We start from the raw sequence: 57,671 nt of genomic DNA on the forward strand, positions 1-57,671 counted from the left end.
CCATCATCAAACAAAGGCACATTCAGTTGTACACCCACCATGTAATTGTTACTTTCAGAACCGATATAACTGGCTTCATGCTGCTTGCCCGCACGGCTGGTCAACATGACGGTAGGCCAGAGTTCCCGTTTGGTTAAAGCATATTGTTTCTCGGCAGCTTGCTTCTCGTATTTCGCGCGCATCAAAGCAGGATGATGATTGGTTTTTGCCAAGATTTCATCCAGTTGATTAGAAATGACGGGAAGATGTTTAATCGCCACAAGATTCTCAGGCGTGACCCCCGTAATTTGATAAAACTGTGCTTCACTCACGGTGAGATTAGATTGCGCCTGTGTAATATCAGCTTGTCCTTGAGCCACTTGAGCTAAAACCTGTGCCAGATCTGCGCGGGTAATCATGCCAACATCAAAACGCCGTTGTGATTCATAAAGCGAGCGTTGCAGGTTAGACATGGTCTTTTTCCGCAACTCTAAAATCGCTTTCTTTTTTAATACATCGGTATAGACCATTACCGTATTCAGAATGGTTTCCGATCTTTGATCCGATAAACCCTGCGCCTGTGCAGATAACTGGTTTTTCGCCACATCAACCCCTAAGCGATGTCGTCCAGAGGTATAGACGGGATAATCCAGTTGTAATTGCAGACTTCGGCCCTTACGGTTGCCTTCAGTTGGAAACATGACCTGAGCAGGTGTTTCAACCCGCTCATAATCCAGTTGCCCGACCAGATTGACTTTTAAACCGTCTCGCTGTTTGGCCTGCTCAAGCATTGCTGTAGATTGATTCACACTTAAGCGACTTACTTCGAGTTGACTTTCATGTCTTAAACTTGCTGACAATGCCTCATCTAAAGTCATCGCAGTCACGTTATTTGAAACGAAGAACATCCCCACGCATAGTGCAATATGCGTGGACTTAAAAAGCTGATTATTAAATTGCATTATCCCTTTCTTCATAGTTGTTCCAAACTATTCAGGGTAATTTTCTTTAAGGGTTCAGGCTTGATATTGCCTTCAATAATGCCGTCAAACATGACCAGTTTCTTATAGGCATTCCAACCATTATTGGCTTGACGAATCTGTGGCTGATCTAACTGACCAAGATTGCGGGCAAGTTCATAATGGAAGTTCTGGCGCAAGATACGATCGATATATTCATCGTTAATGCTGTGATGAATTTCTCCTTCGAACAATACACAATAAAAGGGTTTAACCTGTTGTTCTGTATCTATGGCAAGTAAAGAGATTGCTTTAGATTCCGTTTCATTGAGTTGTGAAAGCAGTTGTTGCGCCGTTTCAGGTGCAAGTTTCTCTCCCACCAGATCAACGCCAAAACGACGTCCCTGAAACTCGAAACAAGGGATTTGTTGCAGAAAACCTGTGACACGCAAACAATCATCTAGACAATAACGGAGTAGACCATTGCCCGAAGTGATAATGGGGCTCACCACATCACCAGTTTTGAGTTCCCATGACGGGATCATCTGGCCCTGCTTCTCACCTTCAAGATACTCAAACTCATAAAAATGACTCTGATAAGCAAGAGGATATTGATCGTTATATGGAATGGTCACCACACCTTCAGTCGCCCACAAGCCTTTGCCTTCAAATTGCACTGATGGAAGGCGCTGTTGCAATTTCTCGGCCCAAGCTTTGGAACCAGCGGTATCCCAACTGGACACCAGACTTAATTTTGGCCAGAGCTTTTTGAAATCAATCTGCTCACCATTGGAACTGCTAATTAAAGCCTGAGCACTTTCGGGACTATACGGCGCAGTGACTTCTTTGAGTGAAGTTTGGCGACCTCCCCATAAACCACTTTCAAGTACCTCAATGACTTCTTGTTGCATTGCCTCTAAACGATCTAAGAGTTGCAATGCAAAAGTTGGACTCCAGACAGAGATCATCGCCAGATTTCGGTTTGCAACCAAATAACAGATCGTCGCAAATAATGCATCATCGGCATTCGCGGCAAAAGCCACATTACTTGGAACGGCTTGGGTAAACTTCGATAAAATCCGTTTGCCCATCCCCAATAATGCACTGTCGTCATTTAAGTTTTTATCTTTTAAAACCTCTCGCTGACTTTCAGGTAACCATGACACTGACCAGTAATGTGTGCCCGAGCTGAGTTGAGGACACTTGCGATACATACTGGCTAACCACGGCGCAATCGCATGATCAAGTTCATCTAAAAACAATTTGGTATAAGGAATAAATTTGATCTGTTCGCTTGAACCACTGGTCGGTTGAAAACGCACCAGCTTGCTGCTGGAAAGCGTCAACTTTTGTTCACGATAGCGTTGAATTTCTTCTCGCCAAGCACCGTAACGCGTGGCAGAAAATGATTTTACAAACTGCTCATAGTTTTGAACTTTTTTATCTTTCGCAAAGCTTGAGGTCTGTAAAATCGAATGCAAAATTTGACGTTGTGTTGCTTCTAATGCATTAAACTGTTTTTGAAAATTACGATCAGATGCATTGCACCATTGCTTTAAAATAAGATGCGAGCCTGTTGTTAGCCATTCATTCGGTTTCATTGGATGGCCTCTCTACGGTTGCTTTTAGTCGTTAAAATCGCCTCACATTTGCCTTTGCTGACTGGCTTTCTCATGAGCTTCACTGGAAAACGGGCAATATCTTTCCAGCCCATACGTCCAATACATGGGAGTTCTGTGCCAATGCTCCAGGTTGGATTTTTCTGCTCGAAGAAATGAATATTTGGATTCTTTTCTCTCATTTCAGCTGTAATCGGTGCAATTTCACCTTTTAATGGTTGATAATCCTCGCCAAAATTTAGTAATCCCGCTTCTTTATCATAATATTCGCCAAAGAAGTTTTCACAGTAATGTTCAATGACTGAGGAGAGATGCTGATTTTCATCTTTGATATTTGGGTAGTACACATAATAATTATTGGCAAGTAATAAATAGGTTTTATAACCCTTAGAAATCAGCAACCAGTACAGCTCATTAAATGGATATCTGATTCTTAACTTGATCATCAGTTTGAGCATGGTACTTTGCAGCGAACGCGTTCCCCAAAACTCTCTTAAAATCACAGTGTCGCCACTAAATAAAACGGTATAGTCCTTGCCATTTAAATAGAAATGTTGCACAACGACTGTAGAGAAACCCACGATTTCATCGGTTTGTGAATTAAAAACCAGAATCACACCACTTTTCTTTTTAAAATCCTCTGCAAATATAGAAAATCTGGTGTTTTCATAATATTGTTCATAAATAGAGTACATCACTTTTAATCGATCAATATCGATTTGCTCTTTTTCAAAATATTGACCATAGGTACGTTCTTTCTGGTTAAATTTTGAAATTAGTTTATATGTTGTATTAATCATAATACTTTAACCTTCTAAATCTAGATACACGAGTACCCCTACCTCATATAGAGATATTAAAAATACTTATATAAATATTCTTTTCTTATAACGGGATATGTTTTATATAAGCCCTATTGTTTTTTCATTTTTGAAATTACCCTCTATTTAAAATATCTACATATCCATCTTTTTCCCCCGATCCATAAATATGGTTAAAAAAGCCGTCACAAACATAATGATTGCGAGCATACGTAATAAATCATTGAAACTTGATGTAAGCGCCTGATAATGGATGTCACGATAAATCACGCTCAGCGCAATTTGCTGTGCATTTGAACCAACCTCCTGATATTGCGCTGTCAACTGATCCAGTCTTTCGACAAAGATCCAGTTCTGTGGCGTCATGTATTGATTAATTTGAGTCACATGTAGCGCTGTCAGCCAGTCTAGTGAGGAGTTGATCAATGCCAAGCCAACTGCTCCACCAATATTGCGCATCAGGTTATAAATACCGCTGGCATCGGCCACTTTACTCAGTGGTAATGTGCTCATGGCTAAATGTGAAACCACAATCAGACAAATCATCAGGCCGATACCACGATAAATTTGTGGCCAGAACATAAAGTCATAATCACTGTGGATGCTGAGATGTGAATTCAGCCATACCCCGAACCCCGCCAGAATCATGCCAACGAATACGGTTTTACGAGTGTCAAAATTAGGAATCAGCCAAGCAAGGAACGGCGCAAAAAAGAACATCACCACGCCAGTCACCATCATAATGTGACCAATCTGGCTACTGTTCATCTCCCGAACCTGCCCAAGAAAAACAGGAATCATATAGCCCAAGCCATACAGCGCCATGCCGATGACAAAGGTGGTAATTGCACTTAGAGTGAAGTTCTTGTTTTTGAATACGCTTAGATCAAGTAAAGGCTTAGGCTGAGTAAAGCTTCGAGTGAAGAAAATCATGCCGCCGATCAGGCAGATCATAAATGCTATACGAACACCTGAATCTGCAAGCCAGTCATGCCGTGCGCCTTCATCAAGGAAATATTCCAGCCCACCCAAGAACATCGCCATACCAATCAGGCTCAGCCAGTCCATAGTTTTAATCAGTGAATAATTGGCGCGGTCAATATTTGGCCCTGAGTAAATCACGGTGGCAATAATAATCCCTGGAATGATATTGATCAGGAACATCCAGTGCCATGAGAAATTATTGGTTAACCAGCCGCCAATGGTTGGGCCAATCGCTGGGCCTAATGTACTAACCATGCCGAAGGTCACCAACGGTAATGAGCGTTTTGCTTCAGGAAAAAGCAGATACAACGCTGTCATCGAAGTTGGAATCATGCCTCCGCCCATAAAGCCCTGAATGCCACGGAAAACCAGTAAACTTTCCAGATTCCATGCCAACGCACAAAGCAGTGAGCTGATGGTAAATCCAACCGCACAAATGGTGTAATAGACACGTGTAGAAAGTACTCGCGATACAATGCTAGACATTGGAATCGCGATAATTTCTGCAATCAAATAAACCGTTTGTACCCAAGTCACTTCATAACGGCTTGCACTCATACCTGCTTGAACTTCATTTAAAGAGCTCGCTACGATCTGAATATCAAGGATCGCCATAAAGTTGCCAAAAATCATGGCAGCAAAAATTGCCCATGCGGTTTTTCGAGGGAATTTCCATTCACTTTCGACAGACTGATTCATCACTTACACCTAAGACTTTATGTTTAAGTTCTGAGATCAACGGTCGCGCTGACCGACATTCCCGGTTTAATGAGATCAATATGCGGGCTTGAATCTATGGTGATGCGAACAGGAATACGTTGTACAACTTTGTTAAAATTCCCCGTCGCATTGTCAGGTGGCATGAGTGAAAAAGTAGCCCCGGATGCTGGAGAAAAGCTTTCGATTTTTCCGGTGTATGTCAGGCTTGGATATGCATCTATTTTTAATTTAACTTGCTGACCAATATGCATTTTTTCAATTTGAGTTTCTTTGAAGTTGGCCTGCACATATAAGCTTTTTTCAGGAATGATTGCCATCAAACGTGTTTGTGGTGAAACACGAGAACCTTTCTGGATTGCAAGACTACCGACTTTGCCCGACACAGGGCTAATCACTTTTGATGAAGCAAGATCAATCTGATAAAGATCCAGACTCGCATTGGCATTTTGAATATCTGCCAAAATTTGCGCTCTACTTGCCTGTAAGCTACCGAGTTGTGCTTCGGCTGCATTGACAGCTGCTTGTGCCTTGCTCAGTTGTGCCTGTGCGGTTAAATACTGGGACTGGACACCTTCAAAATTTTGGCGGGTAATCACCCCATCTTTTAACAAATCTTGGTAACGTTCAAAATCTTTTTTCAAGCGGGATAAGTCAGCTTGCGCTGCAACAACACCACTATTTGCCTCACTAATAGATGACTTGGCTGATCTTTCATTTTGCTGCTGCACCCCAAGCGCTGCCTGTTTTAAGGTTACGACTGAACGGGCTTGATCATAACGAGCTTGATAATCACGATGATCCAGTATCGCCAAGGTCTCGCCTTTTTTAACCACCTGATTATCCTTAATGATCAATTCAATCACTTCACCAGATATTTTTGGCATCACCCAAGTGACATCAGCTTGAACATAGGCATTATCGGTAGACTGATAATATCGATATACAAAAAAATAATATATAATGCCGATAATGAGTAATAACAGAAGCGCACTAAAAACAGCCCATGTTATTTTTTTTCGACTTTGGAAATTAGTGTCAGTTTCTAGCTGAGCGACGTTATCCATATTCATTCCGCTTATTTGTAATATTCAATTTTTTATTTACACCAACAAAATATTGGCGTCTTTTTTACGTAACTTTTCACTTGGTTTTATTCAATAAATCGTCACAGTGTAAAAATTGCTGCAAATTATCATTCTTAAGTCAAATAAATATCATTGACCGTTTTGACAGGTGTTTTTTCTATTTCTGCCAGTAGACAGAATGTTATAAAAACTATATTTAAAATTTATGTAATTGTAAGTTTGGCCTACTTTATCTTTATAAACTTATTTTTTAAAATAGATCTATAATGTTGTTAAACCTATATATATTATTTTTTATTGTTTTGCTACAAATTTTCCTTATTAACAAAAAAGGCCACATCTTTTGCTTGTTTTATATACACAATCTACTTTCGTTAACAAAATCCATATAACGTTATAAAAATGTAAATAGAAATATTGGAGAGTTTTATCTTTTATGCTTTTCAATTTATTTTGAATAAACTGTCATCTATTTGACAAATTTATGCTGTCAAAGTTAATAAAATATTTAAGTGATATAAATGATTAGAATTAATAACATAAAGACATTAATTTGTTATTTAGTTTTGATAATCGATGAGTTTATTTGCAAACCAGTTTAATAAATTAACCGACTTATGCCAAATATATCAACAAAATTATTGGAAAGTTGATATCTTCATAGGAAATAATATATAAATTTTTTTAATATAATTTTAACTCAAAGGAACGAATAGTTATGGATTCAGGATTGATCACCCTTTTCTTGCCAATCGCACTTGCCATTGTCATGGCGGGTATGGGCTTGGAACTCACCTTAAAAGATTTCGCCCGTGTCACCAAACACCCAAAAGCCGTTATCATTGCCCTGTTTTGCCAATTAGTTTTATTGGTCGGGATTGCATTCTTGATTTGTAAAATCCTTGCGCTACCGCCGTTACTTGCTGTGGGCCTCATGCTTTTAGCAGCTTCACCCGGTGGCTCGACTGCTAACTTATTCAGTTATTTGTATAAGGGTGATATCGCCTTAAACATTAGTTTGACCGCACTCAATGCCTTGGTTGCTGCCCTGTTCTTACCGTTTATTGTCAATTTCGCCATTTTGCATTTTATGAATGAAGGACAACATGTAGGGCTACAATTTTCTAAAATTCTACAAGTATTTCTAATTATCTTGGTACCTGTGGCAATCGGTATGCTGGTTCGTCATTTTGCCCCTCATTTAGCAGAAAAGTTAAATCGTCCTGTACGTATTTTTGCAATTGTTTTCTTACTCATCATTATTGCTGGGGCAATTTTTAATGAGCGGCATAATCTGGTTGAGTATCTGGGACAGATTGGCTTTGCTACCGCTTTATTCTGTGCAATCAGCTTGGCAGTTGGTTATTTTGTACCGCGTTTCTTTGGGATCAGTTCATATCAAGCGCGTGCCTGTGCATTTGAAATCGGGATTCATAACAGCACCCTTGCCATGACGATTGCGCTTACAATTATGGCCAGTACAACGATCGCAATGCCAGCCGCAGTTTATTCTATTTTTATGTATATCTTCGCTACAATCTTTGGCATTTTGATTACCCGCTTTGGGCCACCAGTGACTGAAAAATCTTAAATATTTGTTTTATCGTCAATAGCGTATGACTGCTTTTCAGTGATACGCTATTTTTTATTATGCCATTTCTAGCTGTTGTTTAAGCGCTTGTGCTGACCAAGCCAGAGGAGAAGTTTCCGCCTGTTTAACAAGCTGAATCAGTTTTGCATTGATAGGTGCTTCTAAATTGAGCTGTTCTGCTAAACGAACAACCTCTCCATTAATCCAGTCAATTTCAGTTGTTCGTCCTGCCATCAGATCATCTGCCATAGATGAACGAGCCAGTGGATCAATGGCTAACATTTTCTTACTCACCACATTAAAAATGAAATCTGGCAATCTCAATACCACAGGAACAATTTGCGCTGGCAAAGCCGTGAGTTGAGCAGGTTGAATATGCGCAATTTTCAGCAATCTCAGCGCTTCCATTTGTGCCATTGCCAGACATTGACGGTATGCCCGAATCGAAAGCTGTTGCTTTAACGGAAGCTGTGATAAGGCATTCACTGCGTTATTTAAATTCAGAATTAACTTCGCCCACTGTACTGCCTGCATATCAGGCTCCAGTTTCAGTTCCAGCCCTGCGGTTTTAAATGCGTTCATTAGCTCATGCAGCGCATCATTTTGCTTGATATATAACTCACCTTCTGTACCTTGATGAAACCTACCATTTCCCAAAGCCGCAACATTAAAAGGAACCATGCCTGCAAGAATAGTTTGCTCAGGCAGAATCTGTTTTAAAATCTCCGCATTTCTTAAACCATTTTGAAAACTGATAATCAATGTTTTGTTTCTTAAAACAGTTTTTAACTCATGAGCAACGTATTCAGTGGCTGCTGATTTAACACAAACAAAAATAATATCTGCTTGCGCTGCAACTTGTGGATCATCGCTCAATTGAAGCTGATTTGCTGCAATCGTGTGTTGATACCCACGATAATCCGAAACTGTCAGACCGTATTGTTGTAATTGCTGGCGAATTTGGGGGCGTACAATAAACTGAACATCGCATCCTATGGCTGCCAACCGCCCTCCGAGATAACAACCAATATTGCCTGCACCATAAATACATATTTTCATTCAACCTCCTGTTCAGTTTGCGTCCGTATGGGCTACTGTAACCCGAAGCCTGAAAAGAGATTGTCATTGATTTGACAATTGATCAGCTAGAACAGGTCAAAAAATAAAAAAGCCCAACAATCGATGTCAGGCTTTCATTTTTATCTCAAGCAATTATCGTAGGTCTGGATCGGCCAATAATGTCGTTGCTGCCAACTTTCCTAAATTATTTGAAGCCAGCGGACTATCACCTGTTAGTAATTTTCGATCTTGGTGTACCTGACCTGTAATCCCTTTATTCAAGATTTTAACGCCAAGTTTTTCCAGATTTTCACCGACCAACCACGGCAGTTGCCCTGGCATATAACCGATATCAATATTTGCACCTTTATCTAAGGAATCAGGGAAAACACAAACCTGATAGTCTTTGAAAATATAATCTTGTGGATTTTCATCTACAGCGGCAGCCAGTAGTGATGCTGGCCCATGACACAAGGTAATCACATATTTATCATTTGCAATGGCCCACTTTAATAACGCTTTGACTTCGGTGCTTTGTGGAATTTTAGCCAGTACACCATGTCCACCTGGGATGAAAATACCTACATAAGGTGAATCAGCACTTAAGGCTTTCTCGAGCACATCAGCAAGTCTTAAAGGTGCCTTGAGCTGTTTCTCATATTTTTTATAAGTGTCTAATACCACTTGTTCTTCGTTTGGCATCGCCCACATTTCCAGCTTGACTGGATTTCCTGAAAGCGTTGCAACGTCAAAGGCAAAGCCTGCATTATCCAGATGAAACATTGGCAATAACATTTCAACGGGATGATTTCCTGTAGAAAAGAATTTTGCATTCTGCATCAAGATATAACGTTCGTCTGTCGCGATCATTAAAATCTTTTTATCGCCCTGATAGGGTTGTGGGTAGGTTGTACCATCATAGTCAGTTTTAGCGGAGGTATACTGACTCAATGAATATGGTGATGGGAAGAATGCATTGTCTTCTGCAAGATCAGGTGTTGGATTACGATCATCAAGATTTGTTGTCATTTCAAGTTTCCTCATTGCATCGTTTTATTTATATCCATACTGCTTGAGCAACCTGCCGTACTCAAGTTTTGAGTACGAACAGGCATAGAATCAACATAATCAGGCAAATTAAGACTTAATTTCGAGTACGACTTTGCCAATATGCTGACTGCTCTCTAAACATTGGTGTGCCTGAGCGACATCTGCAAAGGAAAAAGTCTTGTAGATCATTGGCTTACATTGATCGGCTTCAATCAAAGGCCAGACAAATTGTTCAAGCTCTTGAGCAATCTTGGCTTTTTCAGCATTGGTTCTTGCACGCATGGTTGAGCCTGTGACAACGGCACGTTTTAGCATCAACTCCTGTATATCAAAGCCATCAACTTTACGACCGCCCATAAAACCAATAATCACTAAACGTCCATCACGCTTTAATAATCTCAGGTTTTGGTTGAAATAGGCGGCTCCAATGATATCCAGAATTACATCCACGCCTTGACCATCGGTCAGCGCCAAAACCTCTTTCTCAAAATCCTGCGTTTTGTAGTTAATGACCTGTGACATTGGAGATAACTTTTCAACTTTGTCATCGTGGCCAACTGTAGAGAAATTTTTAATTCCCATAGCATGACACAAGCTGATTGCGGTTGAACCAATACCGCTGGCCCCACCATGAATCAGCACGGTTTCATCCTTCTTCAATTGACCAATCTGGAACAGATTCGCCCAAACAGTAAAATAAGTTTCAGGAATAGCAGCTGCTTCAACAAAACTTAAATTTTTTGGAATTTTCAAAGTTTGATTTGCGGGTACAGCACAATATTCAGCATACCCACCACCGTTGGTCAGTGCACAGACTTTATCGCCCACTTTAAACTGCGTCACTTGCGTACCTACTTGTGAAACTACACCAGATACTTCTAGACCAGGAATAGGCGTGACGCCTTTTGGCATTGGATATAATCCTTGACGCTGTAAAATGTCAGGTCGATTAATTCCTGTTGCGTAGACTTCAATAAGAACTTCATCAGCAGTAATTTCTGGGCGTGCTCCCTCAGCAACTTGTAAAACTTCAGGGCCACCTGCTTGAGTAATTTCAATATATTTCATTTGTTCTACGCTCTTTTGATTCATCTGATCATGACTCCGTTTCAGTATTAGATTCAGCATGTTTGGGTGGAAAACCAAACTGCTTTTTAAATTCTCGGCTAAATTGAGAAGAGCTCTGATATCCAACAGCATAAGCCGCTTGAGCCACACTTTGGTCTGCGTTTTGCAACAATTGTTTTGCCTTATGCAACCGAACGATTTTCAAATATTGCAACGGCGAATGTTGTGTCACCTGTTTAAAGGCTTTATGAAATGCAGAGGTACTCATATTGGCTTGCTCTGCCAGCATTTCTACAGTGAGCTTTTCTGTAAAATGGTGCTGGATATACTCGCAGATTTTATAAATAGGTCTGAGATTGCCTTGTGCAACTAAACCTTTTAAGGCATCCGCACCAGCATGTTGAATTACTCGATAAAGCAATTCTCGTTTAATCTGATCGCCCAAAACCAGCACATCTTGTTCGGAGGTCAATGTCTGTAATAAACGATTTAGCACACTCGAAATAGTCTGATCATATTGAATCACACTCATTCCTGTGGTGAGTGGCTTAAATTGGTAGTTCTCGAAATAGGTTTTTGCAAGCAGCTCATTCACAGTGTCTGCTTCCAGTTTCATGCTGATCGCAATCATCGGCGCTTCAGCACTGGCAATGGTGTCACAATCAAATGGCATCGAAACCGAGACGATCAGGCATTCACCTTGTTGAAAAGAATAGGTTTCTGTGCCGATATAGCCGCGCTTTTGGCCTTGCAATACAAACACAAGGGTTGGTTCCTGTAATACAGCAATCGGTGGCGTATTATGGTCAACTCGCATGAGCACAATGCCGTCAATGGCTGTGGCAAAGAAACCCTCTTTCTGAACCAGTTTTAGAAATAAGTTGATGAGTTTTTGATCATTCATCATGTGTCATCTGATGATTTGAAATATAATTTTTATTATTAAATAGCAAAGAGATAAAAGCTGTTAGTTTTATGCAGAATTAGGCATGGAAAAGAGAGTTTTGTGAATTCCTGCTTTCAGGGTCAAATCATTGTGAACTAATGTCTATAATTTAGCCAAATCATTGTCTTTTATTGTCAGAAAAGATTATAGAAAAAAAGAATAGTAATGTTACAAACAATCCTACTCCTGAACTTACTAGAATAATTTCTAGGTTTAAAAGCTCCCTAAATAAGCCATGTGCTCCCCATGGACCATCATCAAACCCTCTATTATCAGAACGACGCCCTAGTAAGACAACAATATAAAAACCAATGCTTGAGATCAAAAAAATAATTACAGAAATTTTCCATAATTTAAATTTTGAAAGTAATGCTACTAAAGCCATACCTAGTATTGTAACTACGGATGCTATCAAAGCATATTTCCAGTTATTCATAAAAATCCTAAATGATTCATCAGAGCTTAATTCTAATAAAACTGACTCGAATCCAACATCTGTAAGGTAATCTTTTTCACTTCATCACGACTTTGCATGATATGCGCTTCAATCGCACTGATCGCCTGCTCTGTCTGTCTCTCAAAAATAAAACCTAAGATTTTTTGATGTTCCTGATAAGTCGCTTCAACTCGATAATCTTTAGAAAAATCCAAACGGCGGATAATACGAATCCGCTCACTCAAATCTCGATGAATCCTTGCCATTTCATTATTGCCTGAAGCACGGACCAAGGCACAATGAAAATCTTCATCTTGTTGCGAAAGCTGTTTAATATCCTTTAAGTACGCATCAGGCTCAACCAGCCAAAGCGCTTTTAAAAGTGACAACTCAACTGAGTTATGATGATCAATCTGACAAAGTTTACGAATGCTATCTTTTTCCAAAACAATACGCACATCGTAAAGTTCTTCATAATAACGAAAATTGAGCGGTCGAATCTGCCAACCGCTCCGAAAGCTCACATCAACGTAGCCCTCTTGTTGCAAACGATATAAGGCATGTCGGATGGGGGTACGACTTACCGCATAAGCTTTAGCAACCTCAGACTCAGTGAAGCGTTCACCAGGCATCAATTTGAAATCAAAGATATCATTCTTGATGCGTTGGTAAACTAGCTCAGACAGATTGTCTGAGCTTTTTGTTGTTATTTTTGGTTCTTTCATTCAACCCTATTCCATATATACCAATGGCTCACCACTGTGTACAGTTTGCCCCGCTCTGCAAATAATGGCTTTGACGATACCATCTTCCTCTGCATAAACAGGTAGCTCCATTTTCATTGCTTCAATAATAGCAATAGTTTCTCCTTTTTTGATCTCTTGCCCATGTTCAACAAAAATTTTCCAGATATTGCCTGTCATTGATGCATTTAAAGCAGAAAGATGGCTGTAATCGACCTGATTAGCTTGTTCTACATGCTGTTCAGGTTGTGCAGCAAACTCTTCTTTCCAGCGACTCACTTCAGTGCTAAAGGCCTGTTGCTGTTTCTCTTTAAATGCGGCGATACTTTCCGCTTCATTCTCCAAGAACTGTACATAGTCTGCATAGTCAAACTCGGTTTCTTCAATCTGAATATGAGCGCGGTCATTTTCAAAATCTGCACGCCATTCATTGAGTTCGGCTTCAGTCACAGGGAAATATTTAATCTGGTCAAAGAATTGTAAGAACCATTGTTTATCACCAAATTGCTTGTTCTTTTTAAACTTGTTCCAGATCGGCAGCGTCCGCCCAATCAACTGATAACCACCTGGTGAGTCCATGCCATAAATACACATGTACATACCACCAATCCCTACCGTGCCTTCCGCAGTAAAGGTACGTGCTGGATTGTACTTAGAGCTGAGCAAACGATGGCGTGGATCAATCGGTACAGCACACGGTGCCGTCAGATAAACATCTCCTAAACCCAGTACTAAATAATTGGCATCGAAAATAATGTCTTTCACTTCATCTCGATGTGCAAGCCCATTAATTCGTTGGATAAAATCAACATTATTCGGCAACCACGGCGCTTTAGCACAGACACTTTCCTGATAACGGTCCACTGCACCTAAAGTCGCACTGTCTTCAAACGCCATTGGTAAATGCACGATACGCGATGGGATTTTAAGTTGGCTTAAATCGCCCATTTCATCTTCAAGTTTAAGCAATTTCGTAATCAGCTCAGCTTGAGGAATAACCAGACCATCGTATTTAATCTGTAGTGAGCGTACACCCGGCGACAGTTCCAAAACGCCTGCAAGATTGGCTTTACGAATCATTTTAATCAGTTGATGTACACGTAAACGTAGTGCCAAGTCCAAAACGTTTTCACCGTACTCTAATAAGATATAGCTATCACCTGCTTGGCGATACAGCGTTTTTGGCGATAATTCAGTTTGTTCACGTTGTGCCAGAATAGTTGTTAAGACATCTTGAGTTGGCTCAATCGTTTCAACCACTTTGGCTGCGGCGGCAAAGTTTTGGATATTTTCAATTTGTTTGCGTTCTAACTCGTTGGCCTGCTCGACTGTAATTGGATAAAAACGGATTTTGTCATCAGCTTTGAGTTGGCCTACTTTCCAGAGCTCTGCTTTGGCAATGGTCACTGGACACACAAAGCCACCTAAACTTGGGCCATCTTTTGCCAGAATCACAGGGAAATCACCCGTAAAGTTGATCGCGCCAATCGCATATTCACAGTCATGCACATTGGACGGATGCAAACCCGCTTCACCGCCATTTTCACGTGCCCAGCTTGGTGTAGGCCCTGAAAGTCTGACGCCTAAACGATTTGAATTAAAATGTACGGTCCATTCAGACGCAAAGAACTCTTCTACATATTCGGGTTTAAAGAAATCAGGTGCGCCATGTGGTCCATACAGCACAGCAATTTCCCATTCATTGCTATATTCAGGGATTAAATCTGTCGATAAGGCTTGTGGTGTGTCGGTTGCCAATGGCAATTCAGCATTTGCCAAGCTTGAATCAACCATTTTGATCATATCGCCAACACGCAAAGTACGTCCTGCATGACCACCAAAATTACCTAGTGCAAAGGTTGAACGACTACCTAAATATAAGGGTACATCCAGTCCATCACGTACTGCCAAATAAGTACGGCAGCCTGAAGCCACTTGTCCTATTTTTAAGGTTTGCCCTGCTTTGACTTTAACTGGTTGCCAAAAGCTAATTTCTTGATTATCTAACACAGCAGTACAACTTGCACCAGTCAGTGCAATCGTCGTATCTGCATGAAACTTTAATGTTGGCCCCACCAAGGTAAACTCAAAACCTGCCGCTTTAGCATCATTGCCGACAATACGATTGGCGAGTTGGAATGCATAATCATCCATTGGACCTGACGGCGGTACACCAATATCCCAGTAGCCTGTACGCCCCGGATAATCCTGAATTGAACTAAGTGTGCCTGCTTGAATCACTTCAATGACTTTAGGCGAGTAGTTAAAATCATCCAGCATACGCGTCCAGATTTGCATAGATTCAAAACGCTGATCTGAAACGATGGCGCGTGCATAATCCAGATTGGTACTGATTCCATTTAAACGAGTTTCAGCCAAAACCACTTTTAATTTTTCAATTGCTGTAGCTCGATCTTCGGCATGGACAATAATTTTGGCAATCATCGGATCGAAATATTGAGAAATTTCGGTACCTGTTTTGACCCAAGTATCGACACGAATATCTTCTGGAAAAGACACTTCTGTGAGTACACCCGGGCTTGGCTGGAAATTTTTCACAGGATCTTCAGCATAGACACGGACTTCGATTGCCGCACCTTTCGGTTGGATATTGCTGAGATAATCCCAGTCCAAGGCATCACCTGCCGCGACTTTAAGCATGCATTCAATCAAGTCGAGTCCAGTGACCATTTCAGTGACAGGATGTTCTACCTGTAAGCGGGTATTTACTTCAAGGAAGTAAAATTCATCCCGTTGAGCATCGTAAATAAACTCAACCGTACCTGCACTGCGATAATTGACAGAGCGGCCCAGTTCAACCGCCGCTTGATGCAACTTTTGACGAGTAGCTTCAGGTAAATTAGCCGCTGGCGTTTCTTCTACCACTTTCTGGTTACGACGTTGCAATGAACAATCGCGCTCTCCAAATGCCACCACTTGGCCTTTGCCATCTCCAAAAATTTGTACTTCGACATGACGTGCTTTATCAATAAAACATTCGATAAATACACCTGCATCTTTAAAGAACTGTTCACCTAAACGTTTTACACTTTCATAAGCTTCGGTTAATGCTTGCGGGGTGTCACAACGGGTTAAGCCAATTCCGCCGCCACCTGCAGTGCTTTTTAACATGATTGGATAGCCAATCCGTTCAGCAGCCGTCAATGCTTCTTCCAAGCTATCGAGCAATCCTGTACCTGGTGTCATTGGAACATTCGCCGTTGCTGCCAATTCACGTGCGCGATGCTTTAAACCGAATTCCAGAATCTGCTCTGCGGTTGGGCCCATAAATGCAATATTGTTTTCTTCACAAGCACGGGAAAAATCGGCACTTTCAGACAGAAAACCATAACCGGGAAAAATTGCTTCTGCCCCAGTTTTTTTGGCTGCTTCAATCAATTTATCAATACTGAGATAAGTATCGGCAGGTTTTAAACCTTCTAGCGAAATTGCAATATCTGCATCTTGGACATGTTGTGCATAACGATCGCTATCGGAATACACAGCCACACTGGTAATCCCTAATTTTTTTAATGTTCGAATTGCTCGGACAGCAATTTCACCACGGTTTGCAATAAGTACAGTTTTAAACATGATGATTTCCTCCAATTAATTCGCTGTGTTTGCCGCTTGACTGTTACGATGCTGGATGTAGGCTCTCCATCCACCAAAATGGCTAATATTCTCGGCATCGCCTAAGCCATACGGTTCGCAAATAAAACCTTTGACCCAACGACCATCCTCCAGCTCGACATTGCCCATCCCTAATGGGGTTGGAATTTCTGCAACAAACTCACCAAATCGTGCTGTTGGTACATCCCAAAGTTCTACGATGATGCTTTTTCCATTGGATTGACGTGCTAGTCCTGGTTTTGGTGGAACGGTGCCATTCAAGGCATACAGTGCGTAGTCCTGAGAGGTTTTGGTGGTTTCGACATGTACTGCATCACGAGTGGTCAGTTGGAAATTGAGTGGCATGCCTGTTAAATGTGCGCCCACCACAGCAACTCGGATATGATGAGGAGACACCAAAGTTGGTGCGTTTGAAGCTAAGGTCTTGTCTAAAGCACCCAATTTAAGTGCCAGATAGTTTTGCCAAGCCTTACCAAAGTGAATTAGGGCCGCATCATGCCATGCAGGTGCAATTAAACTAATACCGAAAGGTAAGTTGTCTGCTCTAAAGCCTGCGGGTAATGCCAGTGCACTTAAATCTGCAAGATTGGTAAAGTTGGTATAAATGCCAAAGTGAGCGTTGTATTCAATTGGATGTTGTTGAAGCTGCTCAATGGTATAAATCGTTGGTGCAGTTGGGACAATCAATGCATCAAATTCAGCCAGACTGTCTTGAATTTTTCGAGCCAGATCCATTCTTAAATATTCCGCATTGTAGGCATCTACCGCAGAGTATTTTTCACCTTGTTGAACGATTTCCAAGACCGTTGGATCAAAATCGTCAGCATTGCTTTTTAGTAGATCAGCAACCGCCGCCGTGCGCTCGGCAACCCAAGACCCTTGATATAATTGAGCTGCAAGTTGCTCAAAGGCAGAAAAATCAATCGCTGTAATTTCTGCATTTAAACTTTCAAGTAATTGAATGGTTTGCTGGAAGGCTTTTTCTGCCTGCTCATCACCAAAGAAATTTAATTGTTTTGGAATCGCAAATTTCAATTTGCTCGAGAATCGAGCAGGTACATTTTTAGGATGTGGACGAGAGTAACTGTCGAAAGCATCATAGGCTTCAGCTTGCTGGGCAACCAACTCTGCATCTGCAACGGTTAATGCAAAAATTGAAATGCAATCAATACTTTTAACTGCCGGTAATAGTCCTCGATTTGAGAAGCGCCCTTTGGTTGGTTTTAAGCCCACAATATTATTGAATGCCGCTGGTACTCGACCCGATCCAGCTGTATCGGTGCCCAATGAAAATGGAACCAAACCTCTTGCTACTACACTGGCAGAACCTGAACTTGAACCACCACTGACATATTCAGGTTTAAAGCTATTCGGTACTGCCCCAAAGGGTGAACGTGTCCCGACCAAACCTGTTGCAAACTGATCAAGGTTGGTTTTACCAATCACAATTGCACCTGCTTGTTTAAGCAAACGGACAGTTTCAGCATCTTGTGTCGCGATCGTATGTAATGCTTTACATGCTGCGGTGGTAACAAAACCTGCGACATCTATATTGTCTTTAACCGCAAACGGTACGCCGTATAAAGGAAATTGCTTTTTGAGGTCTTCCGCATCTTGAGCTAATTGCGTTAAAGACTGAATCTGTTGTTCGAGTACATTAGGACTCACAATCGAAATCCAGGCCACATCATTAGGATCAAGTGCTTTGACTAATTCTTTTAAAATATCAAGTTGAATTTCATTGTTGAAATACGCCGTTTGCCATTCAGAAATTGTCCAGCCTAAAGTTTTTAGTTCATGCATCTTATGAATCCTATCTTGTATACAAGTTTGAATAGATAAATGCAGAAACTGTGCCAATATATTTTTAATATAAAAATTAATTACTTAGAATATTTAATGAAATACAAACTTATGAGAATGGTGCAGTTATAGTGCTGAAAAAATTTCGTTCGAGCTGATTTGCGCTATAAATCAGCAGATCTTTAGTGTGGAATAAAAGATTTGAATAAAAATGATAAAATTCGATTTAACTTATTTGTTTTTATAGAGTTATTTATTTACTTTAAATATTTAGTGATATCTTCAAATTCTGCAGCAACGGAGTGAATTGCCTGTTGTTCCATGCCTCTAAATTTTTTTAATATGACTTGCCCCAATTCGGTTACGATTGCACCACCACCATGCGTTCCCCCTGTTTGAGTTTCGACAAGATGAGATTGAAAGCATTGATTCATGGTATCGACCAGTTGCCATGCACGACGATAACTCATGTCCATAGATTTGGCCGCTTGTGAAATTGAACCTGTACGCTGGATGGCTTCGAGTAATTCAGCTTTGCCAGGGCCAAAAGCAATTTGTTCATTAGACAAGATGCGAAGGTGCATTTTTAAACGTGGTTTTGACATTTCGAGTTACCAAGATTTGATGATGTATTTCACACCATCAAATCTCATTATTTAAATTTAGAAATGAATCACAGTACGAATCGACTTACCTTCATGCATCAAGTCAAAGGCTTCATTAATGTCTTCAAGTGGCATGGTATGCGTTACAAAAGGTTCAAGCTGAATCTCGCCTTTCATTGCATCTTCAACCATTTTAGGGAGTTGTGAACGACCTTTTACCCCACCAAAAGCAGTACCCATCCATTTACGGCCTGTCACCAACTGGAATGGACGGGTTGAGATTTCCTGACCTGCACCCGCAACGCCAATAATCACTGACTGTCCCCAACCACGATGTGCACATTCAAGTGCAGAACGCATAACATTGGTATTGCCGATACATTCAAAAGAGTGATCAACGCCCCAACCTGTCATTTCCACAATGACTTGCTGAATAGGTTGCTCATAATCTTTTGGATTAAGGAAATCTGTTGCACCAAACTGTTTTGCCAGTTCAAATTTATCTGGATTGGTATCTACTACAATAATACGTCCAGCTTTGGCCTGACGTGCACCTTGTACTACAGCAAGACCAATACCGCCTAAACCAAACACAGCAACGCTATCGCCTTCCTGCACTTTTGCAGTGTTATGAACGGCGCCAATACCTGTAGTCACGCCACAACCAAGTAAACATACTTGTTCATGGTTGGCTTCTGGATTGATTTTTGCCAAAGACACTTCAGCGACTACCGTATATTCACTAAAGGTTGAACAGCCCATGTAGTGATAGATCGGTTGACCGTTATAAGAAAAACGAGTGGTGCCATCTGGCATGACACCTTTACCTTGAGTTGCACGTACCGCAACACAAAGATTGGTTTTTCCAGATTTACAGAATAAGCATTCTTTACATTCAGCCGTATATAATGGGATCACGTGATCGCCTACTGCGACGCTGTTCACACCTTCACCCACTTGTACCACAACCCCTGCACCTTCATGGCCTAAAACAGCAGGAAATACACCTTCAGGATCATCACCTGATAAAGTGAAGGCATCTGTATGGCACACCCCAGTATGCGTAATTTTAATGAGAACCTCACCCGCTCTTGGTGGCTCAACATCAAGCTCTACGATTTGTAATGGTTCACCTGCGGCAAATGCAACGGCTGCACGAGATTTAATCACAATGACACTCCTGAATTTTACTTTAAATAAGATTTAAGAATTTTACTGACTTGAATAAGCTCTTGACTGCGTTGCAACTCAGAAGATTCACCGACAACTAAAGTATCTTTTAAATGAATTTCGAGTAGTTCAGTCATCAAACCATTTAATGCGCCGCGAACTGCACAAATTTGCTGCAAGATATCAGCGCATTCTGTGTCATTCTCCAAAGCACGTTCAACACTCTGGACTTGACCTTGAATTCGCCTTACACGCGTGAGAATCTTTTTTTTATCCTCTAATTGTTTAGGCATAATGTAGACCACATTAAATCTAAAAATATACTATACACCAGTATAGTAAATTAACTCAATATCTATTGATCCACAGATGATAATGTTGCATTGATTCAAACTTATTTATATATGAAAAAAGATAGTGAAAGTGGTAACCAGTTGATTCTGCTTACAATTACATTTAACCATTGGAAAGAAAAACCATTTAGATATATAAGAAAATCAAACACCTATACATTACTCTTGGATTCACGCTTGACCACTAAAATGATAAACAATTCATACCATTTTAAGATAACGACACTTGTTATTATGTTAGGAATTGGTGGTTGTTCTTTACCACCGAATGAAAATCATGATCGGAGTAATTCCTTGCAAACTAAAACAAAGTGGATGAATGACCCACAGGCCGATCTTAATATTGAAAACGGTTTAACGGCTTTTTTAGCTTTGGATGATGCTTTTCTAAGCATTGCCTCACGTATTCATTTAATCAGAAATGCCAAGCATCAGCTTGATTTACAATACTATATCTGGAATGACGATGCCATTGGCAATCTGATGCTTCATGAACTGCTGAATGCTGCTGATCGTGGTGTAAAAGTCCGCCTGCTGATTGATGACCAAAATGGAATAAAACTGGATAAGACTCTAAAAGCCCTTGCCCAGCATCCAAATTTTGAAATCCGTATTTTCAATCCTTATAAATTTAGACACCTCCGTTTTATTGATTATATCTTCCGCTTAAAACAGATTAACCATCGCATGCACAACAAGCTTACGCTGGCAGATCATTCTATTGCTGTTACTGGTGGACGAAATATCAGTAGTGAATATTTTGATGCTGGTGACCAGTTTCAGTTCAGCGACATGGATATTTTATTTTACGGCAAAGCAGTAGAGCGAGCGGAAGATGTATTTGATGAGTTCTGGAATCATTCACTGAGCTATTCAACAGAACAATTGTTAGGTCATGGCTCTGCTCAGCAACTTGAAAACCTAAGAATCTCATATAAAACGCTGGATCAGGTCAATACACCAACCGAAGATAAATTAGAAGCCGCACAAGATTATTTAAAATTACGTTTAGAAAATTATCCAATCCAGTGGGCCAAAGCCCATTTTGTGGCTGATCATCCAGATAAGGCACGCGGACAAGCACAACAACAGCAACTTCTCTATTCCCAAGTCCTCAATATTATGGGCAAACCAGAACAACACATGGAACTGGTATCTGCCTATTTTGTTCCGACTGAACGTGGTACGGCCTATCTCAATCAACTTTCTAAAGACGGTATCAAAGTAAGGGTACTGACCAATAGTCTGGTTGCGAATGATGTGGCCGTAGTTCATTCGTTCTATAGCCAGTATCGTAAGCCGCTTTTACAAAATGGTGTGCAGCTTTATGAGTTTAAGCCCAACATCGAGCGTAAAAAGCGGACTTGGTATGAAATTGCGACAGGAAGTGTCATTCCCGTCAAAGGTAAAAATCGCTCCAGCTTACACGCCAAGTTTTTTGATGTTGATGGAAAAGTTTTTATTGGTTCATTTAACTTTGACCCACGCTCTGCTCATCTAAATACTGAAGTGGGTTTGGTGGTGGAATCTGATCATTTACAAGACCAGATTACCGCAATGCTCGACCAGCATTTATTACAAGTGGCTTATCAACTTAAATTAGATGAACATGGCAATATTGTCTGGTATGAGCATAAAGACAATGGTGAAGTTATTCAGCATCATCATGATCCTGAAAGTACCAGATTCCAACGCTTTACCATGAATGTGGTGTCATATTTCCCTGTAGAGTGGATGATGTAGACCTTATTCAGGTTTATTGATTATCTTAACCAGATGACATTTCAAATAAGCACAAACCTGCTATTTCTAAAGGCATTTTGATAACATCAAAAGATGCCTTTTTTAAAGCATCAATATGCTCTTGTTTACTCATAAAAAGTTGATCATTTTGCATCGCATCAGGCGCACAAATATGATCACAAACCAGATAATAGCCTTCAGATTTTAATAAGGTCTTCACGATTTTATGAAAATCGGTTGCATATTTCTTATGGCGAAGCTCATGTAAAGCTTGATGAATGATGATGATGTCAAATTTTTGAGTTAGGCTATCTTGCCATCGGCTCTTTAAAATCTCCGATAATGTAGGTTGCTCGTGCTTTTTCAGTGGCATTTAATTTCTCTTGTGCAAGGGTGTGCATCACTTCAGAAAAATCAAAAGCGTGATATTTAATACCATCAAGTTGCGATAACAAATGTTGAGCTAAAAAACCAGGCCCAGACCCCAGTTCTAATATATGGCAATTATTACCGATATGAGCTTTTATAAAGTCTACATAATACTGAAAGAAGTCCTGTCTCCATGGACGTTTTGCATTTGCTGTTTCTTGCCATTCAAGCGCATCTGCATAAAGCCTTAAATCAATAGGACTAGGGACATCATCACTCATAGCTTCCCTCCTCTTTTTTAATTACACCAAACCAATTTGCTGAAAAAATTGTTGATAGACTTCTGCTTTCTTTTCTAATGCTAAGGGATAGGCGCGTGACGAAGAAGGTAAACGATATAAATTCAGCTCCCGATCAAGATGTTTAACCTGTACAGATTGCCCTATCATTGGTTTTATTGGCTGATCTGGAAAATGCTGCATTAGTGTATCCGTTGCCTTATCCCCCGTTGTCATGATGGTATGACACATTGGTATTTGCTCAAGTAACTTTGATAAATCTGTGGGTGTGACAATTTCTAAAAACTTATCCGATGCATTACCCTGCAAGCGTTTAATCTGATACGCCGTATCAAATATTCCTACCCCAATCTCAGTTAGAAACTCACGAATTTGTTGTTCTTTAAAGTTTTTATTGGGTAAATCTAAAAAATGATTTTTATCATTAAAGAAAATAAGGCCAAATATTCTCCACATGTCATTTTGATAGTTAGGATAGTAAAAATCCATCTTCCAGCGGCTTTGTGGCGGTGGAAAACTTCCCAACATCAATAGCTTGGCATTGGAAGGTAAAAACGGTTGTAGTGGATGTGTTTCTATTTCTATATCAGTCATTTATATCAATAGCCAAATTTCAAATTGAATGAATATTTTTAATCATTTTATCGAATTTTCCAGTTTTTTGCTTGGTTCTTTGAGGTGCTAAGAATCGTTTTTTTAACAATAATAAAGCTCTCAATTATCATAGATTATAGAACTCATATTCGGATTAATACCCTTATAATATCACTAAACTATTTCGATTAATAACTTAATCAGACCAACAAACTAACTTTATAAAGTTATATATCTAAATTTGACACATAAAGTAAAAAGTAACGCCAACAACATGTATATCAAAGGGACTTTTGGACCTGCATTTTTTCAGCTCATATAGATAGTAGCCCCCATGGATATATTTTTTTAAGACTGATATTTATGAACAGATAACCTTATTAAATACACAGAAATAAAGGTATAGGAACTTCTTATGAACTTATTTCAAAAAGGAATATTTATTAAGATAATTGTAATAAAAAAGCTTACTATTTAAAATAAGTTAACAAATTATTTTAAATAAAATATGCTATTTAATTACATGAAAAATAAAATATTTTTATGATTATCTTTACAACTCCACTGTGTAAAAAAAGACCATATGATAAATATAAGTTAATAATTTTTAACAAATAAATTTACTTTTTAATTTTTTTATTTATTATTTGTTCGGGTTTTAGATAATTTAAAGGAAATTATTTGAAATTTTTTTACTAAAAAATTGGAAAATTCATGTTAAATATAACTAAATATATAATGGGCATAAGTGCTTTGTTTATAGCATCGAGTAGTTACGCAGCGAGTGCTTTAGATGTATCACCAATTTGTAAAACAGTGGGTAAAGATCTTGATAGTTTTATAAGTAGAGGGTCACATTGTCTAATGTCAGAACAGCGAGAAATAGCTTTAACTGATGCACAAGGCCTGAATGTTGGTACTGCAAAAGTTACTGCATATGTTTATTCTGATAATCCTAAAAATGCATTAACCTGGAGTTATAAATATAAATTACGTACTCAAATTATTGGAAAGCCTGGCGAATCTTTAAAAGTACGTCCAGAATTGTATTGTTATGAATGTACTGTAAAAACTGTATATGGCAATCCTATTAATTTAGTTAATGGTTTATCTGCAGAGTCAATTACCACATTTACACCCTCAAAAGCATCTCTTGCAACATCAAATCCTTTATTTTTATCTCCCAGTGTTAGTTTTCAGGTTGCAAAAGTAAAAGAATCTTTTGATAATGCAGGCTATTTGGACCCAGGCCTTTATAATCCTAGTGTAAGGTGTGATATTGGGAAGGCCAAATTAAACACACAGGGCTGTGTCTATCCCAATGCACCAGCGATTATGACCACAATTAAACTTACTGATCCTGATGTAGATGAATCTGCAAAGCATATTAAAGAAGCCTTTTTAGCAGGAAAACCGGGGGAGTTTATTGCTAGTGCACCAAACTCACTATTTAGAACGTCAAATTCAAGACCTTTACATCGTCTTAGAGATGCAGGAAAACGCAAAGAACATCGAGCCATTTCCGTCAAAAACTGTAAGGCAAAATATGGTCCAACTGTGGGTTCGAAATGCTTCTTTACAGGTGATTCTGATGAAGTTGCAACGGATTGCGATTGTGATGAATTTCCATTTGCGGCAACAGATGAAGGTGGAGCAGATGCTTCCGTGAAAAAGATTGACGCCTCTGATAATCGGAGAGCAGGTGCTCGTTTAGGTGCTTTTTTTAGTGCGGAAAGAGTGCTAGATCAAGATGAATTCTTTTTAAAAGTTGATTAATGACTCATTTAAAGAGGTAGCTCAAATCAGAGCTACCTCTTGGACTTATACTTATGCGTAAACTTCCCGTACCTGAAGATCTTCCATATGATCTGACCACGATTTATTATCGCCTTTTTATGCAGCTTCCTCTGGGGGAACTAAAGGATACTGTAAACTTAGAAATGGCACTTAATCAAGTAAATGCAACTGATATTCATGCTTTACAGGACTATCCAGTCCATAACATATCTGCTTACACCGGTTGGGCTATTAATTCAGAATCAACTCAAGCTGCAAGTAAACAGCGGCCAATATTAATCGATAACCTATACTGCTGGGGATCGCAACTTTATCGTTCAGTGAACCCATACAAGTTGGATCTGAGTGGTAAAAATCTACTCAGAATTCCACAATATACAAAATTACCTGAATCTGTTGATGCTGTTATTGCAGAAGAAGATAAGCGTTTAGATATTTCTGATTATGATAATAAAAAAATTATAGCACCTGTCTCTACAATGCAAGGCGTTATCCAGCAAGGCAGCGTAATTCAACAAGGTGATCTAATCTTAGCTAAAAATGAAAAGATCACACCAGAAAAATTGATTGCACTCAGACGCTCTGGAATTAAAGAAATCACAATTTATAAAAATCCACGAATTATGGTTGTGAGTATGCATTCCTTTGATGAGGAGCATTCATTTTGTGAAGAAAGCTTGTACGTTAAAGACGTATTGAAAACGTGGGGTTACGATAACGTTGAGATAAAGCAACTTAAGCCACAGCGTTATGATTCAGCATACAATAGCCGTAAGAAAGAGAAAGACCCAACTTTAGATGAGACATTAACAACTGATTGGGAAAGTTATAATCGTTTTTTTGAAGAACATATTCCAAATTTTGATGTAATGATTATCTGTTCTCACAAGAACATTGGTGGATCAGTATTTTCAATCGGTAGACTAACGACTTTTGATCCTGGCAGTATGACCTCAAATTTCCAAACACGCTCTATTCCTGCTGCTGAAATGGGTATTATTAGAAGTATGCCTAGAACTCCTGAAGTACGTGAAATCGTACCGCTCATTGATGATCAAGGTAATCCTAGAGGTTCTAAGACCGTTATCACAGAAGATAAAACGACGATCATTAATCTCCCTGGTGATATGCAAGACATTGCCTTACTCATGCATTTCATGGTGAAGTATATTCTAAATAAACATGATCCAGATTTTCTCAACAAAATATTTATAAAAGGTCGCGCTAAACAAAAAATTGAAACAGATCTGGTTCAAAAGAGACTAGTATGGGGCAAATATCAACTTCATGATGATGGTCAGTATGACTTAGAGATAATTGAAAAGCAGCATGCTTATGAAATAGAACCTTATCTGGTTGCGAACTGTATTGTCGTTGTTCCTTTTGCAGAACAGCCGATCCAAGTTGATGAAAATGTTTATTTTATAAAAATTGACTAACTTTATATTAAATTTTGGATAATTATAAAAAACCATAACGATGTAAGTTATGGTTTTTTTTGAATTTAATAGAAAAATTGAAAGATGTCTATTACTCTCTTAAAGCGCTTTTTCATCGATCTCTGTACTAGAAACGATATCCCACACCAACATAAGTAATCAGTGGATCAATATCGATCTTGGTTGTCGCGTGAATTAATTTACTGCCTGTATTTTTGTTGACGACATCAATAGTGGCTTTATTATTTAATTTGGCATAGGAAACTGAACCGACTCCATACCAAGAATCATTAAAATCATAAGTAAAACCAACGGAAACAATAGGTGCAATCGCATCATCCGCATCTACTTTGACAGTCATATCACCACTTGAGACTTTTCGGTCTAAAGCAGCTCCACCTTTACCATCCAATACATTTTGAATCATATGCCCAGCTGAGATCAAATCAGCTCTAATTCCTTCATTAAGCTTAATCTGGTTAAAATGAGCATACATCAGACCAGCGCCAACATATGGTCTAAATTTATCTACGCCACCTGTACCAAACTGATATTGTGCTTCTATCGCTGGAGTCCATGCGCGAACTGTTGCAGCTTTGGACTTGTTACCTAAATTTGTAATAGGAATAGATTGACCTAAGGTAATACCATCAGGGAACAAAATCTTTACGATTTCATTTGGAGAAACTGCTAATCCAGTTAGAGGCGCTGCAATTTCTCCCTCTCCTTTAATATCAACTTTCGGTGGAACGCCCCCGATTAACTGTAATGAAACTTTGTCATTCAAATAATAATTAAACATTAAACCTAAAGTATCGACATCATCAACTTCAAGACCCGCATCATTTTGCCGCCAGTTTTCTAACCCATAAATATTAGCACTACCAGCAACTTCTGGCAGGATATTGCCATTTCCATCAGTTAATATTGCTGCCAAAGATGGCTCATTTAAAGCAAACTCGAGAAATTCTTTTTGGTTAAACTGCTCTCCTCCTAGATCAGTTCCCATCGCATTCGGATCAACAGAGTTTAAGAAGCTAGTCGTCGAAATACTTCCGACTTTGGTGACCGTTCCATTTTTAACATTGGTATTAATATTAAAGGGATTCGCCTTACCTTGCGGCATCACATGTAACCAACCTGCCGAGACCGAGAATCGCTTAAATTCTTGGGCATAAGTTAAGTTGGTTAAAGACATCAAAGTTGTTGCGATTACAATTTTTGTTGCTGTTTTTTTCATTTTATTTCTTCCTGAAATTCCACATTACCTGATTTAGTAATATGTTTTTTGAATATAACTACAAATGTTTTTTTATCAAACAATAAATTTTACTTACTGATAAAAGGTGACTAATCACTAATTTTTTGTGATGAAATTAACAAAATTAACTGTAGTTAAAAGTAGCGCTTATAGAAAAAATACCCTCTTTAAGGAATTCTTATAGATATACTTACGTGAATAGTGTTGTTACTCTTATAAAGATACGGTCAGACAATAAGTACAAAAGGTCAATACATAAAAAATACTTCATCTATTAACTTCAGCGTACTTAAGTGTAATTGCATCATAATAAACAAGATTCCTTCAGCTACTTAACGTTCTTAATTTATTTGTAATGTTTTAAATTATTGAAAATACTATTCTTTATTAATTTTATTGCTGAAATTATAGTTTCATTAGACATAAGCTTTGAGTACAGCCAAAATGGCTGAGTAAGACGCTTAACTTATAGTATCTTCTTTCTAAGCAATAAAAAAACTGACCATAAGAGGTCAGTTTAATTTAAATAAAACAGTGACTTAATAAATTAAATTATTCTATTGCTAACTTGAATACCTATTTATGCTTTATTAAGTTGTTCTAATCAATAATTAGAAGTCGTAATTACTAAAAAATGCTATCTACAAGTTTCATTATTCAAAATCACACTACCTAAAGTCTCTCCAACTTTATTTTTATAAAAGACCTCAACTTTATGATCATTAACGCCCATATATTTAGAGCTATAAAGCTCTTTGCACCAAACCTGATAACTATCCTTGGTACTTATAAAATCAGCTAAATCTTTTTCTTCAGTTTCAGATATATCTAAAGCTGGGCTGAATGTTACTGAAGAATAAAATGGGGTCGCGGAAGCTGATGTTATTTTTACCAACTCATTAGATTTATAAGTCACTGATTTTGAAGTCTTCTCAGTCGACTTCTTAAAATACTCAGTCGCCCGATCAAGATCTATAAACTTAAAATCCTGCCCAATAATTCCTTGTTCTTTCAATTCATCATCAGTATTAGCTGTTACATTAAAACTCAAGGCCAATAGCATTGAAGTAATTAAAATTCTTGTCATAAAAATACCCCTTTATTATGCAGGTAATTTATCAAATGGCTGATACGAAGTCATTAAAAAAATATACAAAAATGAATTTATTTATAAGGAGTCATCTATGTAATAGAGTAAGAGAAATATATTGTATTATTTCTGATATACCGTACATAAAAAAGGGTCTCCTTTATTAAAAGTAGTACCATCAAAATCTATAGAATAATTTTCACCAATTGTATGAAAATAACTTTGATATCCTGTCTCTTTTACCTTTTTATCAAATTTAGAAACGAAGTCATCAAACACAATAGAAAAGTTCGGATTTGCAATTTCTAGTATTTCTTTACAGTATTTGAGTGCTTCTTTTTTTGAAGATTCATAATTATTTGGATATCTTGAAAAGACAGCTATAGCTCTCCAATCATTTCCTTCAGAAGCTCTATAAATACCAATATCAAGCCAATGTTGATCTGGAGTAAATTCGTAATCCAGATTAGCATCTATGGGATTGTACCTGACAACATTCCCATCTTCTCGAACAGCATGTTTTAAATCAGGATACTTTTGTAAAATATCGTCGGCATAAATAAATATTGGATGACGTTTATCTTCAGGTAATTCTGCTAAAATTTGATATGCCTTTTTAACTTCTTGATCATGATTAAAGGTTGTCTTAGAACATCCAGTCATAGTAGTGACTAATATACTTGATATTACTATTCTTTTCATAAAATACCCTCAATATCATGAGGGTATTTATAGCATACATTAAAAATGAATGTTGAACAGTCTAACCAGACTTTTCTACCATCCAAACATTCTTGTATTTTTCATTATGCATTAAATTCCGCTTGGGTCATCTCACCCAGGTAACAAATCGACATGGCAAACAAGTTCACTGGCTGTGTTGAGGGATCACTTTTCTTGATCCATTCAGCACCAATTGCATTCAACTCATTTAGTTTCGTTTTAGAAACAGGTGGTAGAAAGGATTCTAATGGCAGTTGAATGTTAAAACTTCTTGTATTTCCATTATTACTTGCATCATTAAAAGTATAACCAATCAAATACCAATGATATTTTTGTTCAGACATTTGTTATTCTCAAGTTTAATAATTGAGATATTTTTATACCATAAAAAATCAAAAAACATGTTCAAAAATCAATCAATTGAATGTTTTTTGTCATATAAATAAAGCACTCACAAGTCAGTATTTGATCAGTGGATGACCTTTTCTACCCAAGATCATCCACCCATCACAAGAATTAGGACGCAGATTGAAGCAATCCTTTTTCTTTCAATATCGGCATAACATGTTCTCTAAAATATGGAAATTCTTGCGTATAGTTTAGAAATGATAATGTAGTACCTGAGAATCCCGTGTGCTGTAAAGAAATCAGTCCGTCCGCAACCTGCTCTGGTGTACCTACTAATGGGAAACCGCCATGCCCCACAACAATACGTTGGCGTAATCCTTCAAATAAATCAGGCGGGAAAGATTTACAGAATGAAAATAAGGTATCTATTAAATGTTGTACTGCACCCTCATCTGCATTATTCAATTGTCGATCCCATTCTGCTTGGGCTTCTTCCTCTGTAGGACGACAAATGACATGTGAAAAGGTCAATACTTTAATACTTCTATCAAGTGCTTCGGCTTCTTTCTTCAGTTCTTTAATTTCAGAAACAGAACGCTCAAGATCTGATGCAGGTGTAAATAAGAAATCTGAATTTTTAACTGCGAATTCACGGCCTTCTTTAGAGCCTGCCGCATTAAAGATCGGTGGAGCTGGTATCAAATTCGGCTTTCCATAAGTCCCTTTCGTTTGAAAGAACTTTCCATTCCAATCAAAGGATTCTTTACTCTGCCAAGTTTTCTTAACTAATCCATACCACTCATGCGCATAATCATAACGCGTTTCATGATCATCTGGCAGTTGTAATCCCATTGCGTCATATTCAGGTTTGTTCCAACCTGCGATAATATTTAAACCGACCCGATTGCCACTGATTTGAGCCATGGTCGCAATTTGCTTGGCAACGACAACTGGATGGTTTAACGCGCTGTGTAATGTGGCGAATACATGAATTTTATTGGTTTTTGCTAATAAAGCTGATGTCCAGGTCACGGTTTCCAGAACTTTACCATGAAAATCCTTTTCACCGCCATGGCCAATAAATCTCGCAGCAGATAAAAGAAAATCAATTCCAGCGTCATCAGCCATTTGTGCCAGTTCCAGATTTTTCTCCCAACTGGCATCCCAGCCATCTTCCAAAGTAGAAGCAGTGAGTCCTCCAGAACAATTAAAAGCAAAAATACCCAGCTTAAAATGATCTGATAAATTAAAGTCATGTTGAGACATGTTTTTTCCTTTTTTTAATGTAAATGAGTAAATGTGGAAACTTTGAATTCTTTATTTATCAAGTAAGCGTTATATTCTAACGTGGATTTAAACTTTTTTAATTATGTGAAATATAAAGTAATATAAATTTTTCTTCCCGTTCCTTTTCAAGCTTCAAATATTTTTCTATAACTTTGGTTAGCGGATGGTCAAGTCAGGCATTATATTGAATATTGTACCCAGCTCTACTTTAGAGCCAGGTTAATAAGTTTGGATTTTTTGATTTGATAAATTGGTGTTCATTCATACTGATGAGCTGAAGTGCGCCATTACTCAGTTTTAAAGTGGTAACACTTGTATTTGCAATCGACCAGCTCAGCGCGAAAGTACGTTGTACACTCAACTCAAGTAACTTTCCAATAATCACAGAGATAACACCACCAGAAGTAAATACAATCGCTTCCTGAGGCTGCCGATCTACTAACTCAGTACATAAATTTTGTAATGCCTGATTTACTCTGGTTTTAAAAACAGGCCAAGATTCATCGTATTCATGATGAAATTCATCATTTGCCCATCGCTCAATTGCCTTATCAAAAATTTGCGCCAAATAAGCCCTTGGATCAACTTCTTTAAAAACATCCTGTTTTAATACTTCTGGCTGCGAAAATCTAGGTTCATACAGTGAAAACACCTGTTGGTGATTAAACTCATTCCACAATCCATCGGTCTTATACATGGCCTGAGGAAAACATTCACTTAAAGAAATTTGTGTGGTTTGCTGATGACGTTTCATACTCCCTGAAACGATATAAGGCTGTTCAGTAAAAATATTCTTGAAATATTGACCCAAGAGTTTTGCTTGTGCTTCGCCATTTTCTGACAGCTCATCATAATTAGTTTTGCCAAATGAAGCTTGACCATGTCTGACTAAGTAGATGGTTGTCATTCCTATATCCTGATTGATGTAAGTCTCAAAATGGATGTAGTTTTAACATAGCTCTTTCTTAAAGTACAAAATTTTTGTTTTGACTTTTTGTTGGTCTTTGCTTGTGCTCGCTGTTTCAAGCTTAATATTACTTAGGCTATTTAGGAAAAGAAATGCGATTTTTAAACGTCATATTTTGGAAAATTCAGGATTTAAAATAATTTAAAGGAAGCTTTAAATAACGAATTTCATTGGCTTCAGGTTCAGGAAAACGCCCTGCATCCATATTGATTTGAATCGCAGGTAATATCAGCTTTGGCATTGATAAGGTTGCATCTCGTGCCTGCCGCATTTTTACGAATTCCTGTTTTGGCGTTGCGGCATTTAAATGAATATTAGATTGTTTTTGAGCCTGAATACTGGTTTCACAAACGTACTCATCTCGCCCTTCAGGCTTATAATCATGGCAAAGAAAAACTCGGGTCTGTTCGGGTAATTGATAAAGTTTTTGTATGGACTCAAACAGCAGGTCTGCACTCCCTTTGGGGAAATCACAACGTGCTGTGCCGTAATCAGGCATAAATAAAGTATCGCCAATAAAAACAGCATCTTCAATTACATAGCTTAAACATGCAGGTGTATGACCAGGTGTTGGAATATTAAATGCATCTAAATGTCCAATCTGGAAATGCTCATTATCTTTAAAAAGATGGTCAAATATTTGTTGGGAATTAAAATACTTTATATCAAGATCATAGATCGCACTAAAAGTCTCCTGAACCACAGCAATTTTTTCACTCATGGCAATTTTTCCACCAAGTTGTGATTTTAAATATTGCGAAGCCGTTAAATGATCAGCATGCACATGTGTTTCTAAGATCCATTCAACTTCTAAGGCCTGAGTTCGAATATAGGCAATAATCTCATCGGCATGCGTTGTTGAGGTTGTCGCAGAAGCGGCATCATAATCCAGTACACTATCGATAATTGCGCAATAACGGGTTTCAGGATCACTGACAACATAGCTAAAGGTGTTACTATTTTCATCAAAGAAAGCTTTAACTTGTGGATTTGACATTGCTACTCTCCGCTTGATTTGGCCCAAAGATGATGAAGAAACATACCGATTAACATGGCAATAATGAAATACCAGATTTGTGTATAACCGAGTCCAATTAAAGTAAGCGCTGGTGCTGGGCAAATACCTGCAATTCCCCAACCTATACCAAATAGAACCGCGCCGATAATCAGCTTTTTATCGATCTGACGATTCTGCGGCAATGCTATCGTTTCTCCCAAGATAGTTCTAGGATGACGGATTGCTTTTTGAAATGGAATAAATGCCACAGCAATTGCACCAATCATTACAAACATCAAACTGATATCCCACTCACCCAAAATATCTAAGAAGCTTAACACTTTTTCGGGATTTGACATTCCTGAAATCATTAAACCTAGCGCAAATATGCTTCCAAAGATAAAAGCAAATAGGTTTTTCATCATATCGCTCCCAAAAGATGACGTGCGACATAGACCGTGAGCATTCCCACAAGCATAAATGTAACGGTTGCGATGATTGAACGGATTGATAAACGGCTAATCCCACAGATTCCATGACCACTGGTACACCCTGAACCCAATCGTGTACCAAAGCCCACCAGTAAACCCGCGGCAATCAAAGCAAATGGAGAAGAATCCAAAATAATCTGTGGCTGTACGAATAACTGATAAATAAAAGGAGTAACAATTAAGCCCATCAAGAACCAGAAAGCAGAGCTTCCAATGAAAGATTTCGGTTGTAAGAGTTGAGCAATTAACCCGCTAATGCCAGCAATACGACCATTTATATATAAATAGCCGATAACAGCAGATCCAATCAGCCCACCACCAATCAAAGCCAGAATAATGCTGCTCATCTTCCTCTCACAAAACAATATATGTTTTTATAATATGTTATTTTTAATCTTTATACAAATGAAAAAAGGCTTAACTACATTTGCGTAATTAAGCCTTCTCTTTAAGCGAAGTCGAGATTAACGTACTAAATCTTCAATACCAATCGTCTTAGGCAACTTTTCAATCACTTTATTGAGCTCAGCATTTGCTGGAGAGATGCAGCCTGTGTAGTGGCTTAACTGAGTCACTGTACCATCTGGACGTTTCCATGCAAAGAAAGCACTTTGGTGATCAGTTGCTGTTTCTGCACAGCCCGTTGTTTTTACATTCGCGCCAGTCGCTGGACGGTAAGTTTTTAATTCTTGTTGGAGCTTGGTATAAACAGAAGGATCAACTTTTAAATCCTGAGTACCTGTCACTTTAGTATATTGTTTACCATCAAAATGAACAGCGCCTTCAGGTGTAATCTCAACAGAATAGATTGGACAAGTACCAAAACAAGGGCTAGTAGAATAGCGAATTGTTTCCTGTACAGTATCTTCAGGCTGTTGAGGAGTCGTTGCGCAGCCAACTAAAGAAAAAGTAAAAAGGCCCGCAAGTAATAATTTTTTCATTTGTTGATCCGTTATAAAGTATGTTGTTCAAATTTAACAAATCGTCAGTTTTTTGTCATTTAAGTTAATGTAAACAAACAGTAAACTTCACTGAGTTTTACTTAGGCTATTACAGCACTGAGAAAAACTGATTTATAGAGCAAACGAAATAATTATGAATGAATTTGAGATTGTAAAATGAGCCGCGCCAATTCCAGATCATCGGCATAAGTAATTTTAATATTATCAGATCGTCCCTGCACCACTTGCACAGGTTCTTTCACATATTCCAAAGCACTTGCTTCATCTGTAATCACAATATGATCTGCTAAGGCCTGTTCAATTGCACTTTTTAAAACTTGCAATCGAGCCATTTGTGGTGTCTGAGCTTGCCACAACAATTCACGGCTTACCGTTTTCTCGATCTGATTCTCGCTTGGGACTTGTTTTAAAGTGTCACGTACTGGAATGGCCAGAATTGCACTTTGATTTGAATGCTGTGCTGACTCAACCAAACGGGTTAAACAATCCGAAGTAACACATGGGCGTGCCGCGTCATGAACCAATACCCAATCATTTTTATCTGCAATTTCAGACAAATAAATCAAGGCATTTAAAACAGAGTGCACACGCTCGTCACCACCTTCACAAAAATGCAGATTATCTTTATGTTGAAACGGCAGTGTTTTGGCAAAATTATCTTGCTGACCGATGGCAAGCACACATCCGGCCAGATCAAGTGTATTTAGACGATTAACGGTATGTTCAAGTACAGTATGATTTTGAATATACTGATATTGTTTTAATTCAGTTTTAGAAAAACGACTGCCCGAACCTGCTGCTGGTACAACCGCCCACAGCTTAGTCTGGGTTTTCATTCGTTGCAGTATCTTCTTTTGCGTTTGGATCAATATAAATCGGTTTGTAATGGGTACTGATTGTACTCATTTGCACAAATGTTTCATTGGGTTTAATTAAACCTAAATCTAAACGTGCATGTTCTTCAATCGCTTCGCTACCATTTTTTAAATCAAAAACTTCGGCAGCTAAAATACGATTTCGTTCTTTTAATTCAGTATTAATTTCAGCTTGTTGAGTAATTTGCTGAGTTAAGGCTTGGTGAGGGAAATAGCCGCCCTCACCTAACCAGAATTGATACTGCAAGCTTGCAACCAAAACGACTGCAAGCAACAGAATCAATTTACTCGAGGTCGATCGAAACATCTCTAACATGAAAAAGCCCCTACATCCTTCTGAAAGGAAGATCATCTGCGAATTCTATAGGATTATGAATTTGCAGAGTTTCTCTCTTTTGTAAAGAAAGATGATCAGAAGTTTTCAACATAGATAATTTGACCTTATTTTAGACCTTTGAATTCAGCTTTACCGCGGTAAGCTGCTTTCGTTAATTCTTCAATACGAAGCAATTGGTTATATTTCGCTACACGGTCAGAACGGCATAGTGAACCCGTCTTGATTTGACCCGCTGCTGTACCCACTGCCAAGTCAGCAATTGTTGAATCTTCAGTTTCACCTGAACGGTGTGAGATTACAGTGCTATAACCATTTGCTTTCGCAAGGTAGATTGCATCTAGAGTTTCAGTCAATGTACCAATCTGGTTGTATTTGATCAGAATCGAGTTACCGACTTTCTCATTAATACCACGTTGTAAAATCTTAGGATTAGTTACGAATAAATCGTCGCCAACCAACTGGATTTTGTCACCAAGGATTGATGTTAAGTAGCTCCAACCTTCCCAGTCAGATTCATCCAGACCATCTTCAATCGAAATGATTGGGTACTGGTTTACGAGACCAGCTAAATAGTCAGAGAACTGGTTGCTTGTGAATGCTTTATTGCCTTCACCAGCAAGGACATATTGACCATTTTTGTAAAATTCTGAAGAAGCACAGTCAAGTGCCAACATGATATCAGAACCAGCTTTGTAACCCGTTTGACCAATCGCTTCAAGAATAACAGTGATTGCTTCTTCGTTTGAACGCAAGTTTGGCGCAAAACCACCTTCATCACCTACCGCAGTGTTTAAACCTTTTTTGTTTAAAACTGATTTTAGCGAATGGAAGATTTCTGCACCTGCACGTAATGCTTCAGCAAATGATGTAAAGCCTACAGGCTCAATCATGAACTCTTGAATATCAACATTGTTGTCTGCATGCGAACCACCATTGATGATATTCATCATTGGTACAGGCATAGTCAAAGTCGTTTGACCACGAAGATCTGCGATGTATTGGAAAAGAGGAATTTTCTTTTCTTCAGCAGCAGCGCGAGCAGCAGCCAATGAAACAGCTAAAGTTGCGTTAGCACCTAATTTTTCTTTATTTTCAGTACCATCAAGTTCGATCATCGTATTATCGATGTCTTTTTGTTCAAATACTGATTTGCCCACTAAAGCGTCACGGATAATCGTATTTACGTTATTAACCGCAGTTTTAACACCTTTACCCAAATAACGTGCTTTATCGCCATCACGAAGTTCTAAAGCTTCACGAGAACCAGTTGAAGCACCAGATGGTGCACATGCACGACCAACAACCCCAGATTCTAAAATAACGTCTGCTTCGATGGTTGGGTTACCACGAGAGTCCAAAATTTCACGTGCACGGATGTCAACGATTTGGCTCATGAACAATTCCTCTGTTGAATGAAAAACAAGATGCAAGTTATTGCATCAGTGGGTGTCTAACTTTTTGAATCCTTTAACTAAAGTATCCAATTCTTTTAATTGTGCCAAGAATGGCTCAAGCTGAGATAAACGCAATGCACATGGTCCATCACATTTTGCAATTTCCGGTTCCGGATGCGCTTCCAGGAATAAACCCGCTAAACCTGTTGCCATACCTGAACGTGCCAAAGTTGTGATTTGAGCACGACGACCACCCGCAGAATCAGCACGTCCGCCTGGTGTTTGTAAAGCATGGGTAACGTCAAAGAATACTGGCACATTCATTTCTTTCATGGTGTCAAAGCCAAGCATATCAACGATCAGGTTGTTATAGCCAAATGCTGAACCACGTTCACAAAGAATGAGTTTGTCATTCCCAGCTTCCAGACATTTATGCAAGATATGTCGCATTTCATGGGGTGCTAGGAATTGTGCTTTTTTGATATTGATAATGGCTTGAGTTTTTGCCATTGCTTCAACAAGATCAGTCTGACGACTAAGGAAGGCAGGAAGCTGGATAATGTCTGCGACTTCAGCTACAGGCGCTGCTTGGTAAGGTTCATGAACATCGGTAATGATTGGCACATTAAAATGTTTTTTAATCTCCGCCAACCACTCGATGCCTTTTTCCAGACCTGGACCACGAAATGAATGCAAGCTCGAACGATTTGCCTTGTCAAAGCTTGCCTTGAACACGTAAGGAATATCTAAGCGTTTGCAAATATCAACATACGTTTCAGCAATTTCAAATGCTAAATCTTTCGATTCAAGTACGTTCATTCCGCCAAATAATACAAATGGCAAATGATTTGCCATTTGTATATCGCCTAAACGTACAACTTCTTGTGGTTTTAATTGTGACATTTAAACTTTCCCAGTTTATTTAAAACTCAATACTTACTTTTGGTGCTGATTTTTAGCAGCCCCGATAAAACTAGCAAATAATGGGTGTCCATCACGTGGTGAACTTGTAAATTCTGGGTGGAATTGTACAGCAATAAACCAAGGATGTTCAGGAATTTCTACAGTTTCAACTAAATGTTGTACTGATGAATAGCCTGAAATTTTCATACCAGCTTCTTCAAGTGCCGGAATAAAACGATCGTTCATTTCATAACGATGACGGTGACGTTCAGTAATTTCAGCTTTGCCATATACTTCACGTGTTTTAGTGCCTTCAACCAGTTCTGATTTTTGTGCACCTAAACGCATCGTACCGCCCAAGTCAGACTCAAGGCTACGTTGCTGTAATTCACCACGTTCATCTAACCATTCAGTGATTAAACCAATAAGTGGATATTTAGTTGAACGGTTAAATTCAGTTGAACTTGCTTCTGGCATCGCTGCAACATTACGTGCATATTCAATCACAGCCAATTGCATACCTAAACAAATACCAAGGAATGGAATCTTGTTTTCACGTGCATACTGAATCGCTTTCATTTTGCCTTCAGTACCGCGCTCACCAAAACCACCTGGTACCAAGATCGCATCAGCCGTACTTAAAATGCTAATGTCTTGCTGTTCAAGCTCTTCAGCATTGACATAGTCAATCTGAACTTTAACGCGGTTCTGGATACCAGCATGTAAAAGTGCTTCATTCACAGATTTATAAGCATCTGGAAGTTCTACATATTTACCCACCATCGCAACACGTACTGTGTATTCAGGATTCAATAATGCCTCAACAACATTGTCCCAATCTTCAAGATTTGCTTCTGGAAGATCGTTGAAGCCAAAACGTTCGCAGATCAGGTCATCAACATTCTGTTCGTAGAAAGTACGTGGAATTTGATAAATCGTTTTCGCATCTTTACATACCACAACGGCACGCGCTTCAACATTCGTGAACAATGCAATTTTACGTTTAGTATCAACATCGACATCGTATTCAGTACGGCAGATCAAGATATCTGGCTGGATACCGATTGAAAGAAGTTCTTTCACAGAATGCTGAGTTGGCTTGGTTTTCAATTCTGCAGCAGATTTGATATATGGTAATAAGGTCAAATGCATCAGCATTGTGCGTTTATGACCCAACTCAACCATAAGCTGACGTACTGATTCCATAAATGGAAGTGATTCGATATCACCAACAGTACCACCAATCTCAACGATCGCAACGTCGTAACCTTCACCTGCGCGAAGTACGCGTTCTTTAATGTTATCTGTAATATGTGGAATAACTTGAACAGTACCACCTAGGTAGTCACCACGACGTTCTTTGTTCAAAACGTCCTGATATACACGACCGCTGGTAAAGTTATTCAGTTTGGTCATTTTCGCACGACGTAAGAAACGTTCGTAATATCCCAAATCTAAGTCAGTTTCAGCACCATCCTCTGTGACGAAAACTTCACCATGCTGAAATGGACTCATGGTACCTGGATCGACATTAATGTATGGATCCATTTTTACCATAGTGACTTTTAAGCCACGAGCTTCCAAAAGTGCAGCAACAGAAGCAGCAGAAATACCTTTACCTAGTGATGAAACCACACCACCAGTGACAAAAATAAAATGGGTCATTGAGTTTCTCGTACAATCGAGCCGAAATCGGCCTACAATGTTGGGCAATTTTACTGTACTCTGCCCCTATAAAGCAAAGTCAAACCGCATCAATTCAAAGAACTATAAACAACTGGTTATTCTATCAGCATTTTCGATAAAAATTTACGGGATTTGATGATTTTTCATACTTAAATTACGTTTAAGCGCTCAAATTCATCCTCAAACTTCTTAAAAATCGGTTTTAAACCGTAGTAAATGAGCCATAAAAGTGATGAGGATTTGCAAGCAATTATAAAATATAAACAAACTCAACAAAGCATAGGGATTTCTTCACATACTTTTACTGTTATAATTCGTGCTGTCCTTATTTAATATGTTGTTTTAGCAATGGCAAATAAAAAACTTTTAATTTGTGCAGCACTGGCGACTGGTCTTTTATTAACTGCTTGTGTGAAAAAAGAAGAACCTAAAAACGAAGAGCAGCAAGAACAGTCAACGACTGAAACTCAGCCACAACCTGAGCCTGAAAAAATTCAGGAGTTTGAATCGTTAGAAAGTGTTGATAAGCAAGAAGCTCCAGCGCCTGCTGTTGAAACAACGCGCGAAGAAACTGCAAATACGACCACTGAAATTCGTCGTGAAATCCATCCTGCGCAGACTGAAACGCCTGCTGCAACTGAAACTCCACGTACTGAACAACCAAAACCAGCAAAAACAGAACAGCCTAAAGCTGAGCAACCTGTAAAAGCTGAACCAAAACCAGCTAAAGTAGAGCAGCCTAAAGCTGAACAAACTGCAAAAGCACCAAAATCATCTACACCAGCTCAAAGTGAAGATGATGCTGTTGCTGCCGCAATTGCTGCTGCTACACCTGCATTAAACAACTAATGTTATTGCTTGCTAAAAAAGCCATGAACCGCGTTTGTTGCAGTTCATGGCTTTTTTATTTCTACATTATTAATAATTCTTAAAAAAATCAGACATCAAACGTGAAGCCCAAGATTTCACACTTAACGTTTCATAGAAGCCACAATGGCTACCCTTCTTCGTCGTTACCACAGCAATATTTTCCATATGCTGAATTGCATCTTTATACGGTTCCAGATTCTTGATTGAACAGACAGGATCATCTTCTGCATTCAAAATCATCAATGGAATTTTGACATTTTCAAATACATAGATCGGGTTGATTGCCTGACAATAACTTTGATAATCCTGAAATCCAGCCATTTCAAAGTATTCTTTTTCAAATTCTTCCAAGCTGGTGGTTGTCAGCACCTTTTCTACAGAAGCAAGTTGCCCCCATGTAGCCTGATACGGATAGATAAAGTACTTAAAAAGCTTCTTGGTCATCATTTTGCTATAAAAAGGATGGACATTTTTAAAGCCAATTTCAGTGTTATAACCTGGACACATTGCAAAGGCAGCTTTGAAAGGTGTGTCTGCACCTTGCTCACCTAGATAGCGCACTAACAAACCTGTACCCGCAGAAGAACCGACAGCATATAAGTCTGAGTCTGGAAATAAGCTTTGAATATGTGCCAATTGTTCTTTTAAATCACTGGTCGAACCAAACAATGAAATACGTGGTACAGGCATCGGTAAACCTGCATGACCACGGCGTAAACACAGTGCGATTCTCCACCCTGTATATTCATGCAGGTCTTTAACCAGCTCCCGCATACTTTCAGGTGTTCCTGTAATGGTATGCATAATCACAACAGTCGGCGTCTCTGGCGGTAAGTCATATCCATACCATGCGATTGCCGTTACACCACCATCCTGCATCTGTAATTGTTCGATTCGATCATATTCAAGCTTGATCATTTTCTTTCGAATCACATCAAAATACAGCAAATGTAGATGTGTATTACTTAGCCATGGCGTTGGACGATATTTTTGCTTTAATTGAGGTAATTTTTCCAGCACATCCTTAATCTTCCCTTGCGGGTCATAATACATTTTCGGCTGTTCAGCACCGAGTACCGTATCAAAGAGTTCTGAACCTAACACTTTTATTTTGTCTAAAGCAGATATACCCATATCCAATACCGCCTCTAACGATGAGTAAATGTTTGCTGCACTAAAGTAGCGACCTGTTTTCCCCAAATTGCATAAATTTCTTTGCCAGGATGAAAACCATCACTGGCCATTGGCAAATTCATCGCCTGAAAAGTTTCTACATCATATTGAATGAAATGAAATTGCGGCTGCGGCGCCAGCCATTGTTGTAATACTTGATTCATTTGTGCTGCATATTTTCCAAATAGCCAAGCCAATGGATTCGGTAAAGCTGGAAAATGCTGCATTGGCGGTACACCAGACACAATAATCAGCTTGGGTTGAAACTGTTGTTGTATATAGCTAAAAAGTTGTTGTTGCTGTTTCAACCAAGACTTTGCTGAAGTCAGCTTAGTGACATCATTAACACCGATTGAGGTGACGATTACATCATAACATTGCTGATCTAACTGTTGTACTGTTTGGTAAATTTGCTGAGTAGTATCACCTGTTTTTGCCTGTAATTTCCACTGCAAGCGATATTCATTCTGTAATTCGGAAATGATCGCTCCTGATAAAGCGTCTTGTTGAGTATCAACACCCACGCCAGCCGCCGCTGAATCACCTAAGATCAATAAAGACAGCGGTTGTCCCTCACCAGTCGTACCTGCGCGCTCTCCACGGGCTTCTAACAGACGTGGTGTATTTTTACGAACTTTCGTACCCTGAATGAGTAATATAGGTAATAAAGCCAAAGTTGAAAGTTTTAACCACATTTTAAATCTCTGAATATTACTTAGGCTATTTTTAGTGCTTTAGTTGGGTTGATACTTGGCAAATCTTGCGCCCATCTTCTCTGCCAATGCTGCCAAACCACTCATCGGACGGATCATCACTTCAAAGTCGATGATTTTCCCCTGATCATTAAAACGAATCATATCAATGCCTTTTAATGACTTACCACTCACATTGGCACTAAATTCCAGCACCACATTTTCACCTTCTTCGGTATAAAATTCACGGTGATAAGTAAAGTTCTCAAACACCTGAATCACATTGGTCAAAATAAAAAAGACCACATGCTTTCCTTCATAAGGCTTGTAAGCAACTGGCGAGCGAAACACAACATCTTCCGCAAGCAAGTCATTTAAGCGAGATAAATCGCCAGCTTGAATCATTTCATGCCAGATCGCTAAGGTTTGTTTTGTTGTTTCAAGTGCCATTGTTATTTTTCCTTCATATCTCAAAGTGAATGAGCACTTCCTCTCATGAGAAAATGCTCATTTCTACCTTATAAAACGGCTGCTAATTCAGCACCTTGACGAATTGCACGTTTTGCATCCAGCTCACCTGCTTCTTTCGCACCACCAATCAGATGAACATTTTTACCATCTGCTTTAAGTTGGTCGAACATCGCAGTATAAGATTCCTGACCAGCACAAATCACCACATTATCCACTTCAAGCACACGACTTTGACCATCAACCGTAATATGTAGACCTTGGTCGTCAACCTTGTCGTAACTTGCTCCCGCAATCATTTTCACATCACGATGTTTTAAGCCAGTACGGTGAATCCAGCCCGTAGTTTTACCTAAACCTGCACCAACAGATGCTGTTTTACGTTGTAGTAAGTAAATTTCACGTTCTGACTTTTCTAACTCAGCTGGTTTTAAGCCCCCTACATGCTCGTAAGTCGTATCAATTCCCCACTCTGCATAGAACTTTTCAGGATTTAAGCTACCACTGTCACCTTCATGGGTTAAGTATTCTGCGGTATCAAAACCAATACCGCCAGCACCAATAATGGCAACACGCTTACCTACAGGTACACGTTCTTTTAATACCTGAATATAGCTCAACACTTTTGGATGATCGATGCCTTCAAATTGCAATTGACGTGGAGTCACGCCCGTCGCAACCACGATATCATCATAATTTGCTTGGCTTAGCTCTTCATAAGTGGCTGTATGATTCAGTACTAACTCAATATTCGGCTGTAATTCAATTTGGCGTTTAAAGTAACGTAAGGTCTCGTAGAACTCTTCTTTACCCGGAATAGTTTTGGCGATATTGAATTGACCACCAATCTGGTTGCTGGCATCAAAGACTTTCACTTTATGACCACGACTCGCAGCATAAACCGCAAAGCTTAAACCTGCTGGGCCTGCGCCAATCACGGCAATATTTTTCACTGCATTGGTTTCTTTGAAAATCAGTTCGGTTTCATAACAAGCACGTGGGTTGACTAAACATGTCGCAATCTTCATTGAGAAAATATGATCTAAACAAGCTTGGTTACAACCAATACAGGTATTGATCTCATCACTACGGCCTTCGCTGGCTTTCAATACAAACTCTGGATCTGCCAACATTGGACGTGCCATAGACACCATATCTGCATGACCAGAAGCCAAAACGTGTTCCGCCATTTCAGGGGTATTAATACGGTTTGAAGTAATTAAAGGAACTGAAACTTCACCTTTGAGCTTTTCAGTCACCCATGTAAATGCTGCACGCGGTACTTTAGTTGCAATCGTTGGAATACGCGCTTCGTGCCAGCCAATCCCTGTATTGATAATGGTAGCACCCGCTTTTTCGATTTCTTTTGCAAGTTGAATCACTTCTTCCAGCGTTGAACCACCTTCAACCAGATCCAGCATCGACAAGCGATAAATGATAATGAAATTCTCACCCACCAACGCACGGGTACGCTTTACGATTTCAATTGGGAAACGAATACGGTTTTCATAACTACCGCCCCATTCATCATCACGATGGTTGGTACGAGCGGCAATAAATTCATTAATCAAATAACCTTCTGACCCCATGATTTCGACGCCATCATAGCCTGCATATTGTGCAAGCTTGGCACAGTTGGCAAAGTCATCAATGGTTTGCTGCACTTCTGCTGAAGTAAGCGCTTTGGGTTTAATTGGGTTAATCGGCGCTTGAATCGCAGATGGTGCAACAATCTCAGGCTGATAAGAATAGCGGCCTGTATGTAAAATCTGCATTGCAATCTTACCGCCCGCCTCATGTACAGCTTGGGTAATCACTTTATGTTTATCTGCTTCGGCAATGCTATCGAGCTTAGACGCATGCGCAAAAGTCAGGCCAGCATCGTTTGGCGAGATCCCACCTGTAACAATTAATCCAACATCACCTTTGGCGCGTTCTGCATAGAATGCAGCCATACGCTCATAACCTTGAGGTGCTTCTTCTAAGCCAACATGCATAGACCCCATAAGCACACGGTTTTTTAAAGTGGTAAAGCCTAAATCAAGTGGCTTTAATAAATGTGGATAAGCTGACATGTTTTCTCCTTTGGCTCGCATTCTGCTGGCTAATGCAACTTGTTGCATAAAGTTATAAACAAGATTTGATTTTTATGCAACATATTGCATAATTCTGATGAGTCATTTTTTTATTATGGAACATCATGTCACTCGCCCATGTTTTATTGACAAGCCTATTGGAGAAACCGAGCACAGGTTTTGAATTGGCTCGTCGCTTTGACCGTTCAATGGGCTTCTTTTGGAATGCGACTCATCAGCAAATCTATCGTGAACTCAATGGTATGCTGAAAAAAGGATGGATTTCGACATTAGAAGAACAAGCTGCAAATAGCCGAAAAAAAACCTACCAAGTTGAGCAACTGGGTAGAATACAACTGGCGGCATGGATTGAACAACAAAGCGAACCAGCACAATTACGTGATGATCTTATGGTCAGGTTAAGGGCTGAGGCTCAACTGGGAGGCAATACCATTTTGCCTGAGTTGGAACGCCACTTATCCATCCATAAGGAAAAATTAAGCCTTTATCAAGCCATTCATGATAAAGATTTTAAAAATAGCCAACCCACCAACCGTGTGCTGTTCATCCATAAAATGATTCTTGAACTTGGTATCATTACAGAAAGTGAATGGATAAAATGGTTGGAACAAATGATTCCTCAACTGAGAAAGTTTGAGGAAGCAAAAGATATTGGAGAACAATAATGCCATTTTATACCATGCCTGATCAGGAAAAATTATTTGTGCGACGCGTTGGCGAAGGTGAGCCTGTGCTGGTGTTGTCAGGTCTGGGCATGCAAAGCTGGCAATGGCTTCCTTTCTTATTTTCCAATCGCAAACAATATGAATTTATCATTCCAGACTGGCGCGGTTTTGGGGGGTCAAAGCATTGTGCGATTCCCAATATGGATGCAATTTCTAGCCACTGGAATGATGTTAATAGTCTGATCCAGCAACTAAAACTCGATCAGTTTATCCTGATGGGCTATTCCATGGGTGCAACCACAGCCATGCATGGGATGAAACATGGCAATCTGGCTGAGAAACTCAAAGCCTATTTACATATTGATCAAACACCGAAGATCTCTGTCGATGACTCTTGGCAATATGGCTTATTCGGGCAGAAGCATCCTCAATTTAAACAGCTCTTGCTTGAAATTCAAACCCTATTACGCCAATACAAACATGCACAGAAGCTTGAAGATTTACCTGATGATATTCGCTATAACCTAGTGAGCTTATGGGGGGCGTTTATCGAGCTTCAAGGCAGTAATAACTATAGTCCCAAGATTTTCAAACTGGCACTGAATCGTCCTTTCTTACAAAAGTATCTATTGCCGATTCAACGACTGGATTACTTGCTTTGGTATGTAGAAAACTATCTCAATCACAATGAAGATTATCGCGAAGCGATTAGCCAGCTCAATTGCCCAACCACTTTCTTTATTGGTCGTGAATCTACCCTGTACCCTGAGACGGGACAAACCTTGATTGCAGAAAGTCTGGCAAATGCAACAGCTGTTTATTTTGAACGTTCTGGCCATACACCACTGATTACTGAACCGAGAAAGTTTAGTCAGGAAATCGGTCACTTTCTTGCAGCTCAATCTATTCAAGCAGCCTGATTTTAAGCCAATAAAAAAGCCAGTCTTCAACTGGCTTTTTTAACTTTATTTCTTATGTCGCATTTGTTCAGCAACATCGAGCAAAACCTGTGCCGTTTTATCCCAACCTAAACAGCCATCTGTGACGGATTGACCATAAGTCATATCACAAGAGATTTTTTGATTACCATCCACCAGATGACTCTCAATCATCACACCGCGTACTTTCGATTCCGCACGTTCGGCAATGATTTGCTGCAAGACTTGCGGTTGTTTTAATGGATCTTTAGCACTATTGCCATGACTACAGTCAATCACAAGCGCTGGTAAATGCTTATGTTTGAAATGCATAGATTGAATCGATGCCAAATCATAATTAGTACCATGATTTGAGCCGCGCAAAATCAAGTGTGGCAATGGATTACCGGCACTATGCAGAATTGCAGGCAAACCTTGTTGGGTCATACCGAGAAATTGATGCCCGTTCATGGCAGACTGGATTGCATCTAAAGCAATCTGAATCGAGCCATCAGTCCCATTTTTGAAGCCGATGCTGTACGGCATGTGGCTGGCAATTTCACGATGAATTTGTGATTCACTGGTACGTGCACCAATTGCACCCCAAGCCAGCAAATCATCAAAGTAACCCGTTGCCATTGGACTTAAAATTTCACTAGCAATTGGCAAACCCTTTTCAACCAATTGTAAGTAAAGCGCACGAGACTTTTCTAAGCCCAGTTGTAAATCTGATGATCCATCTAAATTTGGATCATATAAAAAACCTTTCCAGCCTACTGTGGTACGTGGTTTCTCAATATATGCACGCATGACAAGGAAAATCTGATCTTTGACTTGTTCTTGGAGTTGTTGCAGACGATCAGCATATTCGAGTACTGCAATAGGATCATGGATCGAGCAAGGCCCTGTAATCACCATTAAACGATGATCTTGTCCTGATAAAATATTTTGAATCGTTTGACGATGTTTTGAAATTTGCTGCGCCAGATTTGCAGACAAGGGATACTGCGCTTTGAGTTGTGATGGCAAGCTAAGCATTGATTCTTTTGTGTGTGTTTGTGGTTGTGTCAAAGCAGTATTTAAAGCATTCATTTTCAATTCCTTTGGACTGGCCTTCTTCGCAGTCCTTTTCATTTATTTGAGCAAGTGTGATCTAAGTGATGTTGATTTTTTTGCAAAGTAGAACCAAGTAATCTTGCTAAAATATGAATAATTGAATGTATACATGGTATTTCTCCTAAAATGATGATTGTTAAAGCATAAAAAAACCTGATCGGTGTTGCCGATCAGGTATTAACTGGTTGGGCAACCCTTTTTGCTGCCCGAAACGCATCAGGCAACGATTAATATTGCCAAAAATAAAAGTATGCGTTTGTGTTTACAGTATGCTTTAACATGTTTATTTCAAATATCTAAAAAACTGTGTCTAAGTATTAAATTACGCACTATTTCAGCATTTGACAAGCATTTTTTGTGTTTTTTTAATCGTAACTTAAAAATCCTGAAATTTGACCTTTGCCCGCTTAGCTCATAAAATAGATGAAAAATACATCAACCCGAGATTACGCCAATGAAGTAAGTCCTATTTTTATCATCAAAATCCATTTTTCTTTTTTGATGTGCAAAATAGACTTATCTATCGTTTAGCGATTGTTATTCTAAAATTTATCTCTATCTCGCTATTTTGCATATCCTGTTTATGAGGTTTCTTATGACTCAACAGGCATGTATCGTTTCAAATCTATCGCTTGAATTGGCACAGCACAAACTCTTCGATCATCTTTCATTCCAACTGCCCTTACATCAGTTTTGTGGATTGATTGGACGTAATGGTCAGGGTAAATCACTATTGATGTCTCTACTTCACGGGCAATCGACTGAACTCGCTTATTCAGGCCAAATTTCATGGCAATGCCCACATCAGCATCTTGCGCAACTGCAACGTGTACAAGCCGATACCATTGCTCAAGCTTTAGATATTGAAGATTTATATCAATGCTTTGAACGGATTCAGCAAGGTACTGCTTCATTTAACGATTATGATCGGGTTGAACATCTCTGGCATCTACCAACCGAATGGCAACAATTGTTAGAAAGTGCAGGATTACCTACAACACTCGATACTCCGACTCAACATTTGAGTGAAGGCCAAAAAACCAAGCTTGCCCTTTGTCGCTTATTCTTATTGAAAGATCATTATCTGCTTTTGGATGAACCTAGCAATCATCTGGATACTCAAGGACGACAATGGTTAATAGAGCAAATGGCGCAACATCCTACGGGTGGTTTAATGATCAGTCATGACCGACAATTACTTTCTCATGTACAAGGTATTTTTGCCTTAAACCAGCTTGGTCTACATTACTATGGTGGCAATTACGCGCTCTATCAGCAACAACATCAGTTGCAAGTTGAAGCATTATCACATGCGGTGCAACAAGAGAAACGCGAGTTAAAACAGCTTAAAGAGCAACAACATCAAAGTCAGATGAAAGCGCAAAAGCGGAAAAAAACAGGTGAAAAGTTAAGAGCCTCAGGTTCTCAGGCCCCGATCTTGCTGGATGCCAAGAAAGAACAATCTGAGCAATCTCTTTCGCACTTACGAAAACAACAGAGCAAACAGCTTGCAGATGCAAAAGATGAGTTACAGCAAAAACAAGCGCAACTGGAGCATCTTAAATCACAGTCTTTTGAATTTACTCAAACAACTGGTAAATCAGGTGAAATCTTACGCTGTCAGCAATTACAACTGACTTATGCAAAAACACAGCCAATTGATCTAGCCCTATCCGCTGGTGAAAAATTGCATTTAAGTGGCGCAAACGGTACGGGTAAATCCACTTTACTCAAAACCCTTCAAGGCTTAATCCCGCCACTTGCAGGAGAGATTTATTGCAAAGTAAGCGCTGTCTATCTGGACCAGAACCTTTCATTACTCAATGAAAATCTATCTGCTGTTGAATATCTATGTGGTATAGATTCAAATCTAAACGAGCAACAGGCACGCACCCTATTAGGCAACCTACAAATCCGTAGAGATAAGGCATTGAGTCCTTTAACAAAATTGAGCGGTGGAGAACGCTTGAAAGTGGCATTATTGGGCTTAAAACAACAAGCAGTTGAGCTATTACTTCTCGATGAACCAGAGAACCATCTCGATATTGAATCTCGTGAGTTACTCGCCCAAGCGATCCACTCTTTTAATGGCGCTGTGATACTGGTATCACACGATGAAAGCTTTGTTGCGGAATGCGGAATCCATGAAAGCTATGTACTCAGTTAATTTTTAGAGGACTTAATCTCAGCATGGTGACAATCTGCACCATGCTGATGTTTATTTAACGAACCAAACCTTGCGGCTGTAAAATAATCAGGCAGGCACCACAAACAACAACGATCCCACCGAGAATATCCCAGCGTGTCAACATGACCTGATCAACATAGCGTAACCACATCAAAGCCGTAAAAATATAAATTCCACCATAGGCCGCATAAATACGACCGGAAGCGGCTGGATGTAAGGTTAGCAACCAGACAAATACAGCCAGACTTAAGGCTGTAGGAATCCATAACCAATGAGACTTTCCTTGATTCAAAATCAAATAAGGAAAATAACAACCTAAGATTTCAGCAATTGCTGTAACGAAAAATAACCCAAATACTTTAAGTACTTGGGTTATTGAGAAAGAAAGTTCAAACATTAAGCAGGTTCAGCACTCGGGTTAATATGATCTTCAAATACTTCCAGTTTTAAACCGACTTCTTTGCCATTTTCTGTTTTCACAGAAACTGCAACGTTACCACCATGCTCAGCAAGCTCACCGAATAAAATCATCTCAGCAAGTGGCTTTTTCAGATGTTCCTGAATCAGACGTTGCATTGGACGAGCACCCATTAAACGGTCATAACCATTGGTTGATAACCAGTCACGAGCACTTTGATCGACATCAAGTACCACTTGCTTCTCATCCAGTTGCGCTTGCAACTCGGTTAAGAATTTATCTACCACTGAATCAATAATCGTAGTTGGAAGTGCTTTAAATTGAATCACGCCATCTAAACGGTTACGGAATTCAGGAGAGAATGCACGTTTCATTGCATCCTGATTGTCTGAACTATGATCTTGTTCAGTAAAGCCAATGCTAGCACGGACAATACTTTCAGCACCAATGTTGGTGGTTAAAACAATAATCACATTTCTGAAATCAGATTTTCGACCATTATTATCAGTCAAGGCACCGTGATCCATGATTTGCAACAGCAAGTTAAATACATCTGGATGTGCTTTTTCAATCTCATCGAGCAACAGTACACAATGCGGATTTTTATGAATCGCATCAGTCAGTAAACCACCCTGATCATAGCCAACATAACCTGGAGGCGCACCGATCAAACGAGAAACTGCATGACGTTCCATATATTCCGACATATCGAAACGAACCAGTTCGACACCTAACAGCTTGGCAAGCTGTTTGGTAACCTCAGTTTTACCAACCCCTGTTGGGCCAGCAAATACAAAACTACCGACTGGTTTATCTGGTGCTTTTAAGCCTGCACGAGACAATTTGATCGCTGATGAAAGTGCGGTGATGGCTTCATCCTGTCCAAAAACCACTCGCTTAAGATCGCGTTCCAGATTCTCAAGCACGGACTTGTCGTCTTTAGAAACCGTTTTCGGTGGAATACGGGCAATCTTGGAAACGATGTCCTCGATATTTTCAACAGAGATGGTTGTACCATCTACTTCCGCTTTCAGACGGCGTTGCGCACCTGCTTCGTCAATCACATCAATAGCTTTATCTGGTAAGAAACGATCATTGATAAATTTCGCAGACAGCTCAACAGCTGCAACTAAAGCTTTATCATCGTATTCAACATGATGGAAATCTTCAAACTTGTTTTTCAAGCCACGTAAAATTTCAATCGTTTCATTGATACTCGGTTCATTCACGTCAATTTTCTGGAAACGACGAGACAAAGCATGATCTTTTTCAAATACCTGACGATATTCCTGGAAAGTGGTTGAGCCAATGCAACGTAAGCTGCCATTTGCTAGCGCAGGCTTAATCAGATTCGATGCATCCATGGTGCTGCCCATGCTCGAACCAGCGCCAATAATCATATGAATTTCATCAATGAATAAAATCGCATTTGGATTCTTTTTCAAAGCATTCAACAATTGTTTTAAACGCTTTTCAAAGTCACCACGATATTTGGTACCAGCAACAAGCGCACCGATATCCAGACTATACACTTCAGCATTTGCCAATGGTTTTGGTGCTTTACCGTTCACAATTAACCAAGCCAGACCTTCAGCAATTGAGGTTTTACCAACGCCCGGATCCCCCACTAAAAGCGGGTTGTTTTTACGACGACGACATAAAATTTGTGCCGCACGCTCAATCTCTTTTTCACGCCCAATTAAAGGATCTGTTTTACCCTTTTGTGCTTCAACATTTAAGTTAAGCGTATATTGCTCCAATGGGCCTGCATTGGCAGAAGCCGCATTTTCACCTTCAATATCTTCAACTTCTTCTTCAACCTGAATCTCATCTTTACGTGTGCCATGAGATAAGTATTGAGTCAAAGTCAAACGGTTAATTTGATGACGTTTAAGCAAATAAACTGCAAAAGAATCCCGTTCCGAATACATTGCGACGAGAACATCGGCACCTTCAACCGTGCGGTCACCGCCGCTCGATTGAACATGGAAAATGGCACGTTGCAAAATTCGGTCAAAACTCTCTGTCGGATGAGGAGCCTGTTCACTGTTATCACCAAGTTTCGGGGTATGTTGCTCTACATATTCCTCTAATTCTTTACGCAAAGTAACGATATCAGCACCGCAGGCTTTTAACGCATTTACGGCTGAATCATTATCCAGCAAGGCAAGCAACAAATGTTCAACTGTCAGAAACTCATGTCTCTTTTGACGAGCCATGCTAACAGCCAAACGTAACGATACTTCTAATTGACGACTGAGCATGTAACCCCCTTATATCTTGGGCTCTATCAAAAAAAGAGAATCTTTTAATGAAAAAGCGAATTATTAACTTGATCCGCTGAGCTTCTGTAAACGTGATTGAATATACATCTACAAGTCTCTTTGCTTCATATTCTACTGTTAGCATTAGTTGACTATCTTGGTCAAGTTTCAAAACAAAGTATTGTTGTAAAAATTCAATTACAAAGTGGATAAAACCCACTTATTTGATTAAATATTCAGCAAATATGATGATTTACTTAATAAATATCAGAATAATGTAGTTAAAGTGAATTTTTCAAATGTTAATTAGGCCTCATAAAAATAAAGCCAATATGATTTAACAATTTAAGGATGAATACTAAATCTCAATATAATCATCAAGCGCTAAATTCCTGAGCAGCGTAAAGACTTCTCAAGAGTTTTGCTATGCGTTTTATAGAACGGGAATATAGTTTTAATGCTTTGACTTACAGCATAACTGTTCATCTTGCACATGAGGAATAACATTCCGCAAAAGCGTCGCTTTTCTTAACGCTGTTACTCGCAACATATGAGTCATATCATGGCACAAGGTCTTGCACTCGCAACATAGTTGCTCGCCTTGCGCATGAGGAATGAAATTCCGCAAGTGCGTTGCTTTTCTTAACGCCTTCACTCACAGCATAGCTGTTCGTCTTGCGCTCGGAACAAAGCTTCGCTTTGTTTTATCCTCGCTCAGGTTCGATCTGGCATAATAACGGATGGCCTTGCGCACGGGCATAGTTATTCACTTGATTTGCTTTGGTTTCAGCAATATCACGTGGGTAAATACCCGCTGTTCCCTTACCTTCATAATGAACGGTCAGCATCACTTGACTGGCTTGATCAAAGTCCATCCCAAAATAACTTTGTAAGACTTCAATCACAAAATCCATTGGTGTGTAATCATCATTCATTAAAACCACCGCATATAATGGCGGACGCTTTAATTCAGGTGGGGCTGTTTGCACAACCACTTCACCTTCATGATCTTCCTGCGAATCACTTAAACGTGGATTTAAGTGCCAATCGACATAACCTGATTGATGAAAAGAGTTTTTCACTTCACTTAAATTCATTTGACGCTTGTATCTTCGCATATCCAGTTCTTAATCTAAAAAATTATTGAGCATTCGCTTCGGCTTGAGGAATTTCTGACACAAAGGCAGAACTTACATCCACAGGCTTACCACGTTGCCAGCTAAAACGTTTAATAATCGGTGTACCTGATCCAGTTAAGCGCACTTCAATAAATTGCGGTGTAAAGCCTTTTGGCATTGTCCAACGGCCAGTTAAACGCTCAAAATCTTCAAAGTTGAAGTTTTTATCTTCTAAAGGTACAACTAAAACTTCAGTGTCTTTAATCAGACGTAATTCGACTGAACCTGAAGCACGGCGTTTATTCGGGCTGACCTGTACAAGATCAATCTGATATTCATACGCATTTTCAGGTAATGACTTAATTGCCATATTTTGAATCGTTAAACTTACACCACCACGTTGTCTCAGGATTTCACGATAAATCGCGTTCATTCCTTCAAACTGAGCTTTATCTGCATTGGCCTGATTTACAGATTTAAATAAGTCATCTGCATTGCCCACAGCCATATCACGCTCTTGCACAGCTGCATTTAAGTTTTTGCTCACAGCATCCAACGCAGTCTTCTGCTTCTGGACAACATCAACCAATTGTTCCGCATCAGCATCATAGCCAACAACGGTTAAACCCTGACGGTGTCCGACAGTATAACCAAGCATAAAACTGCTACCGATCAAAACGGTAGCACCAATAATTAAAGGTAAATTCGTTTTTAAAAACTTATTTTTCTCAACGGAACTGTCTGGTGAAGTAGTCGGTTCAACGTTTTCCATCATCATCTCTATCGTTATGATTTGCATCAAAGCACACATTAAAATCGAAATTTAAATGTGTGTGAAGTAAAAAAGCGTTTTTTATGGTAATAAACCGATGCCTTCTAAGCCAGCAGCCTCCTCAAAACCAAACATTAAGTTCATATTTTGAATGGCCTGACCTGCTGCACCTTTGACTAAATTATCCTGAGCCACCAAGATAATTAGCTTATTTGGCTGTGGGCGATAAAGTGCAATTCTGAGTTCATTCGCGCCGCGAACGCTACGAGTTTCTGGTGAACTATTCGCAGGCATTACATCAACAAAGCGTTCATCTTTATAAAAATCTTCATAAAGTGCCTGTAAATCTGCTTGCTGACCCTGTTCTGTTAAATCAACATAAATCGTGCTCAACATGCCACGAATCATCGGAACCAGATGAGGTACAAAAATCAGTTGATCAAACTGACCTTTTTGGCCTGAAATATTTTCAAGTGCTTCCACAATTTCTGGATGATGACGATGCCCAGCAACGCCATAGGCTTTGAAATTATCTGCATTCTCACTATAAATCATGCCAAGACTAGCTTTACGGCCTGCACCAGAGACACCAGATTTCGCATCAACAATAATGCCTTGCGTATTGATTAGCTGAGTATCCGATTTCAACAAAGGTGCCAAGCCCAATTGTACTGTTGTTGGATAACAGCCAGGATTACCAATAACTTGAGCCTGTTTGATCTTTTCACGATTTAATTCAGTTAAACCATAAACAGAATCTTTCAAAATCATTGGACAGCTATGTTGCATGCCGTACCATTTTTCAAATTGCTCAAGATTCTGCAAACGGAAATCTGCCGCAAGATCAACCACTTTAGTACCAGCAGCGGTTAAAACTTCTGCATGCTGCATGGCAACACCATGTGGTGTCGCGAAAAACACCACATCACATTGTTTGAGTTGTTCTAAATCAAGGTCTGAAAACTCAAGTGTCGTGTGACCACGCAAACTTGGGAACATATCCGCAACGCGCTTTCCTGCTTCTGTACGAGAAGTGAGAATACGAACTTGAACCTGTGAATGTCTAAGTAATAGACGTAATAGTTCAACCCCTGTGTATCCAGTTCCACCAACAATACCAACAGAAATCACGTGTGACACCTCTAGCTTTCATTTAGGCCTGTAGTATGGCAGTTTGCCCTCTTTTACACAATCTTCAAGTCTCTAACTTTTAAGAAAATAAATATCTGCTGGCTTGGAAATTTATGTTGTTATCTTCAGTCTATATTTTTATTGATCCAACAATTAAAGATAAATCAATTTGTTTTATCCGAAATGATTTCACCATTGGTCAAGAAACGCTATTGTTTCCGCTAAGGATTCGAATAGAATAAAAAAACATTGCGGTAATAATAAATTTCATGGATGCAAAATTTTGGAGAGCTGGAATGCCTTCTTTGAGACAAAAACAAAGATTAAATCACTATATTTGCGTAGGACTTGGTACCCTTCTATTGAGTTCAACATTAGTCGGTTGCGGAAGTGGTGAAAGCGAAGCATCAACTCCGACTGAAACTCCAACCACGCCGACGCCTAGTCCAAAAACATTAAATGTTAAAGTGCCTGTTGAGCTGCGTAATATCAGCATTAAGGTTTATGACAATACAGACAACACTTTAATTTTAGAGCAGACAGCCAATACAACCACCAATCTTGCACTGACCTTACCTCAAAGCGTTAAAAATCGTATTTATAGAGTGGAATTAACAACCCTGCCGAGTGCGCTTATTTATAATCCCTTGTCAGGTCAATACAATAATGTTTCAACTCAATTAAACACACTGATTGAAATTAATCTCAATTCGACCAATCAGACTGTTTTTATTAATCCAAATTCTGAAGCTGTTTATCAAAGAGCGCTTATTCGCTCTGGATATCTTCCAACTGATGCCAAAATTGATCCGACGGGAATTAGCAGTTTACATTTAAAACTGGCTTCAAATGATGTAAATACAGCCTTATTAAGTGCCTTTAATAGTATTGATCTACCCAATTTAAGTCCCGCCTATTCACTCAGCAGTTTTACAGCCCAAGATATCATTAATTTACCAGCGCTTTATACTACTGTCTTTTTTAGTTTTGGTTATATTCAGCAATGGGCCAACAGCTTTCCCACCGATTCTTTTACCGAGTTTACTAAAAATCTGGCAATTGATTTAAGAGATGGGCAACTTGATGGAAAAATACTACGGGGTGATAAGACAGCCTTAAAAACACTTGTTTCTAATGCACCAGAAAATATCGATCCAGCTCAAAATACACTGTTAAAAATAGCCGCAAACCAAAAAATGGCTCGGGATGAGTATGGCACCTCTTTAAAAGAATCGACCTTACAACTAGCAAAGAACTACCAGCAGGATTCAATCAATCCATCAGGCTATAATTTATTAGAACAAAAAGTTTATAGCTTTGATCCTCAAATAGAATCTACTGATTCATTCCGTGTTTCAGGTGCAGGTGATTACCGTCGTGCGGTTGGCTTTGTAGATACAACTGCAACCTGTAATGGCTCTGCTTATCCATGTAAGCAAGGATTAACGGGAATTAATCTGGTTAATGTGAACTTACCTTCTATTGAATATCTGATTGGTCATTATGAAGATGGCAATGGCTGTCAACTCAATATTCGGGCAAATGGTGTACTTGAACTGATTAAAGGCGCTCAAACTTATCGCTCAGCACTTGATGC

General features: G+C 39.2%; 51 protein-coding genes and 1 pseudogene (2 of these 52 running past the window's edge). 9 read left to right on the top strand and 43 right to left on the bottom strand.

Annotated elements, in window-relative coordinates; all coding sequences use genetic code 11:
• From IEV36_RS02455 to IEV36_RS02475, 5 genes are all read right to left on the bottom strand, one after another.
• Positions 1–956: the 5' portion of a TolC family protein gene (locus IEV36_RS02455; RefSeq protein ID WP_005257769.1), read on the bottom strand. 382 nt of this gene lie to the left of the window's left edge; the window shows 956 of its 1,338 coding nt (coding positions 1–956); it begins with the start codon at positions 954–956; its stop codon lies beyond the left edge, outside the window.
• Positions 953–2,539, bottom strand: a complete 1,587-nt coding sequence (locus IEV36_RS02460; RefSeq protein WP_005257771.1) for a GH3 family acyl-acid amido synthetase — start codon at positions 2,537–2,539, stop codon at positions 953–955. The genes IEV36_RS02455 and IEV36_RS02460 overlap by 4 nt, the downstream gene beginning before the upstream one ends.
• On the bottom strand, positions 2,536–3,357 hold the full coding sequence (locus tag IEV36_RS02465; RefSeq protein WP_004772291.1) for a hypothetical protein: 822 nt from the start codon (positions 3,355–3,357) through the stop codon (positions 2,536–2,538). Before IEV36_RS02465 ends, IEV36_RS02460 begins: the two co-directional genes overlap by 4 nt.
• Before the next feature lie 156 nt (positions 3,358–3,513).
• On the bottom strand, positions 3,514–5,061 hold the full coding sequence (locus tag IEV36_RS02470; protein ID WP_004772292.1) for a DHA2 family efflux MFS transporter permease subunit: 1,548 nt from the start codon (positions 5,059–5,061) through the stop codon (positions 3,514–3,516).
• 23 nt (positions 5,062–5,084) lie between these two features.
• On the bottom strand, positions 5,085–6,146 hold the full coding sequence (locus IEV36_RS02475) for an HlyD family secretion protein (protein WP_004772293.1): 1,062 nt from the start codon (positions 6,144–6,146) through the stop codon (positions 5,085–5,087).
• Positions 6,147–6,885: 739 nt separating this feature from the next.
• Between IEV36_RS02475 and IEV36_RS02480 the strand changes: the two genes are divergently transcribed.
• The gene (locus IEV36_RS02480) at positions 6,886–7,758 is read left to right on the top strand and encodes a bile acid:sodium symporter family protein (protein ID WP_004772294.1); all 873 of its coding nucleotides are present in this window, start codon (positions 6,886–6,888) and stop codon (positions 7,756–7,758) included.
• Positions 7,759–7,815: 57 nt separating this feature from the next.
• Here the strand turns inward: IEV36_RS02480 and IEV36_RS02485 are convergent, their stop codons facing one another.
• The 11 genes from IEV36_RS02485 to IEV36_RS02535 all read right to left on the bottom strand — a co-directional run bounded on the left by IEV36_RS02485 (position 7,816) and on the right by IEV36_RS02535 (position 20,564).
• Positions 7,816–8,817, bottom strand: a complete 1,002-nt coding sequence (locus IEV36_RS02485; protein WP_005257774.1) for a 2-dehydropantoate 2-reductase — start codon at positions 8,815–8,817, stop codon at positions 7,816–7,818.
• Positions 8,818–8,970: 153 nt separating this feature from the next.
• Positions 8,971–9,846 (bottom strand): glyoxalase III HchA, encoded by an 876-nt coding sequence (gene hchA / locus IEV36_RS02490; RefSeq protein WP_005257776.1) that lies wholly within the window; start codon positions 9,844–9,846, stop codon positions 8,971–8,973.
• A gap of 108 nt (positions 9,847–9,954) precedes the next feature.
• Positions 9,955–10,959, bottom strand: coding sequence for an NAD(P)H-quinone oxidoreductase (locus tag IEV36_RS02495; protein ID WP_005257778.1), 1,005 nt, complete (start codon positions 10,957–10,959; stop codon positions 9,955–9,957).
• A 4-nt stretch (positions 10,960–10,963) separates the two neighbouring features.
• Positions 10,964–11,842: an AraC family transcriptional regulator gene (locus tag IEV36_RS02500; RefSeq protein WP_005257781.1), complete on the bottom strand. Its 879-nt coding sequence runs from the start codon at positions 11,840–11,842 to the stop codon at positions 10,964–10,966.
• Between the two features lie 157 nt (positions 11,843–11,999).
• Positions 12,000–12,317: a hypothetical protein gene (locus IEV36_RS02505; protein WP_005257783.1), complete on the bottom strand. Its 318-nt coding sequence runs from the start codon at positions 12,315–12,317 to the stop codon at positions 12,000–12,002.
• A gap of 32 nt (positions 12,318–12,349) precedes the next feature.
• Positions 12,350–13,042 (bottom strand): GntR family transcriptional regulator, encoded by a 693-nt coding sequence (locus IEV36_RS02510; protein ID WP_004772300.1) that lies wholly within the window; start codon positions 13,040–13,042, stop codon positions 12,350–12,352.
• A 6-nt stretch (positions 13,043–13,048) separates the two neighbouring features.
• The gene (gene uca, locus IEV36_RS02515) at positions 13,049–16,654 is read right to left on the bottom strand and encodes an urea carboxylase (RefSeq protein WP_005257785.1); all 3,606 of its coding nucleotides are present in this window, start codon (positions 16,652–16,654) and stop codon (positions 13,049–13,051) included.
• A 15-nt stretch (positions 16,655–16,669) separates the two neighbouring features.
• Complete coding sequence (gene atzF, locus IEV36_RS02520) at positions 16,670–18,496, bottom strand: allophanate hydrolase (protein WP_005257786.1); 1,827 nt, start codon at positions 18,494–18,496, stop codon at positions 16,670–16,672.
• Between the two features lie 257 nt (positions 18,497–18,753).
• Positions 18,754–19,101 carry a winged helix-turn-helix domain-containing protein gene (locus tag IEV36_RS02525; RefSeq protein WP_005257787.1) on the bottom strand — a complete coding sequence of 116 codons (348 nt, stop codon included), beginning with the start codon at positions 19,099–19,101 and terminating at the stop codon, positions 18,754–18,756.
• Positions 19,102–19,158: 57 nt separating this feature from the next.
• Positions 19,159–20,268 carry an S-(hydroxymethyl)glutathione dehydrogenase/class III alcohol dehydrogenase gene (locus IEV36_RS02530; protein ID WP_032864050.1) on the bottom strand — a complete coding sequence of 370 codons (1,110 nt, stop codon included), beginning with the start codon at positions 20,266–20,268 and terminating at the stop codon, positions 19,159–19,161.
• 20 nt (positions 20,269–20,288) lie between these two features.
• A complete protein-coding gene (locus tag IEV36_RS02535) occupies positions 20,289–20,564 on the bottom strand; it encodes a metal/formaldehyde-sensitive transcriptional repressor (RefSeq protein ID WP_004653592.1) in 276 nt (91 codons plus the stop codon).
• A gap of 294 nt (positions 20,565–20,858) precedes the next feature.
• Here IEV36_RS02535 and IEV36_RS02540 point away from each other — a divergent pair, with 294 nt between their 5' ends.
• On the top strand, positions 20,859–22,367 hold the full coding sequence (locus IEV36_RS02540; protein ID WP_005257789.1) for a phospholipase D family protein: 1,509 nt from the start codon (positions 20,859–20,861) through the stop codon (positions 22,365–22,367).
• A gap of 25 nt (positions 22,368–22,392) precedes the next feature.
• Here the strand turns inward: IEV36_RS02540 and IEV36_RS02545 are convergent.
• Both IEV36_RS02545 and IEV36_RS02550 read right to left on the bottom strand, forming a co-directional pair.
• Positions 22,393–23,017 (bottom strand): annotated as a pseudogene (locus IEV36_RS02545) (class I SAM-dependent methyltransferase).
• Positions 23,018–23,038: 21 nt separating this feature from the next.
• Positions 23,039–23,629: a uracil-DNA glycosylase family protein gene (locus tag IEV36_RS02550; RefSeq protein WP_005257791.1), complete on the bottom strand. Its 591-nt coding sequence runs from the start codon at positions 23,627–23,629 to the stop codon at positions 23,039–23,041.
• A 714-nt stretch (positions 23,630–24,343) separates the two neighbouring features.
• Here IEV36_RS02550 and IEV36_RS02555 point away from each other — a divergent pair.
• On the top strand, positions 24,344–25,405 hold the full coding sequence (locus IEV36_RS02555) for a NucA/NucB deoxyribonuclease domain-containing protein (protein ID WP_005257792.1): 1,062 nt from the start codon (positions 24,344–24,346) through the stop codon (positions 25,403–25,405).
• A gap of 53 nt (positions 25,406–25,458) precedes the next feature.
• Positions 25,459–26,865 carry a molybdopterin-binding domain-containing protein gene (locus tag IEV36_RS02560; RefSeq protein ID WP_005257793.1) on the top strand — a complete coding sequence of 469 codons (1,407 nt, stop codon included), beginning with the start codon at positions 25,459–25,461 and terminating at the stop codon, positions 26,863–26,865.
• A 127-nt stretch (positions 26,866–26,992) separates the two neighbouring features.
• Here IEV36_RS02560 and IEV36_RS02565 read toward each other — a convergent pair whose 3' ends face one another.
• The 15 genes from IEV36_RS02565 to pyrG form a co-directional block, all read right to left on the bottom strand.
• Positions 26,993–28,105, bottom strand: coding sequence for an OmpW/AlkL family protein (locus tag IEV36_RS02565; RefSeq protein ID WP_005257794.1), 1,113 nt, complete (start codon positions 28,103–28,105; stop codon positions 26,993–26,995).
• Positions 28,106–28,763: 658 nt separating this feature from the next.
• Complete coding sequence (locus IEV36_RS02570; protein ID WP_005257795.1) at positions 28,764–29,213, bottom strand: hypothetical protein; 450 nt, start codon at positions 29,211–29,213, stop codon at positions 28,764–28,766.
• A gap of 126 nt (positions 29,214–29,339) precedes the next feature.
• The gene (locus IEV36_RS02575; protein ID WP_005257796.1) at positions 29,340–29,918 is read right to left on the bottom strand and encodes a hypothetical protein; all 579 of its coding nucleotides are present in this window, start codon (positions 29,916–29,918) and stop codon (positions 29,340–29,342) included.
• A 104-nt stretch (positions 29,919–30,022) separates the two neighbouring features.
• Positions 30,023–30,283 carry a hypothetical protein gene (locus IEV36_RS02580; protein ID WP_005257798.1) on the bottom strand — a complete coding sequence of 87 codons (261 nt, stop codon included), beginning with the start codon at positions 30,281–30,283 and terminating at the stop codon, positions 30,023–30,025.
• A gap of 172 nt (positions 30,284–30,455) precedes the next feature.
• Complete coding sequence (locus IEV36_RS02585) at positions 30,456–31,553, bottom strand: LLM class flavin-dependent oxidoreductase (protein WP_005257799.1); 1,098 nt, start codon at positions 31,551–31,553, stop codon at positions 30,456–30,458.
• Between the two features lie 229 nt (positions 31,554–31,782).
• Complete coding sequence (locus IEV36_RS02590; protein WP_005257800.1) at positions 31,783–32,481, bottom strand: histidine phosphatase family protein; 699 nt, start codon at positions 32,479–32,481, stop codon at positions 31,783–31,785.
• 184 nt (positions 32,482–32,665) lie between these two features.
• The gene (locus IEV36_RS02595) at positions 32,666–33,538 is read right to left on the bottom strand and encodes an MBL fold metallo-hydrolase (RefSeq protein ID WP_005257801.1); all 873 of its coding nucleotides are present in this window, start codon (positions 33,536–33,538) and stop codon (positions 32,666–32,668) included.
• A 2-nt stretch (positions 33,539–33,540) separates the two neighbouring features.
• A complete protein-coding gene (locus IEV36_RS02600) occupies positions 33,541–33,960 on the bottom strand; it encodes a DUF6691 family protein (RefSeq protein ID WP_005257802.1) in 420 nt (139 codons plus the stop codon).
• On the bottom strand, positions 33,960–34,376 hold the full coding sequence (locus IEV36_RS02605; RefSeq protein ID WP_005257803.1) for a YeeE/YedE family protein: 417 nt from the start codon (positions 34,374–34,376) through the stop codon (positions 33,960–33,962). The genes IEV36_RS02600 and IEV36_RS02605 overlap by 1 nt, the downstream gene beginning before the upstream one ends.
• A gap of 117 nt (positions 34,377–34,493) precedes the next feature.
• Positions 34,494–34,970 (bottom strand): DUF6438 domain-containing protein, encoded by a 477-nt coding sequence (locus IEV36_RS02610; protein WP_004772374.1) that lies wholly within the window; start codon positions 34,968–34,970, stop codon positions 34,494–34,496.
• Positions 34,971–35,122: 152 nt separating this feature from the next.
• Positions 35,123–35,827: a 2-C-methyl-D-erythritol 4-phosphate cytidylyltransferase gene (gene ispD / locus IEV36_RS02615; protein WP_005257804.1), complete on the bottom strand. Its 705-nt coding sequence runs from the start codon at positions 35,825–35,827 to the stop codon at positions 35,123–35,125.
• Positions 35,811–36,182 carry a cell division protein FtsB gene (gene ftsB / locus IEV36_RS02620; RefSeq protein ID WP_004772376.1) on the bottom strand — a complete coding sequence of 124 codons (372 nt, stop codon included), beginning with the start codon at positions 36,180–36,182 and terminating at the stop codon, positions 35,811–35,813. Before ftsB ends, ispD begins: the two co-directional genes overlap by 17 nt.
• A 125-nt stretch (positions 36,183–36,307) precedes the next feature.
• Positions 36,308–37,597, bottom strand: a complete 1,290-nt coding sequence (gene eno, locus IEV36_RS02625; protein ID WP_005230688.1) for a phosphopyruvate hydratase — start codon at positions 37,595–37,597, stop codon at positions 36,308–36,310.
• A 45-nt stretch (positions 37,598–37,642) separates the two neighbouring features.
• Positions 37,643–38,500: a 3-deoxy-8-phosphooctulonate synthase gene (kdsA, locus tag IEV36_RS02630; protein WP_004772378.1), complete on the bottom strand. Its 858-nt coding sequence runs from the start codon at positions 38,498–38,500 to the stop codon at positions 37,643–37,645.
• Between the two features lie 33 nt (positions 38,501–38,533).
• Positions 38,534–40,165, bottom strand: a complete 1,632-nt coding sequence (gene pyrG / locus IEV36_RS02635) for a CTP synthase (protein WP_004772379.1) — start codon at positions 40,163–40,165, stop codon at positions 38,534–38,536.
• A 369-nt stretch (positions 40,166–40,534) separates the two neighbouring features.
• Here pyrG and IEV36_RS02640 point away from each other — a divergent pair, with 369 nt between their 5' ends.
• A complete protein-coding gene (locus IEV36_RS02640) occupies positions 40,535–41,035 on the top strand; it encodes a hypothetical protein (protein ID WP_005257805.1) in 501 nt (166 codons plus the stop codon).
• Positions 41,036–41,104: 69 nt separating this feature from the next.
• Here IEV36_RS02640 and IEV36_RS02645 read toward each other — a convergent pair whose 3' ends face one another.
• The 4 genes from IEV36_RS02645 to IEV36_RS02660 all read right to left on the bottom strand — a co-directional run bounded on the left by IEV36_RS02645 (position 41,105) and on the right by IEV36_RS02660 (position 45,464).
• Positions 41,105–42,190, bottom strand: coding sequence for a YheT family hydrolase (locus tag IEV36_RS02645; protein ID WP_005257806.1), 1,086 nt, complete (start codon positions 42,188–42,190; stop codon positions 41,105–41,107).
• Between the two features lie 14 nt (positions 42,191–42,204).
• A complete protein-coding gene (locus IEV36_RS02650) occupies positions 42,205–42,924 on the bottom strand; it encodes an SGNH/GDSL hydrolase family protein (protein WP_005257807.1) in 720 nt (239 codons plus the stop codon).
• Between the two features lie 39 nt (positions 42,925–42,963).
• Positions 42,964–43,371 (bottom strand): nuclear transport factor 2 family protein, encoded by a 408-nt coding sequence (locus IEV36_RS02655; RefSeq protein WP_005257809.1) that lies wholly within the window; start codon positions 43,369–43,371, stop codon positions 42,964–42,966.
• Between the two features lie 68 nt (positions 43,372–43,439).
• Complete coding sequence (locus tag IEV36_RS02660) at positions 43,440–45,464, bottom strand: NADPH-dependent 2,4-dienoyl-CoA reductase (protein ID WP_005257810.1); 2,025 nt, start codon at positions 45,462–45,464, stop codon at positions 43,440–43,442.
• A gap of 125 nt (positions 45,465–45,589) precedes the next feature.
• Here IEV36_RS02660 and IEV36_RS02665 point away from each other — a divergent pair, with 125 nt between their 5' ends.
• Positions 45,590–46,150, top strand: coding sequence for a PadR family transcriptional regulator (locus IEV36_RS02665; RefSeq protein ID WP_005257811.1), 561 nt, complete (start codon positions 45,590–45,592; stop codon positions 46,148–46,150).
• Positions 46,150–47,070, top strand: a complete 921-nt coding sequence (locus tag IEV36_RS02670; RefSeq protein ID WP_005257813.1) for an alpha/beta fold hydrolase — start codon at positions 46,150–46,152, stop codon at positions 47,068–47,070. The genes IEV36_RS02665 and IEV36_RS02670 overlap by 1 nt, the downstream gene beginning before the upstream one ends.
• A gap of 45 nt (positions 47,071–47,115) precedes the next feature.
• On the opposite strand, the gene IEV36_RS02675 is transcribed toward IEV36_RS02670, so the two are convergent.
• On the bottom strand, positions 47,116–48,159 hold the full coding sequence (locus tag IEV36_RS02675; protein WP_005257815.1) for a 3-deoxy-7-phosphoheptulonate synthase: 1,044 nt from the start codon (positions 48,157–48,159) through the stop codon (positions 47,116–47,118).
• A gap of 619 nt (positions 48,160–48,778) precedes the next feature.
• On the opposite strand from IEV36_RS02675, the gene IEV36_RS02680 reads away from it, so the two are divergent.
• Entirely contained in the window at positions 48,779–50,350 is a 1,572-nt protein-coding gene (locus IEV36_RS02680) for an ATP-binding cassette domain-containing protein (RefSeq protein WP_005257817.1), read from the top strand.
• Between the two features lie 55 nt (positions 50,351–50,405).
• Here IEV36_RS02680 and IEV36_RS02685 read toward each other — a convergent pair whose 3' ends face one another.
• The 5 genes from IEV36_RS02685 to argC form a co-directional block, all read right to left on the bottom strand.
• The gene (locus tag IEV36_RS02685) at positions 50,406–50,768 is read right to left on the bottom strand and encodes a YnfA family protein (protein WP_005257818.1); all 363 of its coding nucleotides are present in this window, start codon (positions 50,766–50,768) and stop codon (positions 50,406–50,408) included.
• Positions 50,768–53,053, bottom strand: coding sequence for an ATP-dependent Clp protease ATP-binding subunit ClpA (gene clpA, locus IEV36_RS02690; RefSeq protein ID WP_004772396.1), 2,286 nt, complete (start codon positions 53,051–53,053; stop codon positions 50,768–50,770). Before clpA ends, IEV36_RS02685 begins: the two co-directional genes overlap by 1 nt.
• A gap of 704 nt (positions 53,054–53,757) precedes the next feature.
• Positions 53,758–54,171, bottom strand: coding sequence for an ATP-dependent Clp protease adapter ClpS (gene clpS, locus IEV36_RS02700; protein WP_171067701.1), 414 nt, complete (start codon positions 54,169–54,171; stop codon positions 53,758–53,760).
• Between the two features lie 22 nt (positions 54,172–54,193).
• On the bottom strand, positions 54,194–54,943 hold the full coding sequence (locus IEV36_RS02705; protein ID WP_004772399.1) for a DUF6776 family protein: 750 nt from the start codon (positions 54,941–54,943) through the stop codon (positions 54,194–54,196).
• An 81-nt stretch (positions 54,944–55,024) separates the two neighbouring features.
• Entirely contained in the window at positions 55,025–56,074 is a 1,050-nt protein-coding gene (argC, locus tag IEV36_RS02710; protein WP_005257819.1) for an N-acetyl-gamma-glutamyl-phosphate reductase, read from the bottom strand.
• A gap of 296 nt (positions 56,075–56,370) precedes the next feature.
• Here argC and IEV36_RS02715 point away from each other — a divergent pair, with 296 nt between their 5' ends.
• Positions 56,371–57,671: the 5' portion of a hypothetical protein gene (locus IEV36_RS02715; RefSeq protein ID WP_005257821.1), read on the top strand. 211 nt of this gene lie beyond the right edge of the window; only the first 1,301 of its 1,512 coding nucleotides appear in the window; it begins with the start codon at positions 56,371–56,373; the stop codon falls past the right edge of the window.

Source organism: Acinetobacter vivianii, from assembly GCF_014635885.1.
In the GTDB taxonomy this organism is placed as follows: domain Bacteria; phylum Pseudomonadota; class Gammaproteobacteria; order Pseudomonadales; family Moraxellaceae; genus Acinetobacter; species Acinetobacter vivianii.

Coding starts and splice junctions, on each gene's coding strand:
- IEV36_RS02590 (WP_005257800.1), bottom strand. CDS start 32,481: ATGACAACCATCTACTTAGTCAGACATGGTCAAGCTTCATTTGGCAAA.
- IEV36_RS02555 (WP_005257792.1), top strand. CDS start 24,344: ATGTTAAATATAACTAAATATATAATGGGCATAAGTGCTTTGTTTATA.
- IEV36_RS02655 (WP_005257809.1), bottom strand. CDS start 43,371: ATGGCACTTGAAACAACAAAACAAACCTTAGCGATCTGGCATGAAATG.
- IEV36_RS02570 (WP_005257795.1), bottom strand. CDS start 29,213: ATGACAAGAATTTTAATTACTTCAATGCTATTGGCCTTGAGTTTTAAT.
- IEV36_RS02575 (WP_005257796.1), bottom strand. CDS start 29,918: ATGAAAAGAATAGTAATATCAAGTATATTAGTCACTACTATGACTGGA.
- IEV36_RS02470 (WP_004772292.1), bottom strand. CDS start 5,061: ATGAATCAGTCTGTCGAAAGTGAATGGAAATTCCCTCGAAAAACCGCA.
- IEV36_RS02640 (WP_005257805.1), top strand. CDS start 40,535: ATGGCAAATAAAAAACTTTTAATTTGTGCAGCACTGGCGACTGGTCTT.
- IEV36_RS02495 (WP_005257778.1), bottom strand. CDS start 10,959: ATGAATCAAAAGAGCGTAGAACAAATGAAATATATTGAAATTACTCAA.
- IEV36_RS02535 (WP_004653592.1), bottom strand. CDS start 20,564: ATGCCTAAACAATTAGAGGATAAAAAAAAGATTCTCACGCGTGTAAGG.
- IEV36_RS02465 (WP_004772291.1), bottom strand. CDS start 3,357: ATGATTAATACAACATATAAACTAATTTCAAAATTTAACCAGAAAGAA.
- IEV36_RS02645 (WP_005257806.1), bottom strand. CDS start 42,190: ATGGGTATATCTGCTTTAGACAAAATAAAAGTGTTAGGTTCAGAACTC.
- IEV36_RS02610 (WP_004772374.1), bottom strand. CDS start 34,970: ATGAAAAAATTATTACTTGCGGGCCTTTTTACTTTTTCTTTAGTTGGC.
- IEV36_RS02670 (WP_005257813.1), top strand. CDS start 46,150: ATGCCATTTTATACCATGCCTGATCAGGAAAAATTATTTGTGCGACGC.
- IEV36_RS02460 (WP_005257771.1), bottom strand. CDS start 2,539: ATGAAACCGAATGAATGGCTAACAACAGGCTCGCATCTTATTTTAAAG.
- IEV36_RS02680 (WP_005257817.1), top strand. CDS start 48,779: ATGACTCAACAGGCATGTATCGTTTCAAATCTATCGCTTGAATTGGCA.
- eno (WP_005230688.1), bottom strand. CDS start 37,597: ATGAGCCAAATCGTTGACATCCGTGCACGTGAAATTTTGGACTCTCGT.
- IEV36_RS02665 (WP_005257811.1), top strand. CDS start 45,590: ATGTCACTCGCCCATGTTTTATTGACAAGCCTATTGGAGAAACCGAGC.
- IEV36_RS02605 (WP_005257803.1), bottom strand. CDS start 34,376: ATGAGCAGCATTATTCTGGCTTTGATTGGTGGTGGGCTGATTGGATCT.
- IEV36_RS02565 (WP_005257794.1), bottom strand. CDS start 28,105: ATGAAAAAAACAGCAACAAAAATTGTAATCGCAACAACTTTGATGTCT.
- ispD (WP_005257804.1), bottom strand. CDS start 35,827: ATGAAAACCCAGACTAAGCTGTGGGCGGTTGTACCAGCAGCAGGTTCG.
- atzF (WP_005257786.1), bottom strand. CDS start 18,496: ATGCATGAACTAAAAACTTTAGGCTGGACAATTTCTGAATGGCAAACG.
- IEV36_RS02660 (WP_005257810.1), bottom strand. CDS start 45,464: ATGTCAGCTTATCCACATTTATTAAAGCCACTTGATTTAGGCTTTACC.
- IEV36_RS02540 (WP_005257789.1), top strand. CDS start 20,859: ATGTTAGGAATTGGTGGTTGTTCTTTACCACCGAATGAAAATCATGAT.
- kdsA (WP_004772378.1), bottom strand. CDS start 38,500: ATGTCACAATTAAAACCACAAGAAGTTGTACGTTTAGGCGATATACAA.
- IEV36_RS02475 (WP_004772293.1), bottom strand. CDS start 6,146: ATGGATAACGTCGCTCAGCTAGAAACTGACACTAATTTCCAAAGTCGA.
- IEV36_RS02705 (WP_004772399.1), bottom strand. CDS start 54,943: ATGGAAAACGTTGAACCGACTACTTCACCAGACAGTTCCGTTGAGAAA.
- clpS (WP_171067701.1), bottom strand. CDS start 54,171: ATGCGAAGATACAAGCGTCAAATGAATTTAAGTGAAGTGAAAAACTCT.
- IEV36_RS02650 (WP_005257807.1), bottom strand. CDS start 42,924: ATGTGGTTAAAACTTTCAACTTTGGCTTTATTACCTATATTACTCATT.
- IEV36_RS02550 (WP_005257791.1), bottom strand. CDS start 23,629: ATGACTGATATAGAAATAGAAACACATCCACTACAACCGTTTTTACCT.
- hchA (WP_005257776.1), bottom strand. CDS start 9,846: ATGACAACAAATCTTGATGATCGTAATCCAACACCTGATCTTGCAGAA.
- IEV36_RS02595 (WP_005257801.1), bottom strand. CDS start 33,538: ATGTCAAATCCACAAGTTAAAGCTTTCTTTGATGAAAATAGTAACACC.
- IEV36_RS02585 (WP_005257799.1), bottom strand. CDS start 31,553: ATGTCTCAACATGACTTTAATTTATCAGATCATTTTAAGCTGGGTATT.
- IEV36_RS02580 (WP_005257798.1), bottom strand. CDS start 30,283: ATGTCTGAACAAAAATATCATTGGTATTTGATTGGTTATACTTTTAAT.
- IEV36_RS02500 (WP_005257781.1), bottom strand. CDS start 11,842: ATGATGAATGATCAAAAACTCATCAACTTATTTCTAAAACTGGTTCAG.
- IEV36_RS02600 (WP_005257802.1), bottom strand. CDS start 33,960: ATGAAAAACCTATTTGCTTTTATCTTTGGAAGCATATTTGCGCTAGGT.
- IEV36_RS02675 (WP_005257815.1), bottom strand. CDS start 48,159: ATGAATGCTTTAAATACTGCTTTGACACAACCACAAACACACACAAAA.
- IEV36_RS02505 (WP_005257783.1), bottom strand. CDS start 12,317: ATGAATAACTGGAAATATGCTTTGATAGCATCCGTAGTTACAATACTA.
- IEV36_RS02525 (WP_005257787.1), bottom strand. CDS start 19,101: ATGTCAAAACCACGTTTAAAAATGCACCTTCGCATCTTGTCTAATGAA.
- ftsB (WP_004772376.1), bottom strand. CDS start 36,182: ATGTTAGAGATGTTTCGATCGACCTCGAGTAAATTGATTCTGTTGCTT.
- IEV36_RS02480 (WP_004772294.1), top strand. CDS start 6,886: ATGGATTCAGGATTGATCACCCTTTTCTTGCCAATCGCACTTGCCATT.
- IEV36_RS02485 (WP_005257774.1), bottom strand. CDS start 8,817: ATGAAAATATGTATTTATGGTGCAGGCAATATTGGTTGTTATCTCGGA.
- uca (WP_005257785.1), bottom strand. CDS start 16,654: ATGTTTAAAACTGTACTTATTGCAAACCGTGGTGAAATTGCTGTCCGA.
- IEV36_RS02560 (WP_005257793.1), top strand. CDS start 25,459: ATGCGTAAACTTCCCGTACCTGAAGATCTTCCATATGATCTGACCACG.
- clpA (WP_004772396.1), bottom strand. CDS start 53,053: ATGCTCAGTCGTCAATTAGAAGTATCGTTACGTTTGGCTGTTAGCATG.
- IEV36_RS02685 (WP_005257818.1), bottom strand. CDS start 50,768: ATGTTTGAACTTTCTTTCTCAATAACCCAAGTACTTAAAGTATTTGGG.
- pyrG (WP_004772379.1), bottom strand. CDS start 40,165: ATGACCCATTTTATTTTTGTCACTGGTGGTGTGGTTTCATCACTAGGT.
- IEV36_RS02510 (WP_004772300.1), bottom strand. CDS start 13,042: ATGAAAGAACCAAAAATAACAACAAAAAGCTCAGACAATCTGTCTGAG.